The 57,671-nt window shown below is 50.5% G+C and carries 44 protein-coding genes, 1 tRNA gene and 1 pseudogene (2 of these 46 only partly in view); 24 read left to right on the top strand and 22 right to left on the bottom strand.

Features of this window, described 5'->3' with window-relative positions; all coding sequences use genetic code 11:
• From ACYVC2_RS13055 to ACYVC2_RS13040, 4 genes are all read left to right on the top strand, one after another.
• Nucleotides 1-1,387: the end of a tetratricopeptide repeat protein gene (locus ACYVC2_RS13055; protein WP_461102868.1), read on the top strand. 1,682 nt of this gene lie to the left of the window's left edge; 1,387 of the gene's 3,069 nt are visible here — the last part of the coding sequence; its start codon lies beyond the left edge, outside the window; it ends in the stop codon at nucleotides 1,385-1,387.
• An 84-nt stretch (nucleotides 1,388-1,471) separates the two neighbouring features.
• The gene (locus tag ACYVC2_RS13050) at nucleotides 1,472-3,151 is read left to right on the top strand and encodes a TonB-dependent receptor (protein ID WP_461102867.1); all 1,680 of its coding nucleotides are present in this window, start codon (nucleotides 1,472-1,474) and stop codon (nucleotides 3,149-3,151) included.
• A gap of 17 nt (nucleotides 3,152-3,168) precedes the next feature.
• Nucleotides 3,169-4,299, top strand: coding sequence for an HU domain-containing protein (locus ACYVC2_RS13045; RefSeq protein WP_461102866.1), 1,131 nt, complete (start codon nucleotides 3,169-3,171; stop codon nucleotides 4,297-4,299).
• A gap of 289 nt (nucleotides 4,300-4,588) precedes the next feature.
• Nucleotides 4,589-5,224, top strand: a complete 636-nt coding sequence (locus tag ACYVC2_RS13040) for a response regulator (protein ID WP_461102865.1) — start codon at nucleotides 4,589-4,591, stop codon at nucleotides 5,222-5,224.
• Between the two features lie 44 nt (nucleotides 5,225-5,268).
• Here the strand turns inward: ACYVC2_RS13040 and ACYVC2_RS13035 are convergent, their stop codons facing one another.
• The 6 genes from ACYVC2_RS13035 to ACYVC2_RS13010 form a co-directional block, all read right to left on the bottom strand.
• Entirely contained in the window at nucleotides 5,269-8,025 is a 2,757-nt protein-coding gene (locus ACYVC2_RS13035; RefSeq protein ID WP_461102864.1) for a sensor histidine kinase, read from the bottom strand.
• A gap of 735 nt (nucleotides 8,026-8,760) precedes the next feature.
• A complete protein-coding gene (locus ACYVC2_RS13030; RefSeq protein ID WP_009282104.1) occupies nucleotides 8,761-9,624 on the bottom strand; it encodes a sigma-70 family RNA polymerase sigma factor in 864 nt (287 codons plus the stop codon).
• A gap of 74 nt (nucleotides 9,625-9,698) precedes the next feature.
• Nucleotides 9,699-11,825 (bottom strand): polyribonucleotide nucleotidyltransferase, encoded by a 2,127-nt coding sequence (locus ACYVC2_RS13025; RefSeq protein ID WP_461102863.1) that lies wholly within the window; start codon nucleotides 11,823-11,825, stop codon nucleotides 9,699-9,701.
• Nucleotides 11,826-12,041: 216 nt separating this feature from the next.
• Entirely contained in the window at nucleotides 12,042-12,317 is a 276-nt protein-coding gene (gene rpsO, locus ACYVC2_RS13020; RefSeq protein WP_461102862.1) for a 30S ribosomal protein S15, read from the bottom strand.
• A 125-nt stretch (nucleotides 12,318-12,442) separates the two neighbouring features.
• The gene (locus ACYVC2_RS13015) at nucleotides 12,443-13,951 is read right to left on the bottom strand and encodes an LptF/LptG family permease (protein ID WP_461102861.1); all 1,509 of its coding nucleotides are present in this window, start codon (nucleotides 13,949-13,951) and stop codon (nucleotides 12,443-12,445) included.
• Nucleotides 13,952-14,049: 98 nt separating this feature from the next.
• Complete coding sequence (locus ACYVC2_RS13010) at nucleotides 14,050-14,442, bottom strand: START-like domain-containing protein (RefSeq protein ID WP_461102860.1); 393 nt, start codon at nucleotides 14,440-14,442, stop codon at nucleotides 14,050-14,052.
• Nucleotides 14,443-14,555: 113 nt separating this feature from the next.
• Between ACYVC2_RS13010 and ACYVC2_RS13005 the strand changes: the two genes are divergently transcribed.
• Nucleotides 14,556-14,629: transfer RNA gene (locus ACYVC2_RS13005), tRNA-Met, on the top strand.
• A 314-nt stretch (nucleotides 14,630-14,943) separates the two neighbouring features.
• Here ACYVC2_RS13005 and ACYVC2_RS13000 read toward each other — a convergent pair.
• A complete protein-coding gene (locus tag ACYVC2_RS13000) occupies nucleotides 14,944-15,186 on the bottom strand; it encodes a hypothetical protein (RefSeq protein WP_461102859.1) in 243 nt (80 codons plus the stop codon).
• A 385-nt stretch (nucleotides 15,187-15,571) separates the two neighbouring features.
• Between ACYVC2_RS13000 and ACYVC2_RS12995 the strand changes: the two genes are divergently transcribed.
• The 8 genes from ACYVC2_RS12995 to ACYVC2_RS12960 all read left to right on the top strand — a co-directional run bounded on the left by ACYVC2_RS12995 (nucleotide 15,572) and on the right by ACYVC2_RS12960 (nucleotide 23,302).
• Entirely contained in the window at nucleotides 15,572-15,736 is a 165-nt protein-coding gene (locus tag ACYVC2_RS12995; protein WP_461102858.1) for a hypothetical protein, read from the top strand.
• A 473-nt stretch (nucleotides 15,737-16,209) separates the two neighbouring features.
• Entirely contained in the window at nucleotides 16,210-17,775 is a 1,566-nt protein-coding gene (locus ACYVC2_RS12990; RefSeq protein ID WP_461102857.1) for a M28 family metallopeptidase, read from the top strand.
• Nucleotides 17,776-17,813: 38 nt separating this feature from the next.
• A complete protein-coding gene (locus ACYVC2_RS12985) occupies nucleotides 17,814-18,377 on the top strand; it encodes a pyridoxamine 5'-phosphate oxidase family protein (protein WP_461102856.1) in 564 nt (187 codons plus the stop codon).
• Between the two features lie 86 nt (nucleotides 18,378-18,463).
• On the top strand, nucleotides 18,464-19,219 hold the full coding sequence (locus tag ACYVC2_RS12980; RefSeq protein WP_461102855.1) for an oxygenase MpaB family protein: 756 nt from the start codon (nucleotides 18,464-18,466) through the stop codon (nucleotides 19,217-19,219).
• 423 nt (nucleotides 19,220-19,642) lie between these two features.
• On the top strand, nucleotides 19,643-20,152 hold the full coding sequence (locus tag ACYVC2_RS12975) for a WGxxGxxG family protein (protein ID WP_461102854.1): 510 nt from the start codon (nucleotides 19,643-19,645) through the stop codon (nucleotides 20,150-20,152).
• A gap of 42 nt (nucleotides 20,153-20,194) precedes the next feature.
• Complete coding sequence (locus ACYVC2_RS12970; RefSeq protein ID WP_461102853.1) at nucleotides 20,195-20,485, top strand: hypothetical protein; 291 nt, start codon at nucleotides 20,195-20,197, stop codon at nucleotides 20,483-20,485.
• A gap of 226 nt (nucleotides 20,486-20,711) precedes the next feature.
• Entirely contained in the window at nucleotides 20,712-22,091 is a 1,380-nt protein-coding gene (locus tag ACYVC2_RS12965; protein WP_461102852.1) for an L-serine ammonia-lyase, read from the top strand.
• A gap of 143 nt (nucleotides 22,092-22,234) precedes the next feature.
• A complete protein-coding gene (locus ACYVC2_RS12960) occupies nucleotides 22,235-23,302 on the top strand; it encodes an AI-2E family transporter (RefSeq protein WP_461102851.1) in 1,068 nt (355 codons plus the stop codon).
• An 86-nt stretch (nucleotides 23,303-23,388) separates the two neighbouring features.
• Here ACYVC2_RS12960 and ACYVC2_RS12955 read toward each other — a convergent pair whose 3' ends face one another.
• Nucleotides 23,389-25,896, bottom strand: a complete 2,508-nt coding sequence (locus ACYVC2_RS12955; RefSeq protein WP_461102850.1) for a PspC domain-containing protein — start codon at nucleotides 25,894-25,896, stop codon at nucleotides 23,389-23,391.
• A gap of 21 nt (nucleotides 25,897-25,917) precedes the next feature.
• Nucleotides 25,918-26,316: a PadR family transcriptional regulator gene (locus tag ACYVC2_RS12950; RefSeq protein ID WP_461102849.1), complete on the bottom strand. Its 399-nt coding sequence runs from the start codon at nucleotides 26,314-26,316 to the stop codon at nucleotides 25,918-25,920.
• Between the two features lie 1,024 nt (nucleotides 26,317-27,340).
• Between ACYVC2_RS12950 and ACYVC2_RS12945 the strand changes: the two genes are divergently transcribed.
• From ACYVC2_RS12945 to ACYVC2_RS12935, 3 genes and pseudogenes are all read left to right on the top strand, one after another.
• The gene (locus tag ACYVC2_RS12945; protein WP_461102848.1) at nucleotides 27,341-29,581 is read left to right on the top strand and encodes a CocE/NonD family hydrolase; all 2,241 of its coding nucleotides are present in this window, start codon (nucleotides 27,341-27,343) and stop codon (nucleotides 29,579-29,581) included.
• Nucleotides 29,582-30,910: 1,329 nt separating this feature from the next.
• Nucleotides 30,911-31,168: pseudogene (locus tag ACYVC2_RS12940) on the top strand (ABC transporter permease); the annotation flags it as partial.
• 73 nt (nucleotides 31,169-31,241) lie between these two features.
• Entirely contained in the window at nucleotides 31,242-31,487 is a 246-nt protein-coding gene (locus tag ACYVC2_RS12935) for a hypothetical protein (RefSeq protein WP_461102965.1), read from the top strand.
• A gap of 322 nt (nucleotides 31,488-31,809) precedes the next feature.
• On the opposite strand, the gene ACYVC2_RS12930 is transcribed toward ACYVC2_RS12935, so the two are convergent.
• The 6 genes from ACYVC2_RS12930 to ACYVC2_RS12905 all read right to left on the bottom strand — a co-directional run bounded on the left by ACYVC2_RS12930 (nucleotide 31,810) and on the right by ACYVC2_RS12905 (nucleotide 41,274).
• The gene (locus tag ACYVC2_RS12930) at nucleotides 31,810-32,709 is read right to left on the bottom strand and encodes a sugar phosphate isomerase/epimerase family protein (protein WP_461102847.1); all 900 of its coding nucleotides are present in this window, start codon (nucleotides 32,707-32,709) and stop codon (nucleotides 31,810-31,812) included.
• Between the two features lie 2 nt (nucleotides 32,710-32,711).
• Complete coding sequence (locus ACYVC2_RS12925; RefSeq protein ID WP_461102846.1) at nucleotides 32,712-34,424, bottom strand: GMC oxidoreductase; 1,713 nt, start codon at nucleotides 34,422-34,424, stop codon at nucleotides 32,712-32,714.
• Nucleotides 34,425-34,574: 150 nt separating this feature from the next.
• Nucleotides 34,575-36,086, bottom strand: a complete 1,512-nt coding sequence (locus tag ACYVC2_RS12920) for a RagB/SusD family nutrient uptake outer membrane protein (protein ID WP_461102845.1) — start codon at nucleotides 36,084-36,086, stop codon at nucleotides 34,575-34,577.
• A gap of 20 nt (nucleotides 36,087-36,106) precedes the next feature.
• Nucleotides 36,107-39,505 carry a SusC/RagA family TonB-linked outer membrane protein gene (locus ACYVC2_RS12915; protein ID WP_461102844.1) on the bottom strand — a complete coding sequence of 1,133 codons (3,399 nt, stop codon included), beginning with the start codon at nucleotides 39,503-39,505 and terminating at the stop codon, nucleotides 36,107-36,109.
• 24 nt (nucleotides 39,506-39,529) lie between these two features.
• Entirely contained in the window at nucleotides 39,530-40,528 is a 999-nt protein-coding gene (locus ACYVC2_RS12910) for a FecR family protein (protein WP_461102843.1), read from the bottom strand.
• A gap of 32 nt (nucleotides 40,529-40,560) precedes the next feature.
• Nucleotides 40,561-41,274, bottom strand: a complete 714-nt coding sequence (locus ACYVC2_RS12905; RefSeq protein WP_461102842.1) for an RNA polymerase sigma-70 factor — start codon at nucleotides 41,272-41,274, stop codon at nucleotides 40,561-40,563.
• Nucleotides 41,275-41,767: 493 nt separating this feature from the next.
• Here ACYVC2_RS12905 and ACYVC2_RS12900 point away from each other — a divergent pair, with 493 nt between their 5' ends.
• Together ACYVC2_RS12900 and ACYVC2_RS12895 are read left to right on the top strand one after the other, a co-directional pair.
• Nucleotides 41,768-42,106: a serine hydrolase gene (locus ACYVC2_RS12900; RefSeq protein ID WP_461102841.1), complete on the top strand. Its 339-nt coding sequence runs from the start codon at nucleotides 41,768-41,770 to the stop codon at nucleotides 42,104-42,106.
• Nucleotides 42,107-42,363: 257 nt separating this feature from the next.
• Nucleotides 42,364-43,353 (top strand): phosphotransferase enzyme family protein, encoded by a 990-nt coding sequence (locus ACYVC2_RS12895; RefSeq protein WP_461102840.1) that lies wholly within the window; start codon nucleotides 42,364-42,366, stop codon nucleotides 43,351-43,353.
• A 349-nt stretch (nucleotides 43,354-43,702) separates the two neighbouring features.
• Here the strand turns inward: ACYVC2_RS12895 and ACYVC2_RS12890 are convergent, their stop codons facing one another.
• From ACYVC2_RS12890 to ACYVC2_RS12875, 4 genes are all read right to left on the bottom strand, one after another.
• Nucleotides 43,703-43,957, bottom strand: coding sequence for an RES family NAD+ phosphorylase (locus tag ACYVC2_RS12890; RefSeq protein ID WP_461102839.1), 255 nt, complete (start codon nucleotides 43,955-43,957; stop codon nucleotides 43,703-43,705).
• A 29-nt stretch (nucleotides 43,958-43,986) separates the two neighbouring features.
• Nucleotides 43,987-44,427, bottom strand: coding sequence for an antitoxin Xre/MbcA/ParS toxin-binding domain-containing protein (locus ACYVC2_RS12885; RefSeq protein WP_461102838.1), 441 nt, complete (start codon nucleotides 44,425-44,427; stop codon nucleotides 43,987-43,989).
• Nucleotides 44,428-44,845: 418 nt separating this feature from the next.
• Nucleotides 44,846-45,967: a permease prefix domain 1-containing protein gene (locus ACYVC2_RS12880; RefSeq protein ID WP_461102837.1), complete on the bottom strand. Its 1,122-nt coding sequence runs from the start codon at nucleotides 45,965-45,967 to the stop codon at nucleotides 44,846-44,848.
• Nucleotides 45,940-46,284, bottom strand: coding sequence for a PadR family transcriptional regulator (locus ACYVC2_RS12875; RefSeq protein WP_461102836.1), 345 nt, complete (start codon nucleotides 46,282-46,284; stop codon nucleotides 45,940-45,942). Before ACYVC2_RS12875 ends, ACYVC2_RS12880 begins: the two co-directional genes overlap by 28 nt.
• A gap of 494 nt (nucleotides 46,285-46,778) precedes the next feature.
• Here ACYVC2_RS12875 and ACYVC2_RS12870 point away from each other — a divergent pair, with 494 nt between their 5' ends.
• On the top strand, nucleotides 46,779-47,819 hold the full coding sequence (locus ACYVC2_RS12870; protein WP_461102835.1) for a serine hydrolase domain-containing protein: 1,041 nt from the start codon (nucleotides 46,779-46,781) through the stop codon (nucleotides 47,817-47,819).
• A gap of 191 nt (nucleotides 47,820-48,010) precedes the next feature.
• Here the strand turns inward: ACYVC2_RS12870 and ACYVC2_RS12865 are convergent, their stop codons facing one another.
• Both ACYVC2_RS12865 and ACYVC2_RS12860 read right to left on the bottom strand, forming a co-directional pair.
• Nucleotides 48,011-48,928, bottom strand: a complete 918-nt coding sequence (locus tag ACYVC2_RS12865; RefSeq protein ID WP_461102834.1) for an oxidoreductase — start codon at nucleotides 48,926-48,928, stop codon at nucleotides 48,011-48,013.
• Between the two features lie 81 nt (nucleotides 48,929-49,009).
• The gene (locus ACYVC2_RS12860) at nucleotides 49,010-49,915 is read right to left on the bottom strand and encodes a helix-turn-helix domain-containing protein (RefSeq protein ID WP_461102833.1); all 906 of its coding nucleotides are present in this window, start codon (nucleotides 49,913-49,915) and stop codon (nucleotides 49,010-49,012) included.
• 475 nt (nucleotides 49,916-50,390) lie between these two features.
• Between ACYVC2_RS12860 and ACYVC2_RS12855 the strand changes: the two genes are divergently transcribed.
• Nucleotides 50,391-51,767: an OmpA family protein gene (locus ACYVC2_RS12855; RefSeq protein WP_461102832.1), complete on the top strand. Its 1,377-nt coding sequence runs from the start codon at nucleotides 50,391-50,393 to the stop codon at nucleotides 51,765-51,767.
• A gap of 751 nt (nucleotides 51,768-52,518) precedes the next feature.
• On the opposite strand, the gene ACYVC2_RS12850 is transcribed toward ACYVC2_RS12855, so the two are convergent.
• Nucleotides 52,519-54,987, bottom strand: coding sequence for a PAS domain-containing sensor histidine kinase (locus ACYVC2_RS12850; protein ID WP_461102831.1), 2,469 nt, complete (start codon nucleotides 54,985-54,987; stop codon nucleotides 52,519-52,521).
• Nucleotides 54,988-55,489: 502 nt separating this feature from the next.
• Between ACYVC2_RS12850 and ACYVC2_RS12845 the strand changes: the two genes are divergently transcribed.
• From ACYVC2_RS12845 to ACYVC2_RS12830, 4 genes are all read left to right on the top strand, one after another.
• The gene (locus tag ACYVC2_RS12845) at nucleotides 55,490-55,693 is read left to right on the top strand and encodes a hypothetical protein (RefSeq protein ID WP_461102830.1); all 204 of its coding nucleotides are present in this window, start codon (nucleotides 55,490-55,492) and stop codon (nucleotides 55,691-55,693) included.
• A gap of 245 nt (nucleotides 55,694-55,938) precedes the next feature.
• Nucleotides 55,939-56,454 (top strand): S41 family peptidase, encoded by a 516-nt coding sequence (locus tag ACYVC2_RS12840; protein ID WP_461102829.1) that lies wholly within the window; start codon nucleotides 55,939-55,941, stop codon nucleotides 56,452-56,454.
• Nucleotides 56,455-56,924: 470 nt separating this feature from the next.
• Complete coding sequence (locus ACYVC2_RS12835; RefSeq protein ID WP_461102828.1) at nucleotides 56,925-57,116, top strand: hypothetical protein; 192 nt, start codon at nucleotides 56,925-56,927, stop codon at nucleotides 57,114-57,116.
• Nucleotides 57,117-57,275: 159 nt separating this feature from the next.
• A protein-coding gene (locus ACYVC2_RS12830) for an RNA polymerase sigma factor (RefSeq protein ID WP_461102827.1) crosses the window boundary here: on the top strand, nucleotides 57,276-57,671 show its 5' portion. 216 nt of this gene lie beyond the right edge of the window; the window shows 396 of its 612 coding nt (coding positions 1-396); it begins with the start codon at nucleotides 57,276-57,278; the stop codon falls past the right edge of the window.

Here is a 57,671-nt window from a genome sequence, read left to right as displayed (position 1 = left end):
AACCGCTGCCCAGGTCCAGGATGCCACCATTCGGCTGGCCGACGCGTATTTCGCTACGAAGCAGTACGACAATGCATTGCGGTCGTACGATCAGGCCATCGCCCAGAATGCCGCTGATAAAGATTATGCATCCTATCAGAAGGCCGTGATTTTAAGCTACGTCGGACGGGATGCCGAAGCCAAAGCGCAGTTCGATCAGGTGCAGCGGCAATATCCCAACTCCCGGTTTGTGGATGAATCGCTGTTTCAGAAAGCCAATGTCGATTTCGAACGGGGTGCCTATCAGGTGGCGATCCAGGGCTTCACGAAGCTGATCCAGGACAAACCCAACAGTGCGCTGCTACCGGCAGCCCTGCTGAAGCGGGCTATTGCATATGGCAACCTTCAGCAGTATGACCCCGCCGTGGCCGATTACAAACGAATCCTGGACAATTACGGCGATTCGGAACAGGCCCAGAGCGCGCTGCTCGGTTTGCAGAACACGCTGAGCGACGCCGGCCGGCCGGAGGAATTTTCGCAGGTGCTGGGGCAGTATAAGAAAAGCAATCCGGGCAGCAGCGACATCGAACGGGTTCAGTTCGAGAACGCCAAAAATATCTACGCCAGCGAGAAATACGCGCAGGCTATCCAATCCCTACAGGCGTTTATGCAGGAGTACCCGGCCAGCCCGAACACCAACGAAGCCCGCTATTACGTAGCCGAATCGTACCGGCTCACCAACGACCCAGCCAACGCCCTGCGGTACTATACCATGATCATCGCCGATAACAAATCGGACTACCTGATCCGCTCGGCCATGCGGGCAGCCGACCTGGAAGCGAAACAGAAAAACTACCCCGCTGCTGTTCGTAATTACCGGGTGGCATTGGCCCGGGCCAACAGTAAACCCGAGCAGGTTTCGGCGCAACTGGGCCTGATGGACACGTATTTTGCCTACCCCAAAGCCGATTCGGCGGCCATCGTTGCCCGGGAGATTGTCGCCACGGGGAGCGTGGTACCAGGCGCGCCGAACCGGGCGCAGCTGATGCTGGGCAAAGTGGCGTTCGGCAAAGGCGATTACAAAACCGCGCAGACCGATTTCGAGAAAACCATTGCACTCGCCAGGGATGTCAACGGTGCCGAAGCCCAGTATTACCTCGGTGAGATTCTGTATAAGCAGAAAAAATACAAAGAGTCGATTGCGTTGCTGCTGAAGTTCAACGAACAGTTTAGCGAGTTCGAATACTGGAAAGGCAAAGCCTTTATGCTGGTTTCCGACAACAACGTAGCGCTGGACGAACCGGCGCAGGCGAAAGCCGTTCTGAATTCCATCATCGAAAACTCATCTGACCAAACCATCATTGCCGAAGCGAAACAAAAGCTGGCAACGCTGGAAGCAAAGAATTAATGCATAATGAATAATGGATAGTGAATAATGCATCACGTGCGCCATTCATTCTCCATTGTTCATTATTCATTTTCCATTATTCATATGCGATACTCCCTCACCCTCACCCTTCTTTCGCTGTCGGCAACGCTCTGGGCGCAGGAACAGCCGAAGCCCGCACGACCGGTCAAAGAAGGCGAAATCGACAACCAGGAAATTACCGTAGAAAAAAGCCGGAAAATCAGCCTGCCACCCGCCAACCGGTTGTTCAACAAAATCCCGTCGGTGAAACCGTCGGCCGAGCAACGGAAGCTGACCTACGAGTTCGACGATCGCAAACTGACCGTCGGCGATCCGCGCATCATGCCTGGGGTGTTACCCCCCGCTACGACCCAGACTGACGAAACCGGCGCTTATAACAACTACGTAAAACTGGGAGCCGGTAATTACAGCTCGTTTCTGGGCGAAGGGTTTGTGGGCCTGAATACCCTCTCGAACCTGGCCCTCGAAGGGTCGGTCCGGCATCTGTCGTCGGCCATTGGCCCGGTGGATGGTAAAAATTCGGGCCAGAGCGACACGCGGATTCGGGTAACGGGGAAATACCTGACGGATGCGTTCAAGCTGCAGGCCGACCTGGGATTCGACCGTAACGCGTATAACTTCTACGGCTACAGCCGTGAATACGCTGCCCAGTCCTCCTTCAATCCGGACCTAATCAAGCAACGGCTAAACACGATCAATTTCCGGGTAGGCATCGAAAATGCGAAGACCGAAAATACAATCGATTACTCGCTGCGGACGGGCATCACGTCGCTGCACGACCTGTTTAATGCGTCGGAAACCGACTGGGGTACTAATTTCAATGCCTCGCTGGGCATTACCGATAATTTCTTTGCGCTCGTAGCCGCCGACGCTTACGTGACCCAGCGGACCGACGGGTCTATTGTCGACAACCGGAACCTGTTCCGGGTGAAGCCTACCTTTAAGTACACCTCTTCTTTATTTACCGTTACGGCCGGTATCAATGCCGTGAACCAGACCGATCAGCGGCAGGGCATCAATGACACGCGGGCGTTTCCGGTGATCGACATCGACGCCGTGCCGATTGGGAATGTACACGTGTTTGCCGGTGTAGACGGCGACATCAACCGAAACACGCTCCGCACGTTACTGACAGAAAATAAATGGCTGGGGCCGCAGGTTGTCCTAGCGAACACGATTAAGTCGCTGGATGTATATGCCGGTTCCAAGGGAGCGATCGGCGGTGGGTTTTCGTACGAAGGGAAAGTGTCGTACGCCCGTTACCGCAACTTTTACACCTTCAACAACAGCATCCCGGATACCACGAAGTTCGCCGTGCTATACGATGGCGGCAAAGCGAACGTACTGACGGTGTCGGGGCAGTTGTCGTACGCTCAGAAAGAAAAGTTCCGGTCGACCCTGAAAGCCGACTTTTTCAACTACGATCTCGAGCGACTCGATCAGGCCTGGGGGCGGCCGCAGGTGACCACCACCTGGACCAACTCGTACATCCTGAATAAAAAATTATTCATTACGGCCGATTTGTACTTTTATCAGGGCATCTTAAACAAGAACTTTACGACGAACGTCGTCTACACCCTGAAACCCATCACCGACGCCAACGTCAAAATTGACTATTTCCTAGGCAAACAGGTATCTGCGTTCGTGTCGTTAAATAATATCTTTAGCCAGAATTACCAGCGGTATTTGTATTATCAGTCGCAAGGCCTTAACTTTCTCGGAGGAATCAGTTATTCGTTCTAATCTCCACCGATAACCGTATGGCTTCTGTAAACGAGTATCTCAAAAAGCTGCTGTATCAGTACGATTGTGTCGTCGTTCCCGAATTCGGGGCTTTTCTGACCCACTACCAACCGGCAGCTTTTACGGAAACCAGTGGTTTATACCTGCCCCCCCGTAAGCGGGTAGCGTTCAACGAAGCCCTTCGTTTCGACGACGGTATCCTGGCGAACTACATTATGCTGCACGAGCCGGTTACCCGCGAGGGCGCTCAGCGGCACATCAGCCAGTTTGTAGATGTACTTCGGGAGCAGGTAGATGATTGCGGCCGCTTCGAAATCGATGGATTGGGGACGTTTAGCCGGAATGATGAAGGAAAACTTCAATTTGACCCCAGCCTCCGGCATAACTTCTTCGGCGAGGCTTACGGCATGATTGCGTTGTCGGTGCAGCCAGTCAATCGGCCTGCGCTTATTGAACCCGTACTCGAAGCCGTACCGGTCACGGCCCTGGGTCCCGTCCGGACGGAAGAGGCTGTTCTGACGCCCCTGCGTCCGGCCCGGCCCTACTGGCAGATTGCTGCCGCCGTACTCTTGATCGGTTCGCTGGGCGTGGTCAGTTACTTTTCGGTCCTGAAGCCTAATCAGCCCTTACAAAGCAGTTTAGACCCTGCCAACCTGTTGCGGGTCCCGGCCGCTTTCGCCAGTCATTCGGCACCCGCCAGCAAAACAGCGGAAAAGGGAACTGTTTACAAAACGGAGCCCGTAGCAACCCCAGCTCCCAAACCCGCCGTAAGGCCATTGCCCGAAGCGTCTGTAGCGGCCACCGGTACACCCGCCCCCGTTTCAGCCGAACCAAAAGCAAGGCCGGTAGCGGTACCTGTCGCTAAGCCGGAGCCCATAGAAGCGGTAGCCGAACCGACTGCTACTGTGCGAACAGGGCCTTTGTATACGGTCATCGCCGGTGTTTTCTCGACTAAAAAGGCGGCTCTCCCGCTCGTTCGGCATCTGCACAAGGCCGGTTACCCAGATGCCTATGTCATGATTCAGGGAAAAAAAACCCTGCGGTATAAGGTAGCTGCCATCGGTTCATACGACCGCTCAGAACTTCAGGCGCACCTACCCGAGATAAGCCGGATGATCGGCTCTAACGCCTGGGTATATACGCACTAAGTGATATAAACTTAAAAAAAGCAGCCTCAACGGGCTGCTTTTTTTTTGAGGGATCTTTCCGGTTCCTACGAAATGATTCTACAAGCCAAGTAGAAACATTTCTACAGGTTTATGACAACAACTTCCCAATTTTTCCTCCAATATTGCTTTTTTGATAATAGCCCGGCACGGAGGCTGTTTTGGCCAACCTGCCGTTGGTTTCAAGCGATCTGTCACACCTTTTGACCAATGAACGACTATATCATATTAGTGAAGAAACCCTTGCAAAGCTGACCCGTATCCGTTTGTCATGACCATCTTACTTGCCGATGACCATCCTATGATTCGCATGAGTCTCCGGTATCACCTGATCGAATTACTGCCCGAAGCCATCGTCATCACCTGCGAATCCTTCACCAGCGCCCTCGCTATTTTAGACCAGCAGGCTGTTGACCTGGCCGTGCTCGATATCGATATGCCCGGTTCTGAATATTCGCAGATGATTCACCTGGTCCGGGAAAAACAACCCCATATCCTGATTCTGATTTATTCAGGACTGGATGAGAAGGTGTATGCGCTACCTTATCTGCAGGCCGGAGCCAACGGGTTTCTCTCCAAAAACGCGCCGGAATCTGAATTTGCCGTCGCCATCACGACGCTCCTGAATCAGGATAAATACGTCAGTCGGGAGGTGCACCAGTTGCTGATCAATAAAGTAGGTGAGAAACGTCATAGAACAGCCGCCAATCCTTTTCATAAACTATCCCAGAGCGAGCAAACCGTGCTGCAATTACTGACGCAGGGGAAATGGACAAAAGATATTGCTGTAGCGATGAACCTGAAAGAAAACACCGTGAGTACGTATAAAAAACGGATTTTCGAAAAGCTGGAGGTCAACAGCCTCGTCGAATTGATGGAGGTCGTCAATATGTTCAAACACATGTAACGGGTGCAACGTGCATCGCTTCGTGTATCGGCAAAGCGGTCAGTTTACTCGCCAAACACCAGATGAACCGCCGTATGGTCGGTTTGCTCGACGTACAGCCAGATATGCATCAGAGCGGCCAGTTCCTTAACCAACAGCAACCCCACACCATGTCTCACCCTTACCTGCGTGGGTAATGCGTCTTCAATTTCGGCTTCATTTAACCAGGCGATGGTTTGGCTGGACATGCCCATGCCTGGATTAGCGACGATCAGGTGGAGCTGTCCTTCGATTTGTTCCACAAAAATCCGGATCTGCCCTCCCTCTGTATATTTCACGGCATTGTCGATCAGATTGTGCAGAATAATACCCAGCAAATGTTTGTCCGAACGAACCATCACGCCCGGCGGTATCTCCGTTATCAACTGGTTGTGTTGCTGCGTAAGCAGCCCCTCAAAGAGCGTTATTTTATTGGCTACCAGCGTCTGTAAATCAATACGTTCCAGATCGTGCTGGCGATCATACACTTTGGCACGCGTGTAAGTCAGCAACTCATCCAGCAGGTTGGTCGTGTGCTGGCTGGTACCGGCGATCGTTTCCATAGTTTCCTCCAGAAACTTGTACATTTCAGGCAGGTTATCGTATTTCTGGGTCTGTACCCAACGCCATATCCGACGGGAGGTATTGGACACAAACCGAAGGGGTGACTGAATATCGTGCGATATAGACGCCATTAGCTGCGATTGAAGGTGCAACTGCCGACTCAATTCCTGCTCGGAACTCTGCAGTTGACTCATGGCCGTTTGCAGACTGGCCGTTCGGTCGGCCACCAGTCGCTCCAGCTTAAGGTTTTCGTTCAGGATGGCCTGGAACCGAAGCCGGGTGAAGACGTAGATGAGCCCAATAGCCAGCAGTATGAATACGAATCGCATCCAGGCCGTTTCGTACCAATGCGGAGGAACAATCAGAAATACCTGTTTATACTGGTAATTATTCCGCCCGAAACCGTTTTCTTTTCGAATGTGCAAGGTATAGGTACCTACCCCTAAGCTGGAGATCAGCACCGTAGGATCCTGACTGCTTAGCCCAATCCAGTCCGCAGGCTGGCTATTGTTCTGATTTTCAACGACCTGATATGCCCAATGCAAATTTTTGGGATTACCGAAGTACGGCGTGGTCAGCCGCAGTTTGATTTGTTTAGCATCTAAAGGCAGCCGTACGGTATCAGACAGTACATTTATCGATTCCTTATTGGCCTCGATTCGATCGAGAATAATTAGTTTGTCGGGTGATTGCGGACTGAGTTGTTCGGGAGTGAACCAGACCAATCCCAGTAGCGAGGGCATCGAGACATACCCGTTGGCCAGCCGAACAATGCCGGGTTGCCCTCCCCCGTTGAATTCATTGGTCAGAAATCCCTGGTCTTTGGCATAGTAGAGATAAAAAGGTTTTTCTCCCCATGGTGCCCTGGCATACTCGAGCAGGTCCTGACGAGCCATCTGAAATAAGCCTTTGTTGGTCGGCACCCAGACGTACCCCTTTTTGTCTTCGAAGATGTAATGACTACTCGCTAAATATCCGTTCTCATCAAGCGGGAAACGGGTCAGCCTGTGATTCTGTAGCAGAAACAATCCATTGTTATAGGTAGTAAACCAAATCTCATCCGATCGCGGTGCATAAATACTTCGAATGAAGAGCTTTTCTGTCCCTTTACTCAATTCGAGCTTATGAGTCCGTATGTGGAATTGATACAGTCCTTGTTCGGTACCAATCAACAGCAGTTCAGGTGTCGCGTACTGAAAATAAGAGACGTGGGCAGGCACCAAGCCGGTAACGGATGTAGGTACTGACTGAGGGTCGGTGGGATCGATCTGATAGACGCCTTTTTGTATCGTGCCAATCCAGATCGGTCCGCCCTGTACCCCCTGATAGATCGATTTGATACCATCGCCCAGATTCCAGCTACTCAACTGCCGTTTCCCCTCAGGATCAAATTTCAGCAGTAAATTTTCCTTTTTTATCCAGATATACCTGTTTTTATCGATTAATAAACTGTAATTATCCCCATACCGGCGCATTTCGTTAGCCTTTGCCAGCGCTGGCAGATGGAAACTAATTGGCTGGTGATCCGAAGCATTTTTTCCCAATACTAATCCAGTAGGCATTACCACCTGACCGTTATCAAATGGGGTTTGTCCATAAAAAACGTTTTCCATCTCATTTCCTTTTGTGGTCAGGGTTTCAAAAGGTTTTGGCGAGAAAACGAATAAGCCTTCTGTCATACTTCCCAGAAAAATTCGCCCGCTCGCCTGATCATGATAGATGGTCCGGATATTGTGCTGCTTCATATCGAAGCCATCAAGCAGGAGCCGGGTGGTTAGTTTATCCGGCGCCACCCGCTCAACACCGTACAATTTTTGATTGAGGTACAGGAAGGTCTGGTTCGATGCGTGATTCCAGAAAAGCTCGGGCTGTTTTCCGGCCAATACGCCCTGATCAGCCACATCGCCGGTCAAGTGCACTAATCGGTTGCCCGATTGGGAGATGTGCGTCAATGTGCCATTGGGATGAAAATAGTAAAGTGAATGACCAATGGTAAAAAAACTCCAGTAAGTCTCTCTATTGAAAGCAGTCTGGTAGTTCTTTTTCGAGGCTTTAAAGTACTCGACAGAACGCGCATGGCATACGTAAAACTCGTCATTCACTCCCGTTACCGGAACGATACAGTTCTGTTGAGGGCCCTCTTTGCCCAGCGGAGTTGGCAGGGTTGCGGAGTAATACGTCCGCCGGTATCCCTCACTGATGTAAGGCAACCCTGCCATTTTTTTCGTAAATAGCGAGTCAACCGTTGCTTTACCGTGTCGAATCCGAACAAAATTAAAATGGTGAATAATCGCATAAAGCGATCTCTGTGCCAGACTCGGTCTGGGATAACTGGCCTGTAATGTGTAAGCCCAGTCATTAGGTGCCGAGTTGTCAATTCTAAAGCTTTTAAATCGTTGGCCGTCGAATCGTACTAACCCTGCTTCCGTTATCAACCACAGAAAGCCCTCTTCATCCGTAGCTATATTATTGATGCTGTTCTGGGGCAAGCCGCTATCATCGGTATAATGAGTGAGGCTAAATCGATCAACAGAGCTCTTCTGCGCTATGCAATAGTTACTCACTTGCGCGGCAAGTATTAACAGTCCAAAACAGATGTTTTTAGGATTGTTCACTACTGTTAACATACTTATTTTAAGTTGATTCAGCGACGCAACGAGAGCAATTTAGTACATATGTACAATTCTACACCTTTTGTAGAAATTATTCGCTAGAATTCCTCAAAAAATTCTACAAATCCTGTCCATAAACCTCGATTCGTCTAAATTAAAAGCATACACAACAAGTCTATCGATCTCTATGCTTATATAACATAATTTTAATCGGCCGGTCAGTAAAGCCTCCGTGTGATACTGTACGATCTTGAGCTTATCCTGGTGCCTTTGGCGGGGTGTATAAACGACAAAACGGCTCCCACTTTCGCAGGAGCCGTTTTACATTAGCAAACAGGACGATTAACCCAGATACGTCTTCAACGCTTTGGACCGCGAAGTATGACGTAGCCGGCGAATGGCTTTTTCTTTAATCTGCCGAACTCGTTCGCGGGTCAGGTTGAATTTCTCGCCAATCTCTTCGAGGGTCATAGCATGTTCGCCGTTCAAACCGAAATAGAGGGTAATCACGTCGGCTTCCCGCTGCGTGAGCGTCGAAAGTGCCCGCTGTACTTCTTTTCGAAGCGAATCGTTGATAAGGCCCGAATCCGGTTTATCTTCCCCATCGTTTTCGAGTACATCGAGCAGGCTATTTTCTTCTCCCTGCACAAACGGCGCATCCATCGATACGTGACGGCCGGAAATTTTCAGTGTATCGACCACTTCAGCAGCCGAAATTTCCAGCACCGCGGCCAGTTCTTCGGGAGAAGGCTCCCGTTCGAATTTCTGCTCCAGGTCCGAGAAAGTCTTGGAGATTTTATTGAGCGAACCAACCCGGTTGAGCGGCAGCCGCACAATCCGCGACTGTTCGGCTAGTGCCTGCAGAATCGACTGGCGAATCCACCAGACGGCATACGATATAAACTTAAACCCGCGCGTTTCGTCGAAACGCTGAGCCGCTTTGATTAATCCTAAATTCCCCTCATTGATCAGGTCGCCCAGCGAAAGCCCCTGGTTTTGGTATTGCTTGGCCACCGACACCACAAAGCGTAGGTTTGCTTTGGTCAAGCGCTCAAGCGACAGTTGGTCACCTTCCCGAATCTTCTGGGCCAGCGTTACTTCCTCATCGGGCGTAAGCAGGTCTACTTTACCAATTTCCTGCAAGTACTTGTCTAACGACTGGCTCTCGCGGTTGGTAATCTGTTTTGAAATCTTTAGCTGTCTCATGATACGTTTTCCCCGGTGGACTGACTATATAACGCGAAGTATGAACGATGCATTACACAAAAAGTAACAATGACTTATGCATTTTTGTTCTCTGGTCTGGGCAGCAATACTTTGCGGGATAACCGGTATTTTCCGGTCTTTTTATCCACGTCGATCAGTTTCACTGTCACTTCATCGCCAATCTGCAAAACGCCGTCCATTGTCTCCAGCCGTTCCCACTTGATCTCGGAAATGTGCAAAAGTCCATCCTTACCCGGCATGAACTCGACGAAAGCACCGAAGGGTTGGATGGTTTTGACTTTACCTACGTAGGTTTCGCCTACTTCCGGTACGGCCACAATTCCTTTCACCCGCGATACGGCTTTGTCCATGCTTTCTTTGTTGGTCGCGAAGATGCTGACCCAACCTGCATTGTCGTGTTCGTCGATGTTTACGACAGCGCCCGAATCTTTCTGGATATCCTGAACGACTTTGCCACCGGGTCCAATAACAGCGCCGATCTGGTTGGTATCGATCTTGATGACCACAGCGCGGGGCGCGTGTGGTTTTAAGTCCGAAGCCACGCTGGCAATGCCTTTGGCCATTTCGCTCAGAATATGCAGCCGGCCAATCCGAGCCTGCTCGAGTGCCTGCGCCAGAACTTCGTACGACAGTCCGTCGACTTTCAGATCCATCTGACAGGCCACGATGCCCTTAGCGGTACCGGTTACTTTGAAGTCCATATCACCCAGGTGATCTTCATCGCCCAGAATATCGGACAGGACCGCGTATTTGTCCCCATCCGAGATGAGGCCCATGGCAATTCCTGCCACGGGCGCTTTGATTTTGATACCGGCATCCATCAGTGCCATGGTACCTGCGCAGACGGTCGCCATCGACGAAGAGCCGTTCGACTCCAGGATATCCGACACGATCCGAATGGTATACGGGTTCTCGTCTTCGGGGGGTAATACCTTCTTCAGCGAACGGTGCGCCAGGTTGCCATGACCGATTTCCCGTCGACCTGCCCCGCGGTTTGGTTTAACCTCACCCGTCGAGAAGCCGGGGAAATTATAGTGGAGCAGAAACTTCGAATAGCCCTGGTACATCGGCTGATCGACAATCTGTTCGTCTGTTTTCGTACCGAGGGTTACGGTAGTCAGCGACTGGGTTTCGCCCCGGGTAAACAGTGCCGAGCCGTGTGGCCCCGGCAGCAGGCCTACTTCGGCCGAAATAGGTCGAATCTGATCCAGTTTACGCCCGTCCAGGCGCGTCCGCTCGTCGAGCACCAGCCGACGCGACGCTTCCCATTCCAGATCGTGGAGGTAGGTTTTCACCAGACTGACATTTACTTCCGATCCTTCGGGGAACGAGGCTATATATTCATCCCGTACGGCCTTGAAGCTAGCCGAACGCCCTTTTTTGCTGGGATTCTGCTGCTGGGCAACCGCGTAAATTTTATCGTAGGTAGCCGCCCGAACAGCCGCCCGCAACTCTTCGTCGTGCGTTTCGTGGTTGTATTCGCGCTTCTCGGTTTTACCGACTTTGGCTTCCAGTTCCTTCTGCGCCTGGCACTGCGTTTTGATCGCGTCGTGGGCCGCTTTGAGCGCTTCCACCACTTCGGCTTCCGAGCATTCGCTCATTTCGCCTTCGACCATACAAATGTCTTTCTCGGTAGCCGCCACAATCAGGTCGATGGTAGCCCGTTCGAGTTCCGACGTTTTTGGGTTGATTTTATACTGGCCGTCGATCTTGGCCACGCGCACTTCGGAGATCGGACCATTGAAGGGAATATCCGATACCGCCAGGGCCGAGGAAGCCGCCAGCGCAGCCAGTGCGTCGGGCTGCACTTCAGGATCGGCCGAGATCAGCGTAATCATTACCTGCGTATCGGCATGGTAATTATCGGGGAAGATCGGCCGCAACGCCCGGTCGACCAACCGGCTGATCAGGATTTCGTAATCGCTCAACCGGCCTTCACGCCGTTGGAAGCTACCCGGAATCCGGCCAGCTGAAGCAAATTTTTCTTGATAATCGACGGATAGGGGAAGAAAGTCGACGCCTTCTTTCGCTTCTTTACTAGACACTACGGTGGCTAACAGCATCGTGTCGCCCAACCGTACAACTACCGCTCCGTCGGCCTGCCGAGCCATTTTTCCCGTTTCGATGGTAATTTCCCGACCGTCAGGAAGCACAACGGATTGCGTGGTGATTTGAAACATACAACAGATTTTGAATACGACCTCTTACAGCTTTTTTTGATTGCCCTGCAGCCAGGCTTTCGAAACCTCTCCGCCGTCGGCAATCATACCTCAATTTACGTAACTCATTTTTTGGTCAATCAGTTGCCGGTAAGCACCGATCGGTTTATACTGAAACAACAAAAATGAGGGAATCTACTGATGAAGCAGATTCCCTTTTTTGTGTCGAACAACGGCTTATTTCCGTAGTCCCAGCGCGGCCAGGATAGCCCGATACCGGCTGATCTCTTTCTTCTGCAGGTAGTTCAGCAGACGCCGGCGCTTACCGACTAATTTTAAAAGACCCAGTTGGGTGCCGTAATCGTGCTTGTGGACTTTCAGGTGCTCAGTTAAATGACTGATCCGATAGGTAAACAGCGCGATCTGGGATTCGGCCGACCCGGTGTCGGTTGCACTTTTGGCATGACCCGAGGTGGAGAAAATCTCCTGCTTTTTTTCGGTCGTTAGATACATCTTCAGACAGCTAAATTGATTAAAAATGAATTTGGGTGCAAAGATAAGAAAAGAATCGATAGTCGTCGGTAGCTCGTCAATAGTTTCTTTAACAGAAGACTTTCTTGCCCTATTCTTATCCCTGGTTACTGACTTATGGCCACCGTCGGACGATCTCGCCATTCGGTCCACCGGCGTTTCAGGCGCTCCCAGGCAATGACATACACATCCTTGTCGAACAAACGGGAATCATGACGGGCGCGCTGCATTAGCACCAGGCCAACGGGAAACAGCACCAGATTGGCCAGCCAGGCTCCGATCGGTACCCAGACCAGCCCGTCCTTGGCGTACTTGTCGCCCTGCAGGGTCAGCACATACAGGAAGATAAAAAATACGATGGATACCAGCACGGGCAGGCCAAAGCCCCCTTTTTTAATGATAGCTCCCATCGACGCCCCGATCAGGAACATGACAAACACCGACACCGACTGGGTAAATTTGTGATGGGTTTCCAGCTGGTATTTCCAGACGTTCTTTTCTTTTTCGTTCAGGTACGTTACGTTCGATGTAGAGTACGAGAGGACATTCTGAGCCTGGCTCAGGGCCATCTGCATCAGGTCCTGCCTGGGAATCGCTTGTTTTTTCAGCCGCTGATCTACCCAAGGTCCGTCTTTTACAGCCTGTTGCCGCAAGACCGCATCGGCTTTGAACTGGTAATTATAATATTGCCGTGAGGTACTGGCCACGCCGATACTCGTGCTTTTATAATCTTTGCGCAGGGAGTCGGTCAGGGTGGTCAGCTCCTTGAGGTTTTTCATGTACTCGTGATACTCGAACTGATTCTCGTCGGTTCGTTTGATACCGAACGATTCCAGGCTGATCACCAGCCGATAATCTTTGAAGCCGTTGCGCATAAACTGCGCCACCTTCGAACCCGGGTTGCCGCTGGTGTAGTTAAACGAGTTATTATCCGAATATTCCTGATAATCATTGCCGTTGAAGAGCTGAAACGTCAGATACGTCCGATCTTTATCCATGTACATTCGCCCCGAATCGGCCAGGATGATCTCCCGATTCCCGGTTTCCAGCCCGTTGGTTGCATGTTTATATATCACCAGCCCTTTCAGCAGGTCGCCATTTTTACTGTCTTTAGCAGCTTTTATCTTGTGATCGACTTTGATACTGTAGCCTGGCAGGTCATTATAAAAAATGCCTTCTTTCAGGTTCAGGGTTGCTTTGGCGGTCTTGATATCATAGAGCAGGCTATATCCTTTTAAATTAGCCCAGGGCGACACCGAGTTATTAAACCAGAACGAAAAGGCACTGATACCAAGGGCCACGATCAGCAGCGGGCGCATGGCGCGGGTCAGGGAGATCCCCGCACTTTTCATGGCCGTCAGTTCGAAGAATTCGCCGAGGTTGCCAAACGTCATCAGCGACGAGAGCAGAATGGCCAGCGGCAGGGCCGTCGGAATGGTCAGCAGCGCAAAATAAAAAAGCAGACGGGCAAAGGTAGCCAGGTCGAGGTCTTTCGTGACGAAATCATCGATGTAAAACATCAGTAGCCGCATCAGGAAAATAAAGATGACGACACCGAGGGTCAAAAAAAACGGCCCCCAAAATGAGCCGAGCACTAATTTGTCAATTTTCTTCATTGCAATGTGTCATGCAGAACGAAAAATGCAGAATGATATATTCGCAGAACAGTAACCGCATTATTCATTGTTCATTATCCATCATACATTAACTATTTTTAACTTCCGACAATCTCTTTCAGCTTATCCATCAGGCCATCCCAGAGATCCCGGAGCTCATCTTCGTCGGTCGTGGGAGAATAATCGATAATGCGCAGGAACGTCGATTGCGTCAACTCGCTCTGATCGACCCGAAAATCAACATAATTATTATCGACCCCATTTTCAGCCGTATCCAGAAACTCAAACCGCACCCCCTTATTCTGGCGCATGGACACTTGCCGGGCGATGTGACTTTCGTTATCCCACTGGAAATCGAACCGCTGTTCGGGCATGGTGTTTACCTTGCTGGCAAACCACTGCGATAGACCCGACGCTGTACTAATATAAGGAAACAGCATTTTGGGGGATGCCCGGAGTTCGTATTCCGTAATAAATTTAAATTTTTCCATACCTTATAGTCTCTAGAAAAGGGCCCTTGGCAAAGGTAAACGATTTTTTTTTCGAAAGTCAACGCTGTTTTTTGCCCTTAGCCAATTTTTCCTTACTTTTGTGGCATCGATCCGGCGGGGTAGCTCAGATGGTTAGAGCGTAGGATTCATAACCCTAAGGTCGGCAGTTCGATCCTGCTCCCCGCTACTCTGATTATCAATAAGTTAGCCTTCAATAGTATTCTATCGAAGGCTTTTTTTATGCGTCAGCTTTTTGGGAAGAGCAACTTAATGGCGGGTTTGCCACCCTATCCGTGCCGCAAAACGACCTGCTTTCGGACGGTTTTCTCAAAACCGCAGGCCTGGTCTGCAACCTTTCTCTGGTATCTGGCTGGAAAACCGGGTGCCGTTAAGGAGCACAGCTTCGCTCCGGGAGCAGGGCACTCCTGAAATTGGATTTGCCAGACGACGAAGTACAAAACCGGCCTCAGCAGTGGCCGATCAGTCCGGCCTCTCATTCGCTTATTTACGTTCGGCCAGCAGGGCGATAGAAACCGCAACGAACTGCATAACCACGCCCCCACCCAGCCACCACGCCCCCCGGGAAATGTGCTGAAGGAGCCCTATAATCCCTAACGCGACACTACTCATGGAAAGAAAAAAGAAGCAGGCCGCTAGCAGAGTCAAAACAACCTGCACTGGTTTTCGGGCGAGGTTATTGGCTCGATACGTGCGAATTCTGAACGGCCATAGGCTGGAATTCATAGGAAATGAGGCAAGTTGACACGAACATCCCCGTCAAGCCCATCAAACCCAAATCAAGTAAGCGGAAGCCCCTTTTTTCTAAGTCGAATGACTTTATTATCCTGCTGAATCCGTTCGGCTATTCTGGCTTCGACTTTTCTCCATTAGGTCGGCTGCGTAAACTTTTATAAAACCAATTGTTTTTTCGACTGATCAGGCCGTATAAAATTTTTGTAGTAACCAAAAACAATTTAATTCGTAATTAAGCCAGCCTGTTTCTTTTATTTACTATTTACGCACCGCAAGTCGGTTTACAGAGACGAGGATACCTATGAATATAAATTAATTATTGATTATTCATAAATTACCTTTATTTTGTGATCATTCACCCGCTTCCGCTAGTTTAATGATAAACCGTTCATCCAAACAGGACCTTTCGCATCCTCAGGACGATTCGTTCGATCAGTTGATCATTAAGTACATTCGTCAGGTTGGTAACTGCTACGAATCCGATAAAGCCATTCAGCAGGCAGTCAAAAATCTCGAAAAAACGATTAAAAAGACCCGCTGAAGAGTTTTTCACCAGTACCATATCTACCAGTTGCAGCCAGAGGTGCGCCTGGCTGGTGAACTGGTTCGGGACCAGCATGAACCTCTCCAATGCATTGGCAGTCACTGCATTCTTCTTCTGATCAGCAGACTCTTATCCGATCGCTGCCATGCCCGTTCGAACCGATGCGTCGTAGTTGCTTTTACGGATAGTTCAACGCAAAAAATATACGTCTCCACAACAAATGCTTGGTTTTCCGAAGCCGTCAGCGCCGGCGGTTCGAAGGCTTTCGGTCAAGCAGAAAGCAGGCTGAAGAATACCTCCCTTACGCTCGAAACAGCGGGCAGTGAGCGACCGTTTTTTGCCCGAAAGAGTTAAACGACGGCGCCCATACTGAGCGTCCCGGATCTGCATTGGCACAAAATATACCGAGTCCTTTCCGTAGGTTTCCGTAAATCATTACATTCGGGCTCACTCATCAATAAAACACAAGTATGCGTAAACCCTTGCTCTTTGTCGGTCTGTTGCTGAGCAGCTCACAACTCATCGTTGCTCAGGATGAGAAACTGGACCTAACCACCATTCAGAAAATTCGGGAAGAAGGTCTTCAGCACTCGCAGGTCATGGAAACAGCGTTCTACCTGACCGACGTCAATGGTCCCCGGCTTCAGGGACCTGGCTTTATGAAAGCGGCCAACTGGGCAAAAGGTAAACTAGCGGGCTGGGGTCTGCAAAATGCCCGCCTGGAAGCATGGGGCGAATGGGGCAAAGGCTGGGGGGTTGAACACTGCTATCTGGCCATGACGGCCCCTTATTACAAATCGATTATTGCCGTACCGCGAGCCTGGAGTGGAAGTACCAACCAACTTCAGGCGGCCGATATTCTTTACATCAGCTTCACCGACACGACAGCCCTGGAAAGCTACCGCAGCAAGCTCAAAAACAAAGTCATTCTGCTCGATCAGTCGTATACACTCAGCCCGACCTATAAAGCCGACGCTACCCGCTATACCGACGAAGCCCTTCAGAAAATGGCTGGCGAAGCGCCCCCCAGCCAGCAGCCAACGACCGATACGTCGTTCCGGGGCCGGATCATGGCTATGCGGACCCAGAACGCATTCAACCAGAAAATGCGAAAACTCGCCAAACAGGAAGGAGCATTGGGTATGCTAAACACGACCGTGAACAGCGTAGACGGTACCTTGTTCGTGAGCGGTGATTACGCCAATGCGGCCATCGGAGCGACACCCGACGATCTGGCCGACCTGTCGATTGCCGTGGAGGATTACCTGACGCTTTGTCGGCTCATGAAAGCAGGGATTCCGGTAAAGCTGGACATCCACGTAAAAACGAAGTTTTACACAGACGACACCAAAGGCTATAACGTGCTGGCGGAAATTCCGGGTACGGACCCCAAACTAAAAGACGAGGTCGTAATGCTGGGCGCCCATTTCGACTCCTGGCATGCCGCCACGGGGGCTACCGATAACGCAGCGGGTAGTTCGGTGATGATGGAGGCTGTCCGTATTCTCAAAACCATCGGTGCAAAACCCCGGCGGACGATCCGGATTGCGCTCTGGAGCGGTGAAGAACAGGGATTACACGGCTCAAAAAATTACGTAACCAACCATCTTGTCGACAAAGCGACCGGGAAACTGACGAAGGAAGGCGACAACATAGCGGCTTATTTTAACGTCGATAACGGGACCGGAAAAATTCGGGGAGTTTATTTACAGGGAAACCAGGAAGTAGGGCCCATTTTCAGCCAGTGGCTCAAGCCCTTCAACGACCTGGGTGCCACGACCGTAACTCCGCGCAATACGGGCGGCACTGATCACCTTTCGTTCGACCGGGTCGGTCTGGCAGGCTTTCAGTTTATCCAGGACCCCATCGAGTATGGCACTCGTACGCACCATACGAACATGGATACCTACGACCATCTGCAACCCGATGACCTGAAACAGGCCGCTACCGTCGTGGCCAGCTTCGTGTATCAGGCTGCCATGCGTGATCAGAAACTCCCCCGTAAAACGGCTCCCGCGACGCAGGCAGCCCGCTAACCACTGAAACCACCCGTTGCCGTTGCTGATTATTTATCATGGGAAAATTTCACGATTCCATCAAGCCTGCCCATCAGGCGTTTATCCGGAAACAACACATCTTTTTTGTTGGCACAGCGCCATTAAGCACTGATGGCCACGTCAATGTTTCGCCTAAAGGACTCGATTGCTTTCGGGTGCTAAGCGACAATCAGGTTGCCTACATGGACCTCATCAGCAGCGGAAACGAAACCTCGGCCCATACGCTGGAAAACGGTCGAATCACCTTTATGTTCTGCTCGTTCGACGGGGCACCCAACATCCTTCGGCTCTACGGAAAAGGGTTTACCGTATTACCCGATACCGCCGAGTGGGCAACCTATTCCCCTCATTTCAACATTTATCCAAGCACCCGCCAGCTGATCGTGGCGGATATCGAGCTGGTGCAGACCTCCTGCGGATTTGGGGTGCCGTTGTTTGACTACGCAGGCGAGCGGGATATTCATTTTGGCTGGGCAGAGAAACAAGGTAAAGAGGGTTTACAGGATTACGTTCAGGAAAAGAATTTGATCAGCCTGGATGGCCTTCCGACCAACTTAGGCCTGCAGATGGAAAAGAACTGACTGCCCGAATTCGTTATAAGGAGACGATAACCGGTTGTCGGGCCATTCGAATGGCCCAACAACCGTTGACTGACCACTGTTGACGGATGACTTATTTTGTAAAACGCGGGTCCATTGTTCGCCAGATTTGGGGCGATGCCGATGTCATTTTGTTAGTATTTGCCGGATCTGCTGCCGAATTTGCCCTGAACCGGGCGGTCGACTGGCTGTTTTTTACGGGCAAGCTGCCCGCCGATCCGATCGCCCGCCTGTTTTCGACGGTACGCTACGCGCAGGAGATCGTTTTTTTGCCCGACGACAAAGCGCGAAAAACCATTGCCCGCATGAGCTCTATCCACGAAGGTGTTGAACAGAAACGCGGGTATGCGATTCCGGACTGGGCGTACCGCGATGTGCTGTACATGCTGATCGACTATTCGGAACGGGCGTTCGAAACGATGCACCGGCCCCTCACCAACGCCGAGCGCGAGGAGTTGTTCCAGACATTCCGGGAAGTGGGTGTGGGCATGCACGTTCCTGATCTGCCCACCAGTTATGTAGCCTGGAAAACCGACCGCCAGGCCCACCTCAACCGCGACCTGGTCCACAGCGAATTTACCGATAAGCTCTTCCAGCGCTACCGTGAGCAACTGGGCAACTGGCGGTACGATCTGCTGCGGCAGGTACAGAGTATGCTCGTTCCCGAACAGGTAAGCCAGTTGCTGGACTTACCCAGAAAGCCTTTGCTGGCGTACACCCTCGGCCTGTACGGCATGCTCAACGCCCTGGGGCTGCGGTCCGTGGTGCAGCGGGTACTGCTCCCCACCGAATACCTGGATCAGATTCGGGCACTCGACCGGTAGCGTTCGATTTATTTAACGCCAAAAACCCCTTCTCCGACAAACAGCGATCTGTCGGAGAAGGGTTTTTGGCTTAGACCGTATGCCCCAGGGACGAGAGCCTCTTTCCAGGTCTGGTATTGAGCGTCCGGATAAAAATCAGCCTGGTCCGTTACCTAATTCTCATCAGCTTCATCAGCGGTCAGTTGACGAATCCAGTTAGGAGTGTACTGAACGACCGGTGATTATGACCAGCCAGAATCTACCGATAAAGGCCATACCGAGTACAGGACAGGTTGAGCCACCAGTCCACGGATCGGCTCTGAGGTCTCATACAGGGGCCTGGGGTAGTTTAAATACGCCTAGCCTATGCGCTGACCCATTAGTAAATTCTGACAACAACGCACTAACATAACTGTAACGAACATCTCTTTAAACTCAACACATATGAAAAAGTCGCTTGCTCTTTTCTGGGCGCTGATGCTGAGCCTGTTTCTGGCCGCCCTGACGCCCGCGTGGGCACAAAATCAACCAACGGAGCATGGTCACGATGAGGACCAGTCGGTCGTAACCGACCAGAACGATAACGAAGACCACGAAACAAGCCTGGGCTGGGTGGGTCTGTTAGGCCTGCTGGGAGCCGTGGGTGTGCTGGGTCCGGATCGGCGGCTAAGCCGACGTGGGGGAACGCCAGCCGGTGCCGCCCATATACTGATGATGGGCAGCCTGACGCTGGCGCTTAGTGTAACCCTGTGGACGGTCACCCCCGCGCTGGCGCAGACCGCCCCCGAAGAAACCGGCCAGCACGGAGCCGATGTCAGCCAGTCGGACAGCGACCCGGCAAACTATCCGAATCTTGGCTGGGTGGGCCTGCTGGGTCTGGTTGGCCTGCTCGGTCTGCGCCGGGGGCGTCGTACCACCGACGAAAGAACCCATCCCGGGAGTGCAACCCGGTAAGTGACGCTTGTAGAATAAGTATCAATCCTTGACCGCAATACCATGATGAATCTCATTCGATACTATGCGCCCGAGCGCGAATCAATCGGCGGGCCTAACCAACCACCCGGCCACAGCCACGCCGACAACTACGACCCCGACACCAACCCGGACCGCAACGTAGCCGAGGATGGCCCGAGCGGAGAAAACACCAAAAATAACGGAGAACACGGCGGAGGCTTATGGACCAGTGGCGGTGAGGTCATTACCGGCAACGCCAACAACGATGGGGAGTTTGGAAAGCCACAGCCCGATCGGCAAGCGACACCTTACCCGGGAACCGAGTCCAATTAACGAACCGGCATGACCGTCGACTAAATTTGTCAGTCCATGCGTGAATCGTTGCTGGCCGGGAATAGCTAGTTAGTAAAACTTGTTACCCCCAACCAGTTCGCCTGTTTTGGCGAACTGGTTGGGGTCTTTTTTAGGTTAACCCTGTAAGATATGGTTCGTCGTTCGTAGCTTGGGATTCGTTGCGCAGGCCTTTCCGGCGAACCACTACGTTTCTACTTCATCAACAATGGCAACCCCAATTACCACTTCCATATTCGACCTGTTTAAAGTCGGACCGGGACCATCGAGCTCGCACACGATCGGGCCGATGAAAGCCGCTTTCGACTTTCGCCAGCGGCTGGCAAATCTGCCACCGGCGATTCAGCAACGGGCCGACGCCATCCATATTCACCTGTACGGCTCCCTGAGCGCTACAGGCAAGGGGCACGGCACCGACCGGGCCATCGTAGCGGGGCTAATGGGCTGGCAACCCGAAACCACCGACCCCGATGCGCTCCTGAAACTCCTCAAAGACCCGAGCGTTACCTATCCCGTTCCGGTTGGCGAAACCACTATCCTGATTGGACCGGAACAGCTTTTTTTCGAGCGAAAGCGCTACGATTCACCCTACGCCAATACCCTGGTGCTGGTGCTCATGTCGGGGCAGGAACGGCTATACGAAGAAGAATATTATTCCATCGGGGGTGGGTTCATCATCCGGAAGGGCGAACCCGAAACGACCACCGATCCGCAGGCGGTGCCGTATCCCTACAGCTCTATGAATGAGCTGAAAGCGCAGCTGACCACTCATCAGATTTCGCTCGATGAACTGCTGATGGCGAATGAAATGGCCCTGACCGGCCGCAGCCGCGCGGATGTCAATCAACGCATCGACCAGCTTCTGGATTTCATGCACAAAGCCGTTCGGCGCGGTCTGCGGCACAAAGGTACGCTGCCCGGTTCCATTAAGCTCAGCCGGAAGGCGCCGATTCTGTTTCAGCAGGCCAAGGGTCTGAGCCAGTCGTCGGATAGTTTTCTGATTTTTCTGAATGCTTACTGCCTGGCCGCTTCCGAGGAAAACGCAGCAGGCGGCATCGTGGTTACCGCCCCCACGTCGGGCGCTTCGGGAGTTATTCCGGGGCTCACCTACCTGGCAAAGCACCATTTTCACTACAGCCCATCTACGCTGCGGACGGGTATGCTGGCAGCAGCCGCTATTGGGTTTCTGGTCAAGCATAACGCCAGCATCTCCGGGGCCGAAATGGGCTGCATGGGCGAAATCGGTACGGCTTCTGCCATGGGGGCGGCCTTTCTGACCCGCTGCGCCCAGTCGGTCAGCGACATTGGCCCGATCGAAGCGGCCGCCGAAATCGGAATCGAACATCACCTGGGCATGACATGTGACCCCATTGGCGGCTACGTGCAGATTCCATGCATCGAACGAAACGCAATGGGGGCGGTTAAAGCCTATAATGCCTTCTTACTGGCTACGTCCGGAGCGGCTTCTTTCCAGAAAATTTCGCTCGATTCCGTGATAAAAGTGATGAAAGCCACTGGCCGGGATATGTCGACGAAATACAAAGAAACCTCCGAAGCTGGTCTGGCCCTAAGTGCTACCGAATGTTAGAACCCGACGCTAGGATTCGAGATCGACGGTCGCGCTCGGTTTCCACTGCGGCTGTCCTTCATTTCCTTGCTGCCAAAACAATTCAGGGGCTTTAACGCGTTTTTAATTGAACGCCACGCTTTATTGTGGCTTACCCCTGCATTATGACAAATATTTACACGCCCCAGCAACAGCGCGTTCTGCTCATCACGAGTCTGATCATCATTGCGGGCTTCATTCTTTTTGGTTTGAGCGGTTATATATCGGCGTTTCTGGGCGCTGGTATTCTCTACGTAGTTTTTCGGCCCTGGTTTACAGCACTGGCCATCAAGCGCCACTGGAACCGCTCGCTGGTCACCTCCTTGCTGATCGTTTTCGCGCTGGTGGTGATCATCATGCCATTCCTGACCCTAAGTCTGCTGCTTATCGACCGGATTCAGTACTACAGCCAGCACACGGAAGACATTCTGAACCTCGTCCGGAAAGCCGAAGACCTGACGGGTTATAAGATTACCAGCCAGCAAAATATTCAAACCATTCTGCGGCAGGGTGGCACCTACGCCAGTCGGCTCCTACCCTCGCTGGCGGGCGGAGCGCTGGATTTCATCGTCATTATCGGGCTGATGTTTTTCACGCTGTACTTCATGTTTGTGCAGCAGGAGTCGTTTCAGAAAGGCCTGCAGAAATACCTGCCTTTTAAGAAAGACACGCAGCGCGAACTGGGGGAGTCGCTTAAGAACAACGTGAATGCCAACGTGCTCGGGCAAGCCCTGGTGAGCTTCGTACAAGGCGTACTAACCGGTCTTACCCTCTGGATTTTCGGCGTACCCGATGCGCCCTTCTGGGGAGTAGTTGCGTTTTTTCTGGCCTTTATTCCGGTATTGGGAACGCCCCTCGTCTGGGGCCCGGCAGGTTTAATTCAACTCTCGCAGGGCAATACAGGCCAGGGTGTGGGAATTCTGCTGGTCGGAGTGATCGTAATTATCAACATCGATAACCTGTTGCGGATCATGCTGGCCAAACGCATGGGCGACATCCACCCGCTGGTCACTCTGGCGGGCATTGTGCTGGGTGTTCCTATTTTCGGGATTCTGGGGCTGGTCGTCGGCCCTTTGCTCCTCTCCTACTTCATCGTATTGATCGACGTGTTCGAACGCGAAAACAAGCAGCAGGAAAAAGAAGTAGCCAAAGCCGAAGAACGCGTCGAGCAGGAAGCGGAAAAAACTAAATGAATAATGCACAATGTATAATGAATAATGGCAAGTCGGCGAACCGTTCATCATTCATTATACATTGTGCATTATTTAATTACCCGAAGTTACTGCCTCGTCACCTTACTGGCACCTGAGGTTTCGGAGTCGATCGTACCGACGTGGCCAAAATCGGCGTGGCTGGCACCACCAGCATCGACATTAGCGCGGTCGATGTTCATACCTGTAGCCTCTAGTTTACAGGCTCCGCTCAGATCAGCTTCGAGTTGTTCGGCGTGTCCGCGCAACACAACGTTCGAGGCACCCGACAGGTCGAGGTCCAGGTTGCGCACCTCACCGTCGAACACGGTCCGGCAAGCACCGCTCATCCCGATTTTCAGGTCGTTGTATTTCTCGAACCCGGTCAGGCTGGCCTTGGAAGCTCCTGATAATTCGAGTTCTTCGATGGCTTTCGGCACCGTAATGGTCAGGCCAATGCGTTTGTGGTTACCCCAGTTGAACAACCCTTTCCCATCAATGGATACTTTAAGCGTGCTGCCATCAACTTTGACGTTGATATCGTCCAGGTCCTTCTCCCGGCCATCGGCAACCACTTTATAGGATTCGCCTTTCCGGAAGCGGACTACAAATGCACCGCTTACGTCTACTTTCGAAAAGGTATTCACGTTGAACTGACGGGTATGATCACCGATCCGATCGAAGTCATCGCCCAGCTCATTCGTCACCGCGTTCTGCACATCGTCAGTCAGGTCTGTCACTTCGTTATCCTCATCGTTATCATCACGATCTTTTTCGCGTGGGTAGGTCAGGCAAACCAATCCTTCGGCTTTGGTGAATTTCCAGAGACTGGAATCCATCCGGTCCAGTTCGCGTTCGCCGAACTCATTGCGGATGTAGCGGGCAAACGAGCGGGTCATACGGAAGGGCTTCTCGTAGGGAATCATCAGGTCCATATCCAGATCCTGCGCCCGGAAATGCGCCTGGGGAGCCAGTTCCAGCCCGTTATCGAAGCGAACGGTCGAGTCTTTGATCGTGTACACATACCGGATCTGGCGTGCATTCGCCTGGGCATCGGAGCGGCTGCGACCCTGCGCCCGGAAATACTGTACCAGACTCAGCGACGTGCCTTCGTAGCCTTTCAGTTCGATTGACGGCTGCCAGTGGTCGTTGTCGACCTCGTTGATCGCGAATGTGGGCACAGCAGCCGGTACGTTCAGGGTTTTAGTTTCTTCGACCGTACCCCGGCGCTGAAAGCTGTTGATCAGCGGAGTGGCCGTTCCGGCCAGCACGACCATGCTGCCAAGCCATAAGCCCGCCAGTGTCAGCGCGGTCCGGCTGCTCAGTACGCTCCGCATGGTAATCAGCATCACGCCCAGAATCGCCAGTCCAAAGGCGGGAATCAGACCCACCAGAAATCCGGACAGTACCATTGGCAACGAAATGTCGGCCCTGAACAGTTCGAAGGGAAAATCGCTGTTCAGGAATGTTCCTCCCGACCCGATCCCAATGGCGGCCCCCAGAAAGGCCAGACAGACAATCATAAAGGCAAAACCCAGGATTAGTAGCATAACGCCGGCAAACACCCGGATGACCGCTACCACACCGTTCAGCAAAGGGCCTAACGCACTGCCCAGGCCGCCGATGATGGTGGCGATGGCCCGAAACGGAAACAACAGAATCCGGGTCAGGGTACTTTCGTTCGTCGGCGACTCGTTGATATTCAGGTTTTGTTTAATGCTGTTTTCAATGTTCGAGAGCGTGATGGGCTGCCCTTGCATTTCCATTTTTTCGGTCAGCGTATTCGCCTGCGGAGCAATCATCCAGAGCACCAGGTAAAGCAGAAAACCTACTCCGAAAAACACGATACCCAGCACGAATAGTAACCGGATCACTCCCGTATCGACACCGAAGTAGGCGGCAATACCCGAAGCTACGCCCCCGAGTACTTTATTTTCGGGATTCCGGAAAAACTTTTTAACGGTTTTATCATCTTCGATCCCCGTCGTTCCGGGCAGCGCAATCCACATGGCGATATACACGATGAAGGTGAAGCCCGATACACCCGCGCCGAACTCATGACCCAGCGGAGGCATGGCCAGGAACAGCGCCAGAAAGATCAGACGAACCCATACCACGTCGACATTGAAATAATAAGCTAGTCCGGCACATACGCCCCCGAGGGTTTTCCGACGTGTATCCCGCACGAGTCGGCGCGGGGCGAACGCCGTATTTGGAGCCTGCGGCATGGGGTTGCCCGTCGGATCCCGAAACTCTTTCCCCTTTGCCCCTGCTCCCACGCCCGACGCCGAATTGCGCCCACCGCTGGTCACGAGCACTTCTTCTTCCTCGACCGCTTCAAAATCGGCCACCGTACCCATGGCTGCGATGAGCTCGTTTACGTCTTCCAACGAAACCGCCTGTTTGTCAGCCGCTTTCAGGGTAACCAACAGTTTTTCGGCAATCCGATTTTCAATGTCCGTAACGATCTCCTGGCTGTCTTCGTAAGTAGAGAAATACTGCTGAACGCTGGTCAGGTAATTTTTAAGTTTATCGTAGCCGTCCTCTTCGATATGAAAGATGACGCCACTGATATTAATGCTTATGGTCTTTTTCATGGCTTTTGAGTCGGGACTAGGTTAAGCGTTGGCTGGAGGGGTTGGTGGAGCGATGACGGAGGTAGCGCCGTTGGCCGGTTTTTTATGCTGTTCGACCCGCCCGACCACCGCGTTGACCGATTCGGAGAGCTCCTGCCAGGTTTCGGTGAGGGCTTCCAGGGAGTTCCGGCCCAGTTCGGTGAGGATATAGTATTTTCGCGGAGGTCCGGAGGTCGACTCCACCCATTTATAATCGAGCAGACCGGCGTTTTTCAATCGGGTTAACAGAGGGTATAGGGTACCCTCCACAACCATGATGCGGGCGGAGGTCAGCTCATCCAGCATATCGGAGGCATAGATTTCGCCCCGCGATATGATGTGCAGGATGCAAAATTCGAGAATCCCCTTCCGCATTTGCACCTGAGCATTTTCAATATTCATTCGCGTATGATGGTTTCGTGATTTTCATGGATCAAAGGTACAATAAGGTACTATGCGATGCAAGGTACCTTTTATTTTTTATTTCATATTCGGTATCAGTGGTAAAAAAATGAGGATGAGCGGTGCTATTGTCCGTTTCCAAAGTAAATGCGACTTTGCCACACTAAATGTGACACTGCTAAAGTTAATGCGAAGCTTTAGGCCAATTACTTTTTTCGGCCTCCGTTAATTAAAATATTCAAGGGACCAAACCGCTCAACTTAGTTCGTCAGACTACAGGGGGAGTGTTGGTAAATGGTAGCAACACCGCAACCAGCGCTGCAGGAACTACGGCCAGCGTTACGGTCCAATATAATCCGTTAGCTACCGTATCCGTACGCGGTGTTATTGGCGATTGTAGTCTATCGGGAGATGCCGTTACATACTACGTTGGACCACCTGGAAGTAGCAATATAACCTTCACCGCTACCGGCGGTGGGGATAATGGATCGTCCTACTGTATTGGGAACACGCGGAACTATCAGGCGAATCCCACATTACCCCTTTCTCAATATAGCTATAACTGGAGTATTCCAACAGGAAGTAGCAACGTCAGTTATTTTTCTTCTTAAGGGCCCAATGCAACCGTTTCAGCCGATTCATTGGGAGGGTTTGTGGTGCAGATGGACGTATCCCAAATCGGCTTTAGCGCCATAGGGGCAGTTCCCGGACGTTTTTTGTGGGTAACTGTAGTAGCTATCGTGTGGCCGTCAGTAGGTTCTCGCTTAATTAAGCGACTTGTGGCTATGCCGCCTATTGTGCAGGGCGCGGCTAGTGCAATGGTGGTGCTGCCCATTTAATCCTCCTAAACCTTAGGGAAATTTAGTTATCAGTTTAGGCTGTAACCTTTCGTCAAAGTGGGAGTTTCCACTCGAAATCTCTATACCCTTTAGGCCAGTAACTGACTGCTAGTAGTTAGCGAGCGTAAGCAGATTTATCGACGCGCAAACTAGTTGCTAATCAGGAACAGCCAAATCCATTACCTATGAGTCAATTTTTTGTCAAGCTCCTTGTCATCAGCCTCCTCTTGGGACCAAATCATCTAAACGCGCAAATGGCGTATAAAGTCCAGGATCACTATAGTAAAACCGAGACCTACATTACCATGCGCGATGGTGTCAAACTGTTTACGGCTATCTATACCCCTAAACTAGCCACAGCGACCCGCCCCTATCCAATCCTGTTGCAACGAACCTGCTATGGCATTGACCCGTACGGTAATAATAGTTATCCCAACAGCTTAGGCCCATCGATGACGATGATGCAGGAGGGCTATATCATGGTTTATCAGGACGTGCGGGGCCGCTACAAAAGTGAAGGGAAGTTTACCAACATGACACCCGTAACGGTTCACAAAAGTAAGACAGGCGTGGACGAAAGCTCCGATACCTTTGACACCATTGACTGGTTGGTCAAGCACGTACCGAACAATAATGGCAATGTGGGGATGTGGGGGATATCTTACCCGGGTTTTTACGCAGCAGCCGGTCTGCTGAGTAACCATCCCGCCCTGAAAGCATCCAGCCCGCAGGCACCCGTTTCAGACTTCTTTTTTGATGACTTTCATCATAATGGAGCCTTTTTGCAGAGTTATTTTTTATTATTTCCCTGGTTTGGCGTTCCAAAGAAAGACACGACCACCTTTGCCTGGTACGATAGCCCGCCAGTTAATACGGCTAAAGTTGTCCGGGATGGCTACCAAATTTACCTGGATCAAGGCCCCCTGACGTTTGCTGACACCTACTATAAAGATAACGTCTTTTGGCAGGAAACGGTGAATCATCCCAATTATGACGACTACTGGCGAAAAAGAGCTGTACTTCAGCACTATCAGCCCAATCTAAAAACGGCTGTTATGACCGTTGGGGGCTGGTTTGACGCCGAAGATCTGTCGGGGCCACTGAATCTTTACAAGACCATTGAGAAGAAAAGCCCCGGCACCTACAACACGATTGTCATGGGGCCGTTTGGTCATGGTGGATGGGCCTATGAGACAGGCCATACCCTGCACAGTAACCTCTATTTCGGCGATAGCCTGGCGAGCTTCTATATGAATGAGATTGAAGCCAAATTCTTCCGTCATTTTTTGAAGGGCATAGGCGACAGCACGGGGTTACCGGAAGCGTATATGTTTGATACGGGCCTGAAAAAATGGAATCAGTTTGATCAATGGCCCGCTGCTCGTATTCGTAAGCAAAAGCTTTACCTAAATGCAGCGGGTACATTAGATCGGCAACCCCCTAAAAAGGTTGAGTCCGTATCGTACCTCAGTGATCCCCTGAAGCCAGTTCCCCACACCGAGGATTTGACATCGACGATGAACTTTACGCCTTACAATTACATGAGCGAAGACCAACGCTTTGCAGGCCGTCGGCCCGACGTACTGATGTTTCAAACAGGTGCTTTGTCTCAAGATGTGACCCTAGGAGGGGAAATTAAAGCGTATCTTAACGTAGCGAGTACCGGTACAGATGCTGATTTCTTTGTCAAACTGATTGATGTCTATCCCCTGGACGAACCCAATCATGCCTACATGCCCACTAAAAACGTCACTTTGGGCAATTACTGGCAGATGGTTCGTTCGGAAATGATGCCTGCCCGGTTTCGTAACAGCTTTGAAAAGCCTCAGCCCCTGCGCGCTGGTCAGAAAACGGCCGTCCATTTTCCGTTGCAGGATGTGCTCCATACCTTTAAAAAAGGGCATCGGATCATGATCCAGGTCCAAAGTACAGCCTTCCCCTTATTCGCGCGTAACCCCCAGACATTCGTTCGCAACCCGTATAAAGCCAAGTCCTCCGATTATGCGAAGGCCACCCAAACTGTTTTCAACGACAGTTTTATTGAGGTGGATTTGCTAGCAGGGGCTATTACTGAAAATGCCCAGCCATCCGTCTGGAATTTTGAGGACTACCGACCCAGCGTGATTGGCATGGCTCCATTCGAAAACGGGGCTCAATCTGTTAGCACCAGCACATCGGTGGTTACCCTTCGCTTTTCCCAAAAGATGGATACGCGATATTATAGTTTTGGCAAAGGCTCTTTGGGCATAGAAAGCATGGCGAGGGTGAAACGGTTAATAGGTTTTTCGGAGGATGCTAAATCGTTCTCCTTTGAACTTGACGTGAAACCGAATCAGCGTTACCAGTTAGTGATCGGTTCAAGTTTTCGCAATGAGAATGGCGATCGACTCAAACCTTACCTGATTGATTTTAAGACCAAAGACTAGAGGTTATTAGGCAGTACAGCCGTTTTGAACAGCCCTGTTGTGACTTATACGTTCTGGGTAGTGTATATTTCTAAAATGGCTCAAAAAATTTAGGGCGTACAGGCGAAAGAAAAGTTAAAATCTCTGTTGAGTACTACCTCACAAAACCCTCCCATATGAGAATCAGGAGTGTTCACAAAAGTGCATCTTAGTCGGGTTGTTGCATTAACCGGATTACCCACCAGTAACTAGCATAAAACTCGCTTCGTTGCCTAATAGAATGGTAGTGGCTTAGCGTTGGAATGCTTCAGTTACTAAATAGCCTATATATATGGGATAGTGACCTGGTACGCGGTATTCTAATTTTAGGCCAGTATCTTCCCTTATTCAATCCGAACAAAGCTGGCGCCACAGCCTTCGTAGCAGGGAGGTATGATGTTCATAGTATCTCCTCTTATAATCAACCCCACTAGATAGCCTGTAGTATCCTTTTCACTCGCTAGAAACCAAAGTTGGCGGAAGGCGCTAGCGGAATCGACTCGGTAGAAAGGCCGATCAAAATAATCACCTAACTGATTGCCTTCTTTACTCACCCGTCCTTGAGCAGTAAAGGTCAACGCTTGCAGGGGACTGGCGGGTATGGGTGTTATAAAATTACTAGCGCCAGTAGACCCATTGAGCCTAAATAACCGCCACCTGCCTACGATGCCCGATCCGGCTTTGTTTTTAGGCGTAGCAGCATCTGGGGAGCACCCTAACAAAATTAGCACTAATAACCAAACATAGAGTTTGCCCTGCTTCATGATAAGCTGTCATTTCTGGTAATGATTCCCCAACCGCTCGTATGGTTGCAAATCGCAGTTTAGGGACTTGACTATCTTCTATTTTATGGTCCCCTGTCCGGGTTTGGTTCTTAGAATAGTTGATTGATACAAGATTCTTTCTGTGGCTTGACTGGAAAAATTCAACTATTACTTATTCTAAAGTAAGGCTCCAACAGGAAATAAAACGGATCCAATAGTCGGGCGTTTTTTGTGGCATTGAGTTATAAAATAGATTATGTATGATTTCGGTCAAAATCATGATGGTAGTCAACGAAGCTTGAATGGCAGGTACCAAAATAGTTCGGCATCCGCTGTAACCATCCTGGCAAGCTGAAGTTTTCACCAAAATTCGAAAGGAATTCTAAACCCTATGGTGCAAGTCACGGCCGGACTTCCAAATGTGGCTTTTGACTACTTCCAACCCTTTACTTTATCACCATGCTTCGTAATTATCTGACAATCGCTTTCGCACCTGGCTAAAAACTGAGTATATTCTTTTATTAACATTGGTGGATTAGCGGTTGGTATGGCCGTCGCCATGCTGATTGGCCTCTGGATTTGGGATGAGCTTTCTTACGATAAATCATTCGCTAATTACGACCGGATTGCTCGCGTCTCGCTCCACCAGACCGATAATGGTAGTATATCAACCAGCGACTGGGCGCCGTTGCCATTAGGAACTACGCTCAAACGTGACTATAGCAGCGACTATAGCCACGTTGTTTTGGCGCATCAAACAGGCGAACTAATTCTGGCACATGGTACGAATCAGTTTGCCCGAAGCGGAGATTATGTAGAACCGGAATTCTTCCAGATGTTGCCGCTAAAGCTGGTTGAGGGTACTCGTTCAGGGCTGGATGACCCGGCGTCGATACTCGGGTGCCAATGGGGTGTCGAACACGATTCTGATGGCTGGAGGTTACGAATCCCGCTATTCAGGTTTTGCGGTCTACTATCCCGACGGCACGCCGAATCAACGCCTGGGGGTGAAGATTGACGTTTCTGTTTCACTGACAATTCAAGGCGTTCTAAGTGGTCAGGACGAAGTCTTACAGCGGGCCTTGCTCTTCATTGAACAACAGGGGCGGCTAGAGGTTGCTTAATCAACGTCCTGGTAACTTTTCTCTTTGCTATGGTCAACTTTCTGTTTACCTGACACGTTTACTTAGCAAGTCCCATACTCATTTGCTTCATCTCACGAAACGCTCTAATTAGAGATAAAGTAGCGTTCCTGTATCTGCTTCTTAAACTGGGCGTTTAAGTGGCCACTTTTTAATACCTGTCAAATACGATCCGTAGCCTGTGATACATCTAAACCTTATTTTGCTTTCTATTTGTGGGTCTAATTTTATTGACGCCTTCAATCGTTAAGCGGAATTGGAAATAGGCTCCTTACCCCCAACTCAGTTGTAGGCGGAAATTCGTCTAAAAATACGTCTGAATTGCTTTGGCGTAATCAGCGAAGGCAAGCTCCGGCTCGGGAAGGTCAGGATGCCACAATTTTTCCCATTCAAAACTGTAATAGCCAGCATACTGGTTAGCTTTCAGCATATCGATTGCTTCCCGGAGGGGAGTTTCGCCTTTACCCAAAAACGTGAGTTGCGGCTTTCCATCGACCATTTTGCCGTCTTTGATATGGGTATGACGAATATATTTTTTCAGCGCCTGATACACCTCTTTGGGCGGCTCCTTGGTTACTGACCACATATTGAAGATGTCCCAGATCATGCCTACGTTCGGATGCTCGGCCTGTTTCAGAATTCGCAGCAGCACATCTTTTCCGACCACTTCGCCGTGCGATTCGAGCAGCACCGTTACGTTCGCCTTTTTGGCGTAATTCCCCAGTTCGAGCAAGCCTTCACCGATTAGGTTTAGCGTCTGCTCACGGTCCTGATCCTTGGGAAGATCGTTCGGGAACACCCGGACATACGGGCACGACAACTCCTGGGCCAGATCAATAAACCGCCGGGCTTCGGCCAGATTTTTCTCCCGCTTCACCGGATCGAGGTAATGCAGGGCTGTCGAGGCTCCCAGGTTACAGATTTTTACGTTGTGGGCAGCAAACTGCTTTTTGGTCGCTGCCAGCCGGGCCGGGGTACTGAATTCCGGGCAATTAGGTAAGAAAAGTTCCCCCTGTAATCCCCGGATTTCGATGGCCTCGTACCCGTCGGATGCGGCTGTCGTCAGGATTTGTGCCAGCGGCCATTTAGGGCATCCCAGGGTGGAGAATGACAGACGAGGTTTTGCCCCTTTCACTGAAAAGCCCATGGCCGACGTTCCGGCCAGGGCAAGCGTTGTTTTAAGGAAGGTTCGACGGGGTATCATGGCTATATAGTATGCGTTTTCAGTTGTTTTACGGCGTAGTCAGCCGCCCGGGCCGTTAGGGCCATGTACGTTAGGGAAGGGTTTTGCGTTGAGGTCGAGGTCATGCAGGCGCCATCGGTAACGAACACATTCGGGCAGCTATGCAGCTGGTTCCAGCGGTTGAGCATTGACGTTTTAGGGTCTTTCCCCATCCGTACCCCACCCATCTCGTGATTTTCGTTGCCGGGAGTACGTTGGGTGTCTAGTTTACGGATGTTCGTAAAACCCGCTGCGGTATACATTTCGGATAACTGATCGAAGAAGTCGTTCAACATCTTTTTATCGTTGTCGTCGTAGGCTACCGAAATACGCAGTTGCGGAATTCCATACGGATCCGTTAGCGTAGGGTCAAGTCGAACCCGGCTCGCTTCTTTGGGAATAGTTTCTCCCATCATGCTGGCTCCCACGTTCCAGTTTCCGTAGGTCGTTTGCAGCAGTTGTTCTTTCAGGCTGACGCCTAACTCCTCGGTGGGCGGCACCGTACCGCGCCCCGCCGAGAAGGCTACGGCATAGCCCCGTAGAAAATCGGTTTCCTGCTTGTGCAGGTTTCTGAACCGGGGCAGGTAGCACGCATTAGGCCGGACTCCATCGGTCTTAAATTCCTGAAAACCATCGTACTCCGCACTAATCCGTCCTCGGTAGCTATGAAACGCTACGTATTTGCCCAGCACGTTGTAGTCGTTGCCCAGCCCGTCCGGGAAGCGGTTTGACCTTGAATTGAGCAGGATCAAATTCGTGTTCATCGTCGACGCGTTCAGGAAAATAATCCGGGCATAATACTCCGTCATTTGGTGCGTCTGCGTGTCAACTACCCGGACGCCGATTGCCCGTTTTCGCGATTCATTGTAGATCACTGAATGGACTACCGAGTGGGGCCGTAACGTCATGCGCCCGGTGCGGTCCGCCCAGGGGATGGTCGATGCGTTGCTGCTGAAATAGCCACCGTAGGGGCACCCCCGATCGCACAGATTCCGATGCTGACACTTCGCTCTACCCTGCTGAAAATGAATGGGCTCCGGTTGCGTCAGGTGGGCAACACGTCCGATAATGATCGGACGGTCAGCGTATTTGCTGCGCATCTTGTTCTGAAAATAGGACTCTACGCAACTCATCTCGTGGGGCGGTAGAAACTCCCCGTCGGGCAATTGGGGCAGGCCATCCCGATTCCCCGATACGCCGATAAAGCGTTCGACGTAACTGTACCAGGGCGCAATGTCTTTATAGCGAATGGGCCAGTCGACGGCGTAGTCATCGCGGGCTGGACCGCTGAAATCAAAGTCGCTCCATCGCTGTGTCATACGCCCCCACAGTAACGAACGGCCACCTACCTGATACGCTTTGATCCAGTCGTAAGGTTGTTCCTGTACATACGGCTGTTCCGCATCTTTAGTAAAAAAGTGAGCCGTATCTTCCCGAAATGCGTAATTCTTGCTGGCAATCGAATACTCCTTACGAACCGCCAGGGGCACCTGTCCGCGGTGTTCGAGTTCCCAGGGCTGTGCCATCGTGGTTGGGTAATCGACAATGTGCTTGACGTCCCGTCCCCGCTCCAGCACAAGCGTCCGTAACCCCCGGCCGGTCAGTTCCTTGGCTGCCCACCCTCCACTAATACCCGTACCGACCACGATGGCGTCGAAGGTTCGCTCTTTTATCGTATCAATTGCCAGATAAGTCATCTTCGTTGCCAGCCGGGTTATCGTTTGCAGCCGCAAGGGTTGCCCGGTGAATATATTCAGAAAAAACACTTCTTAAGTAATCCTACTGTCCGGTCAACTGCATCATCCATCGCCACGTTGCCTTAACTGACAAAAGATAGCGGTTTTTGACTAATAACCCGGGTTCTGAGTAATACTCGGGTTGATGGCCATTTCGGTACTAAGGAAAGGGAACAGGTAATCCCGACTGGCGTCAAAATTGAGGTGTGGTTCCAGGGAGTTAGCCCCTTTGAAGACAGCATCTCCCAGTTTACGCCGTTTGATGTCGTACCACCGCTTGAACTCGAAGGCCAGTTCGAGCCGCCGTTCTTCCAGGACGAGATTGATGAAAGCCTCTTTGCTCATACCCAGTGTCACATCGGCCGGAAAGCTTGTCTGGCGGCCAGCCCAGTTGCGCGCCCGGCTTCGAATCTGATTGATATAACCAATAGCTTCGGCGTTTGGTCCATTGTTTACTTCGGCTAACGCTTCGGCCGCCGTTAGAAGTACCTCGGCGTAGCGAAAACAAACGTAATTATGATCGGAATAACGGCCTTCGGAGTTGGCATTACCCGGATAACGGGCAAACTTGGCAATGTGCGGACGAGCGGCCGTTGGAAATGCGGTATAGGGCTTTACTACACCACCGATGCGCATGGAGTCTTCAAAACTTACTTTTTTACGATAATCGCGGGCGTCCCAGCTCTGGTATACCTTCAGGGTCGGTACCGCCACACTCCAACCGTTTTGATCGGTACCCCGAATTCCCGTCATAGCGCCCATCAGATCATCGTTTGTACTTTCGGGTCCTACTTTCTGACCTACGAAATCTACCGCAAAAATGGTTTCTTTGAGCTGATCGGCTTTGGTCGCAATAAATAAATCCTGAAAGTCAGCTTCCAGCCGATACCCAAATTTATCTTTATTATCAATCACCCATTTCGCTTCGGCATACGCTTTCTGATAATCACCCCGCATGAGATACACCGTCGCCAGACACGTCGCTGCCGACCCTTTGGTGGGGCGGGTGCGCACATCGGCCGGTTGCTGATCGGGTAGCCACTGTTTGGCAAATTCCAGATCGGTAATGATGCGGGCGTAGACATCGTTCTCCGCCATTTTGTTAATACCCTTCACCGATTCCGGATCGGTCACGAATGTGTCGATGTACGGAATGGCACCAAACGTTTGGACCAGATGAACGTACGAAAAGGCCCGCACAAACCGCGCTTCGCCAATGGTTGGGTTGATCTGTTCAGGCGCCAGCTTTAGTCCCTCGGCCCCGTTGATGGCCGCGTTGGTCGTACTGATTACTTTGTACCAGCGGGGCCAGAAGGAAGCGACCAGTCCGTTGCTGGCATCCATGTTAAAATCGTTGGTTTGCTGACGAGCGGCCGCCGTTGTCCGGTCGCCGATGTCCGCCATATCGTCGCGGAGCATCAGTGCCGTTACGAAGTTGCGCCCGTACAGGGGTTCGGAAGCAATAAGCCCGTACGCTCCGTTGATGGCCGTTTGTACGTCTTTCGTGGTCTTGAACAAACCTTCGGGTGCCAGTACACCCAGGGGCTTTTCTTCCAGATCTGTGCAGGAAACCAGCGCACCCATCAGCACTGCCAGCAAGTATTTATTAGTTGACGTTTTCATAATCAAAGCGTTGTGACTGATTAAAAGCCAATGTTTAATCCTACCGTGTATGATTTAGCGTTTGGGTAGCTACCGTAATCAAGTCCCAGATTTTGGTTACCGTTCGCCGAGCCAGACGAATTGTAGTTAACTTCCGGGTCGTAACCCGGATAGTCGGTTATTGTCAGGATGTTCTGCGCACTCGCGTAGATGCGTAAGCGACTGATTTTAGCCCGGCTGGTGAACGACTTGGGGAAGGTGTAGCCCACGGCCAGGTTTTTTAGCCGTGCATAACTTGCGTTGTAAATCCAGCGGGTCGATACCCGACGGGTACGCGCCCCTGACGCTTTCGGCACGTTGGTATTGGTGTTCTGGGGTGTCCAGCGATTCAGGGCGTTGGTGGTCGCGTTATTGATTCCCGACAATAGGTCCAGTTCCATGAGCGTGTAGCTCAGCATATCGTTTCCCTGCGATCCCTGAAAGAACAGGTTTAGGTCCAGGTTCCGCCATTTGAACTCGTTGGTCCAGCCCCAGATAAACTTCGGATTGGGATTGCCAATAATGGTCCGGTCGTTGCTATTGATAGCTCCGTTGCCATCAAGGTCCCGAAACTTTTCTCCACCAGCCGTCTGTTCAAAGCCGGAGCCGGTCAGAAATGCGTCGCCAGTCTGGTAAACGCCATCGTATATCCAGCCATACATGCTACCCACCGGTGCACCTTCGCGCAGAATCTGCGTTTGATCCAGGCCAATCAGATGCCCCGGTGCCGACGAATAGAAAATGTCTTTCCCGCCGGGTAAACTCAGCACCTTGTTGCGGTTCAGGGAAAGATTAACGTCCATATTCCAGCGGAGCGGGCCTGTCAGGTTCCGGGTTCCCAGCGTAACTTCGAATCCCTGATTCTGTAGCTTACCGATGTTTTTCAACTGGCTCGTGTAGCCCGAATACTGCGGCAGGGGAACGCTGAAGAGTAAATTTGATGTAGTGGTCCGGTAGTAATCGAGTGTCAGGTTCAGCCGGTTGTTAAACAAACTAATGTCGGTGCCCAGATCGAATTGAGCCGCAGTTTCCCAGGTCAGGTCGTTGTTGGCAATGGACGATGGGGTGATGGCGTTGACGCCAACCCCGTTGATAGCTGCATATACCGTCGAAAAACGAGCGAGCGTCTGGTAGGGTGCAATGGCCTGATTACCTGTGATGCCGTAACTGGCCCGCCACTTCCACTGACTTATCCAAGGCAGACCCGCCATGAACGATTCGTTGCCCATGTTCCAGGCGAAGGCCCCTGATGGAAAAAAGGCCCACTTGTGGTTGCGGCTAAAGGTTGATGAACCATCGTAACGCGCGTTGATCGTAACCAGATACCGATCGTTCAGGGCGTAATTGATCCGGCCGTACCAGGACGCCAGTTTCCAGTCGGTCAGCCCCGAGGAGGGAGCTTGCCAGACCGACGAACTCCCCAGGTTCCAGTACGAGAGAGCATCGCTGATAAATGACTGCCCGCTACCGCCCCAGCTTTCATTGCGGGAAGTCTGGTAGGAAAACCCACCCACCACGCCCACGCGGTGGGCCTCACCAAACGATTTGTCGTAGGACAAATAGTTCTCACTCTGAAACAACGTATTACGAAAACCAGTCATGGAGGCTTCGCCCCCAACGGACGCTCCGGCATTCAGCGTAGTAGGCGTGTACATCCCTGTCCGACCGGTGTTGGTTGTCGTGCCCAACGTAGCTCTGAATTTCAGGTCGCTGCGAAGTTGGTATTCCGCAAACAAATTTCCCTGTGTCTGATCCGTAACATTATTGTTCTGGCGCTGGGTAGCGATAGCGTAGGGGTTGTCGATCGGGTCGGAAATGGCGGCAATGGTAAACCGACCGTTGGCATCGTAAATTCCTAAGTCGGGACCAAATTTATAAGCTGATGCGATTACGCCGGTACCAGCTGGTCCGCCCGATAGCTCCTGACTGACTACGCCAGCTTTGTTGCTGCGTTGTCCGAACACATTCAGACCCACCCGCAGCTTATCGGAGACTTTGATATCGATATTACTGGTGATCGAAAACCGGTTGAAATCAGAATTAATAACGATTCCTTTCTGATCGAAATACGCCCCAGAAATGTAGTATTTCACGTTGTCGTTACCCCCGGATAGGGAAAGCTGGTAATTCTGAATACCCCCTGGCCTGAGAATCTGGTCCTGCCAGTCGGTATTCTGCCCCCGTGATACGTAGTTCGGATTAATTTCTTTGAGGTAGCTCACAAACTGGTCGGCATTGAGTAAGCTGAGCCGTTTGATTTCCTTCTGAAAGGAATGTGAGACGTTAAAATCAATACGCGCCTTACCGCTTTTACCCCGTTTGGTGGTGACCATCACAACCCCGTTGGCACCCCGCGACCCATAGATGGCGGTGGCTGAAGCATCTTTCAACACTTCGATCGATTCAATGTCTTCCGGTGGCGGCAATGTTCCACCAACGAAGCCATCGACCACAAAAATCGGATCGCTACTAGCGTTGATCGAATTGCCCCCCCGGATACGTACCTTGAAACTGGTGCCCGGTTCCCCATTGTTTGCCTGAATCTGAACCCCTGCCGCCCGGCCCTGCAACGCCTGCACGGCTCCTGTGGCAGGATAAGCGGTGAGTTGTTCGCTTTTCACCGAGGCCACCGATCCTGTCAGATCGCTTTTCCTGACCGTGCCGTAGCCCACCACCACCACTTCGTTCAGCGCCTTATTATCGGGTACTAGCTGTACATCAACCGTTGTCCGGTTTCCGATGGCGACTTCCTGGCTCTGATAGCCTACAAAGGAGAAGACTAATGAAGTGGGGCCATCTGGTACGTTAATTCGATACCGACCATTGGCATCCGTTGTAGCTCCCCGAGTTGTATTTTTGACTACGACGCTTACACCTGGCAACCCCTCACTGGTTTCACCCGTTACAACCCCATTGATAGTCCGTTCAACCACCTGGATTGGGCTACTGACATGCGCAGTCACTGGCTGAGCCATACCCACCATTGGGAAAATGGGCGTAGTTGAAGGGGGTGCGTTGAGCGGTTCCTGATAACTCGTTTTAGCATCCGTGCGGGTTGTCAATATGACGTAGGTCAGTTTACCTACTTTTTTAAACCGTAGACCAGCAGGTTGTAGCAAACCTGTCAGGCTTTTCTCGATCGATTGACCCAATTGAAGCGGACTTGTCCCTACTTTAATGCCTTCCAGCAGTTTCTCTTCGAAGAGGATATCAACGTTGTACTGTTTTTTTACCTGCATAATCGCTTCACGTAAGGTAAGCGTATGAGGCTGCGAAGGAGGAAAGCTGGTCGTGTTTTCGTGAAGGTTTTGAGCCAGTAATTGAGCCTGTATGGGAGGAGAATCACATAGATATCCCATCATTCCCGTTAGGCATACGAGAAGTTTTAAAGATCGAGTCATGGACGAAAAGGTGTTATAGATTAACTAATGGATTGGCGTAAGTATGAATGTTTCCACCGATTGATCGGATGGGGTGGTTCGGCTGACTCGAACATTGAGTATTTCGGCAATTACCTGCAAAACATTGTCGGCTGATTTGGCCTGAAACGTTCCACCCAGCGTTCGTCGGGCCAGGACTGAGTCTGCCACTACTACATTGACTCCGAACTGTTCGCTGATCTGGTAGGCAATTACGGATACGGGGGTGTTCTCGAACATGAAACGCCCGTGTTTCCAGGCCTGAAACGCTGATAATGGCTGCTTATGCCGTAGTGTGAGCTGACCCCTGGTTGAAAACGTAGCGACATCGCCGGGCATCATCACGACTGGTTGTGCCTTTAAATTGGTTAGCGAACGTAGCTGTACTTTTCCCTGACTTAAGACAACTTTAGACCCCCGCTCCCGGCTATACACGATGAATTCGGTTCCCAATACCTGTACTTCAAGCTGATCAGGCGTTAGGACAATGAATCGTTGATGATCAGGTAAATGCTGAATGGCAAACTCGGCTTCTCCCGATAGCTTCACCTCCCGACTGCCACTGCCGAAACCAAACCGTGGAACCGTCAGTGAGGAATGCGCGTTCAGGCTGACCCGGCTGTTATCAGGTAATCGAATTGTCCGCACTTCGCCGTACCCGGTTTCATAGTGTTTGTAAAACCACACATCACGTAGCAGAAACAATCCCAGCAATAACAACACACAAGCGGCAGCCCAGCGATAAAACTTCATGCGAATAATCAGCGGCCGAATAGGCTCTGCTGCAGGTGTTTCTCCCAGGCCATTTCGCTGATTCAGTTGCAGTGAGCGTGCGTACGCCTGATCAACATTCGCCGTGAATTGAGGATTTTCCCGCTCCCACTCTTCCAGCCACTGGAAATAGAGCTCCTGGCTGTCTGGTTCCTGTAACCACTCCTGGATCAGCCTATTCTGCAATGGCGTAGTTTTTCCTTCGAATAGGTTCCAGATCGTTTGTTTTGACATAAGTGGTTTCATACGGGAGCAGGCTGGTTACCCTATACGAGTGAAAAAAGTCTGTTTACCCCTTGCTCCACCATCCAGAAACTTAGCAGGATTAACTCCGTTACAAGGCCATAGTGTCGAAGTGCCTGCCGTAGAATGGACAATACTTTAGTGATGTGTCCTTCTACAGTTTTCACGGAAATCTGTAACTCCTCGGCAATTGTTACGTTCTTCTTGCCTTCAAATCGGCTCATGATAAATACTTTTTGGCTCTGGGGTGGCAGCGACCGAACGACCTGTTCAATTTTGAGGTATAGTTCATTAAATTGCATTTCCTGCTGTGGAGTATTGGCTGTCATATTCGCCATCATTTCAGAAAAATCTTCTGTTGGAGTTTCCCGGCTGAACTCTTTGCGAAGATAACCGTACGCGGCATGGCGCACGGTCGTAAACAGATAAGCTCTGTATGATACCGTGATCGTGTGTTGAAGTTGTTTTTGCCAGAATTGGCCGAACACATCGATGACCAGGTCTTCAGCTACGTCTTTTGCGTAAACAAACCTTACTGCATGGTTGCAAAGTGGCTGGTAATACCGCTTAAAGAGCAATTCATACCCTTTACGGGAATCTATTTCAAACGTTTGCCGAATAAACAGCTCCGAGTCAATGAATGCGGGCATACCTCCAGCTGAATCCTCCAGCTCAAGCCGTGGCCCTTGTTGTCGATCAGAATGAGAAGGTTTTTCTGGTTGAGTATGACGGTCCATGCAACAAGCAGTCAGAGGAGTTTACTCATAAGAGTGTTTTAAAGCCCCTATACCCTTGCTCTAATGACGGCATATTTTAAAAAAAATCTACGAATTATGATAAATGGCTATCTCGTCATAAGGCAGTTAATTGCCTTTTTTCAATTTAAATGAGTATGCGTTCTCCCAGCTCTTATCGAATAAGTGCGATAAAGTACTGTGTTTATACCTTATCAACGAGTTTATAAATTTAGCTTTGGCAGTAATGGGCTAGATGGATTTACGTATGATTCGGCATGGCGACTCGACAGTTCATAGGTGAAAGCCGCGCTTGAACCCCCCTTTTCACGTATAAGGCTTGTAAGCTGCGCGTTTGTAGAGGCAAATATTTATCTAATTTATAGCATGCGCCCTGTTAACACCCCTGAAACCGTATGCGACAGATGGTGTTGAACAGAAAGAAAAAATAACTGTCTCTTATGAGCCAGGACCAACTGGGCCTAGAAAACTCTATGTGGTCAATGATCTCTTGAAATCAACGGGTCTGGTTACTACGACCGGCGATCTGGCTCGTTGGGGAGCCCATTTGCTCAATCCCGGCTCTGATGCTGACATCGTCCAGAAAATGAGTACTTCTGGAAAACTAACGGATGGAAAATCGACCGACAACGGCTTGGGACTTGCCCTTGCTACCCATAAAGGGCATAAAGAGATCGGACATTCAGGAGCAGAAGGCGGCTTTAAGGCGCACATGAGTGTTTTCCCGGATGATGATCTGGTGGTGGTGCTGGCCAACGCAGCCGATATTTATTCCCGGCCCGTTGCCAGACAGATTGCGGATTTTCACTTATAACCTATACAGAAAAGTATTGTCCCGGCACCATCCGTACAGGTGGCTGAGGCATCAAAATCGGCACAAACCATACCTTTTGATCGAGACCAGGTTGACCATAGCCAGTTTACCGGAACCATTCCTAGCAGGGCCAAAATCGTAAGCTTCAAAGACCACTAGCTTAAGAAACGCTCCTTTGCCAGAGCAACAAGTGACCGCTGGATGACTGCCAGGTATAATTCTGGTAAGCCCATCTTCTTAAGGCGTATCTTGTGGCCATGAAACCGATTTTCCCCGCCACCTATTCGACGCTTTCCCCGCATGCCCTGGCGGACTTCCTCACTGAACGCTATCCACTGGACTCTGTTCGCTGTACCTTTCTGGTTCGTGGGGTTGGAGACACCTATTTAGTCGACTCCGACCAGGGGCGCTTTATTCTTCGCATCTACCGCGCTACTCACCGAAGCTTCTCTCACGTCCAAGCGGAAGTGGCTATGCTCAAGGCACTACAGCACGCAGGCGTAGCGGTGGCTTATCCCATTGCGGATCGGCTGGAAGAGTGTATTCATCCATTGAATGCCGTAGAAGGGTCGCGCTATGCTGTGCTCTTTAGCTATGCCCCCGGCCAGCCAACGAGAACGCTAAACAACAGCCAGCTACGTGCCCTTGGCCATGAAACGGCACGCTTTCACCAAATCTCATCCACCATTGCCTTGCCGGGAGAACGCTGGATTTTTGATCTAGATACTACCCTATTCCAGCCCCTGGAACGGTTAAAGTCCGCCTTTCTGGCCGATCAGGAAAGTTACCTCTGGTTGCAGCAAGCTGCCCGACAAATCGAGACGAAGATAGCGCTGGTTAACACTACGGGATTCTTGAGCGGCTATTGCCATTTTGACCTACTGCCTAAAAACATGCATTTTGAGGGGGATTCAGTTACCCTTTTTGACTTTGATTTTATGGGGTACGGCTGGCTGGTGTATGACTTGGTTTCTTTTTGGCAACACCTGGCCCTTGAGGTCTATGCCGGGCGGATAACCCAGTCGGCATTTGAGGAGGCCTACGGTATTTTTCTGGAGAGCTATCAAAGCTGTCACCCAATCAGCGATCAGGAGTTAGCCTTGGTTCCTTACCTGAGTCTGGGCTTCTGGCTTTTTTATATGGGCTTTCACACCACTCATGACCAGTTCACCACTTATCTCCAGCCGTCTCATTTGAAGGTTTATACCGGCTTCTTAAGGCATTTGGCGACATTCTATTGGGAATAGTCATCTGAAGTAGGCAGGAAGTAACAAGAGAGACTTGCTGATCCATATTGCCAAATTCTCATATTACCCTCCTGCTTGAAACAAATAAACTTTCATAATAATACGTAGTTAATTGGCTGCCAATAATTAACTACTAACCGCGTCGTGAAGGATTATATAGCCCCGCGTCAATCTCGAATACTTCCGACTTGATGACTTGACAACGAGGAAACAGCTCATGGCGGGGTTGATCAAGTAGTTAGCCATGATGGGTACCACCGAACTGGGCACCTGGACGAGTAAGCGGTCTGGCCTTTGCAGCCAATCCACTAGGAAGGGTTTGAGAGGACAGGGGGCCACTACCCGTGGCTCACCAATCAGGGGGCAGGTCCTGCTCTTGAAAAGAACGTTTTGAATCCGGAACCTCAATGGTGACTAAGTAGTACTGAGGTATATATATAGGATTAAGATGCACCAGCACTTCCAGCAAGCTTAAAGCTGGAGATTCAGTGGTATACAGCAGCGATAGCCCTTTAGGGTTCCAACGACCGCCATACAAGGCAGCTCCTTGTCCAGATAGTGGCTCATGACGAAAAGCGGCCTGTAATAAACGATAAACCAGCACGTAATCAGGTGGAAAATCCGAGGGGAGTGTTAGTAGAAGATGCCGTGCTCAATGCGGCCTAACACATCGTTGACCTGGGCGAAACCGGCAATGGTCGTTAGCGTTTGCAGCGGTGTACGGCCATCCAACTCGCCAAGCGGATAGCGCAGCCAGTCGCGCAAGGCCTGCTCATCGCCAGCGTGCACCCGCAAGCCATGCTGGATAGCTTGCTGCAATAACTCTACTCGTTCGGACGTGGGCCCGCTCAAAGCAGTTTGGCGCCTTAATCGATGCAGGGTACTTCCCGAGAGCGGCAATAGAGGAGCTAATTCTTTCAGGGTAACGCCAAGTTGTTGGGCTAACTGGTTAAGCCTTGCATCGAGTCCGTTGGGTTTAATTTGAACAGGTCGTTTGGCTCGCAGACCCGTTAGCTGGGGGGCTGATTGCTGATTAGTTTTCCTAACTACAATTATCAGTTGACAATTATACAACAATCATCTGACAATTGTAAGTTCTCCTTTGATAGCGTAAGGCTATTGACTAAGTGATTCAGGAATAGTCAAACCATATACTACTAACTGAACCGCGGTAGCAGGTCACTTGACAATTAATAAACAATAAGCGTCTCCTTAAACGCTTCTAGGTGAAACGAAGAAACATTCATAAGTATACCCCTGCATGAGAAAATTGAACGTATCTGTCCCTTAAAATGGGCATTTACTGGTTCGGAAAACATCTACTGTCTCGGTTGGACGACAGCTTAAGTAAATACAGAACGGCTCAGAAACTGACCTGATAGCCGTTCTGTATTTGATTAGTTTAAACGTGGCCCAAACTAGTATTAGGGAAAAACTCTCCTGATGGCGATGTCAAGAAACGGGAATCCATACTTGACTTTTGCAGATAAATTCAGATTGAAACCTGACGCCGATTCGGAAGACCACCTAAAAACAACCCTAGTAATCCGCCCACTAAACCGGAAAGAATAAACTTTATCGCGAACAAGTCTACCAGCAGACGAGAAGGCTTCTCATCAAAGGGCACGGTAGTGCCCAAGGCAAGCACATACCAGATTAGTAGAGGTGTAACACTGACTAACAACCGAGTCAAAAACGAATAGTGTAAGGACCGGCTAAGCACTAGGGCACCGAGCAGGCCACTCATGCCTGCGCTTACATAGAAATGGGGAGTACCATCAACCGGGGCCAGGATTCGCATCCCCATGATACTAATGCCTAGACAGCAACTAAACAGACAAAATCCAGCTACGATAAGCCAACCCACAGGGGCTTGCCTGAACCAGGTGAGTAACGTTTGACTACCAGCTGATAGGTATCTGATCGCCACTTGCAAAAGCAGTAGTAACCAGGCTACGTAGAAGCCGAGTCCAAACAGCCAATGAACATGTCGAAATTCGTTATGCGTCCACTGGTCTAGGCTCGTTTTGGTGACTAAGGCTTCGAATTGATGGTGGCCGATAGAAGCTCCTAAAGCGGAGCCGCCCAGCAAGACCAGCGTTACTAGTATTAATCGGACGGGACGTTGATCGAGCTGATTAAATAACCAGGATCGTAGCCACCCATCCTGGTTGAACCACTGAGGTAAGCCCACCAACAGGCCACTAAACAGCAGTAACGATAGGCTCATATCCAGCAGTGAGGTCAGCAGTGAATCGCCTAAGTAGTGAGCGAACCCTACGCCCCCCAAATCACTCACCGCTTCAAGCGTGTTTTTGACCAGGACGAAACTCACTATACCGACCAGCAGTAGTACCGATTCCCGTTGAGGCTGGGAGGGTCGATCTAATTTATCAAATTCCTCGGCCAAAACGTCGACCGTTCCCACTCGGTGGGTCGCCACTAGAAAAGCCTCTTGCTGACTGAGGCCTGTGGCTTGCAAAGCGTCCATTCCATCCAATAAATGGCTTTGCAGTTCCTGGAGGTCGTCTTTTGTAAACGTTCCGCGTTGCTCGAGTTGGCTAAGCCAGGTTTGCATAGCCTTCGTTAGGTCAAAGTGGGATTTGCTGTCCATAGTGATTGAAGGAGTTGATTAATTGTATTCCAGTTTGTGCGTTCGGCTTCAAGCGTCACTCGCCCCTGCTTTTTTAAGACGTAATATTTGCGTTGGCGCTCATTATCAGCGGTACGCCATTGGGTCTCGACTAATCCTCGCTCTTCAAGTTTTCGTAACACAGGGTACAGAGTACCCTCGGCTACGTCAAGTTGTCCGGCTGAGCGCTCGCGTATTTTGCGGATGATTTGGTAGCCATAACTTTCACCATCGGCCAGAATGGTGAGCACCAGCGGTACTAGCGTGGCCGCAATAAGCTCTTTATTGAATTCGGGCATGTTTTTATACCTAGAATGACAAGGTATTACAAATATACATAGATGTTCTATGCTTGCAAGCTTTTCTTACTAAATTTGACTAGCTCTAAGCGATCAGTCGTTCCGCTCTTAAGTTGTTGTTCCTACTTCATATCGTATAGTATGATGAAACCTTGGGAGCTCGCTTCAATGAGCCAGCCTCGTTGATGGGCGCTGCTCAGGTGATTTCAGCCAATGGGGTGCTAGTGAGTAACCTGCCCGGCGGTAGCTCAGTCGTACAGGTACGGGTCTACAGTGAGAGTAGGTGTTACAAGGACGTGACGGTGCGGCCGCTGCCGACGGTATGTGGCTTGAGACGAATATGCCTTCAGGAGGCTGAGTCTGAGGCAGAGGTGCATTTAGTGAGGTAATTGAACACAATTATTTAGCGTATATTACTGCCCCATAAGCATCTACGATAAATCACTGTACCCAGTTTATAGTGAACCGCATCAATCGACCAGATGGCCCAATTTATGAAAACCATACTGCTGGCTATAGGGGTGTTAGGGTTGGCAAATTGCCAAGCCCAGTCAGTCGATCAATCTCTTCGTAAACGATTAAACCAAAAAGTCGCGGATAAACTGTATCCTAAAATTGATGCTATTCTCGTTGAGCAGGACGATAAGATGATCATCGAGGAGTATTTTAATCAATTCAAAAAAGATACGCCACATGACACGCGCTCCTCGTTCAAATCCATAACCAGTCTGTTGGCAGGTATCGCCATCGACAAAAAACTCCTGGCACTCGATGATCGTTTGGGGCGTTTTTTTCCCGAACTTAAAGACGAGGGCAAGCGTAATATCCGCCTTCAGCATTTATTGGAAATGCGGTCAGGATTAAACTGCGAAGAGTTTTATGAAATTGGCCCCGAATGCGAAGACCAAATGGTTCAAACTCAGGATTGGATTGCCTATTGTTTGGGCGTTAACTTAGTAAGCCAACCGGGCCTAAACTGGTCGTATAATTCCAATGACCCCATGCTGGTGGGCGAACTCATAGCCCGCGCCAGTGGCATGAGCGTGATGGAGTTTGCTAAAAAATATTTGTTTCAGCCGATGGGGATCACCGATTATAAATGGACCGTTTCCCCTAAAGGTCAGGGTATGACCGCTGGGTCTTTTTACATGAAACCTGGGGATATGCTCAAAATAATTAATTTAGTTAAGAATAAAGGCAATTGGAACGGCCACCAAATCGTCAGTGCGAATTGGATAGCAACCTCCACCAATTGCCGAATCCCCATTGATTTTTCGTTTACCCGCTATTCCCGACTCGCAAATGCACACTATGAAAGTGCCCGTTATGGCTTTTTTTGGTACAAGGAGCATTTGCAATACAAAGACATCGACACCGACGTCTTATTTGCGTCTGGCAATGGCGGTCAATACATGATGCTGCTTCCTGCCTATAACCTAACAGCCGTGTTTACGGGCAGCAATTACGGCAACTGGCGGGCTAAGCTTCCCTTCGAAGTACTTCTGAAATATATCCTCCCTGCCCTAAAAAAGTAAATAAAAGTAAGCACGTATGGCCCAAAACCGGACTGAAGCAAAGTGGGCGGTACGCCCGGCCCTAATTGTGCTTCTCTTGAGCGGCAAAGTTGCACAACTCTTCTGCTTAAGACGACGAGGCATATGGAAGAATGGGGCTTTTAAAGCGACATTATAACAGCATGTATCGTTCGGGAAAAGTTGATCGTACATTAGACCGGGAAATGGATAGCTGTGGCTGCTTCGGCTAGATCCCAAAGGCGAGCGGCTGTTCCCTCATCCAGGGCATTTTCGGTATAAGAGAACTTGACAGGATAACCTCGGTAGCCGCCATCTTCGTGGGGACTATAAAAATCACCCCCTACTACATCGGGCATAGTCGCGGCATATAGGCTGGGTAAAGCACCCTGCCAGGGAGCCATCAACGCGCCAATGCGTTGTACGGCAGAATCGAATGCGTCCTGACTCATATACCTCGATAGTTCAGTGGAGTTGGCCCCTGGTTGCACGGCAATGGATTTGACCGAATCACCCACTTGCTTAACCCGTCGGTCCAGTTCTAGTGACAAGAGGATATCAGCCAGTTTACTTTGACTGTATTCGCGGTAGGCATCATAAGACTGCTCGGCATGTAAATTGTCAAAATTAATCTGCCCGTGTAGGTACGCCATGCTGCTCACCGTAACAACACGAGAGCCTGGGGTTGTCTTTAATAAGGGATATAACGAACCCGTCAGCGCAAAATGGCCCATGAAGTTTATGCCAAATTGCAACTCAAAGCCTTCTTCTGTTTTTAGTTTAGGGCAATACATTACCCCCGCATTATTAATCAGCACATCCAGGGTAGCGTGCCGTTGTTGAAACAGTTCGGTAAAGTGTTTCACCGATTTCAGACTAGCCAAATCTAATTGAGCTGTTTCCACGTTAGCCATCTGTACACCACCTGTTTCCAGCTCCTGCCGGATGGCTTGGGCGGCCTGGTCGGCTTTCTGTTGATCACGGCAGGCCAGGGTTACATTGGCTCCGGCTTTGGCTAGAGCCAGGGCTGTTTCATACCCAATACCCGTATTGCCACCGGTTACGATCATGGTTTTCCCCTGCTGATCAGGCATATCATTTGTTGTCCACATAACTGATTATTTTTACAAGGACAAAATTCCGGGAAAAGCGAAAAAAGAGGCCTACAAAATCGAAAGTAAAAAGGACAAAAATCAATCTTCTCTAAACGATTTTGGGGTATTGCCCACCCGTTTTTTGAAAAATGAAGAGAAGTGATTCGGCTCGTCAAAGCCCAGACTCCAGGCGACTTGGTTGATGGTCCAGTCAGTCGTTTTCAGGAGAATTTTGGCTTCCTCCACCATTCGATTGTTGATCAGCTGGATCGTTGTTTGACCTGTTTGCTGTTTGAGGGCTTTATTGAGGTGATTGATATGAATATTGAGTTGCTGGGCAAACTCTGATGGTGTTCTAAATTGTATCACCTGATTCGACAAATCGATGGGGAATTGACGTTCCAGCAGTTGGTGAAAAATTGCTGCAATTCGCTCCGATGCCTTGGAGGGAGGAGCGGCTGAAGCTTCAACGGGGTGTCGCTTCTGAGCGCCATGGATAACTTCCATTAATAGATTACGAATCAGATCGTATTTAAAAATATAGTTACCAATGAGTTCTTCCTCCATACGGCCGAATAGATTTCGGAAAAACGGGACATCGGTGTTTGACAGCATCTGAACACCTAAGCTGGAATGTTGAAACACCGGAAATGTTCTTACCTCGCCCATTCGACTCAAAAACGCTTCGGTAAAAATGCAGATGTATCCGGTTTGTTTTTCTGTGATCCGCTCCCAGAGATAGGGACTCATTGGATTCGTGAATACCAGGCTCGTGCCTTCAATAGCAAAAGTCTTGTCGGCATAAAGAATACGATTTTCTCCCTCAATCAGGCTAATTTTAAAGAAATTGCGTCGACTATAATTCGCCTGTTTATGATGGGGGGATAGCACCTTTTCAATGCGGAACAAGTTAAAGTGGCCAGCCTCACCCGTGAGGGGCTGAAGGGGCTGAAGGGGCTGCTGAATGCGTTCATAGAACGCATCAATGGTCGTATAATCGATCATAACCAAATCTACAAAAAACAAATTAACCTCAATACCTTCTCAATCGCTAAGTGAGTAATGAGAATCAAAATGAATAGTTGCTAGCCCTAGTTAAGTAGTCCCATAAAATGCTCTTCAACGTGACATACTCGTAGGCAAAAATCAAATGTTCTGAAGGCCAGATACTAGCGAATACGGTCTGCTTACCGATACAATGGCTTGTCATACATTCAGTAGTGCTTAACATAGAAATCGTTGTTAGCTTATGCTAGGTTACCATCCACCGAACACCTCGCTGGTTAACCTCGTGCCGGCTCGCCACTTCTACCTGCAATTGCTAAGGGAAGTTGACTTTAATTTTATCAGACCACTTCAGTAAACCATCTGCCTTTATATCCGTCTTATGGTTAACTCCAATTAGTAGGCGTTGAAAATTTTAAGAGAAATGATTCTTAACACGGTTCGCTCACGTATATATGGATTGGTTTTGGCACCTATGAAGCACCATTATTTTATTCTTCTTATGTTAGCCGGGCTAAATTCGGCCTGCATGTTCGGCTCCTACCCGACGGGTTACCCATCAGGTGGTGGGCAACAATATCCATCAAGCGGTCAGCCATCACCCGATGATACATATCCGAATCGGTATCCAACTACAAACCCACCTTCAGGGAGTCAGCCGGGCAAGGGCCGTACGGCTGATCCTGGCGTAACGGTAAACAGTATTCGCCTGACTCGTGATTACACGATTTTAGACTTGACCTACACAGACCAGAACAAGCCGAGCTACGACCGAAACGGGCGTCAGGTACCAACCGGCACGATTGGTTTCGATCCTACCGGCTATCTGGTAGCGGCCAATGGAGCCCGAACGTTTGCCTTCGTGAAGGTCGAAGGGATTCCCGTAAAAAAAGAGCAGATTAATCCGTCTACGGGAAAAAAGGTTCTTGTCGGCAGAAATACGTTTCCTGGAGACCAGATTGCCTTTACCCTGTATTTCGAGCGCCTGGACAAAGGGTTGGAAAATTTTGATTTGTTCGAATGTGTTAGTGACCAATACATTTGTTGGAATATCTATAATCTGCTTGTCGATAATCCAGCCGATCAGGTCGTATATACGCCCCCAACCACGCCGACGCCCAATCCACCCCGATCGTCACCTGCCCCAAAAAACCAAAAATTGCCGCAAGTTTCGGGCGAATCAGGGGGCGAAATGGAAACGCCAAAAGCTAAACCCGCACCTGTACCTACATTCGTGACGGTATCAGGTATAGTAAGCGATGCGAAAAATAAACGACCGGTAACGGCTACGATAGATTACCAGCTTTCAGCCAGCAAGCAGGTACTTGATTCGGTGCAGAGTTTTGCTTCGACCGGACTCTATCGAATGAGCTTAGCGAAAGGGCAAGTGTATACCTACGTGGCCTCCGCGCGGGGGTATCAGTCAGCTAGTGGCGTGTTGGATTTAAGTACCGTAGCCGGGGGACAAAAACTCACGCGTGACATTGCGCTAACACCTTTAGCGGTGGGCGACAAAATCACATTGAAGAACATCTATTTCGAGATGTCGAAGTCAGATTTGCTATCGGCTTCGTTTGCCGAATTAGATAAATTAGGGGCTATGATGCAGGATAATCCTAATATGACGATCCGACTCGAAGGACACACGGACATTATCGGCGATCATGACAAAAACCTGCAACTCTCCCGCGACCGGGTAATCGCCTGTCAGCGTTACCTGGCTCAAAAAGGCATTGATTTAGCGCGTGTACAGGCTGTGGGCTACGGCGATACGCGCCCTATTCTAACCAAAGGTACCGACGAAGAACGCAAAGTGAACCGGCGGGTTGAGTTCGTCATTCTGACGATCTAATAGTAAGGTGTAAGCTATAAACGTCATAAAGTACGGATGCGTATGCAACAGCTGGCGTTGGACAGCTAGTATAAAATCACTGTTTCACAATTCGCTTCCATCTGAGATGATGGGGAATTTGAATAGCTGTAATTCGGATCTAGCTCAGCTAACGAGCTGGAAGTCGGAAGTCGAACGCAATCGGCTGGAAACCAAAAATCGAATCCTCTCCCTGAAAGCCATCGATGAGCCGACCCGCAATACCCACCTGAAACGGACCCGGCCAAGAAATACCGAAAGCTCATCGCTCATTTTCAGCAGCGGGTGCTCAGCCGAATCAGTCAGCTCAAACAAGAACAGAAATTCAGCTGCTTCAGCAGGAAGTTCGTCAAAGGTCGATGCCCGATGCCTAGTTCCGCCAGGTGGCCCGGGAAGTGCTCACCGGCCAGCAGTATACTACCCTGCGCCTACTGAAGTGACCCGGTTGATTTCCTGTAACTTGTCTTTAGATCGTAGTTCGCAGCTGGTCCTTGCTTCCGGCAAATTAGCTAAATCAAATAGGTTAAGGAGTGTTTATTGAGTTCCCGAACGCCCCGTTGCGAACTGGCAAGTCCTTCCTGGCTCGATAGTGAGCATTTTTACAAAATGAGGGCTGTCTCCCAGAGCTTCTCCTTACATCCAGTTCATTCCCTAAAAAGCCGCCCCTTCAACAAACTATTCGTCAACAATTTGCCAGACCGTTTCTTCCTGGGAAAGCTAGCCTGAAAATACGCTATTCAGGCAGGTATATCGTAAAGGTGGCGCCCTGATTAGGCTGGCTATACGCCATAATGGCGCCCCCATGGTTACTCACGACCCGCTCACAGATGGCCAGCCCAATGCCCGTACCCGCATACTCGCCCTTGCCATGCAACCGCTGGAACACCTCAAAGATACGCTCCACGTACTTAGCCTCGAAACCAATCCCATTGTCGATCACCTGGATCTGATGGTAGGTCGGCGCCATGCGAGCAGGCTTCACCAACGGGGGTAAAGAATCGGCCCCTAGCCGTTGGTAAGTGATTTGAATAGACGGAGCCACCTGAGGACGCCGAAACTTAAGGGCGTTGCTCAGCAGGTTCTGGAATAACTGCCCTAGCTGACCAGCATCCCCTACAATCATGGGCAGGGGAGCGACCTCAACCAGGGCTTCCGTCTCCTCCAGCAGCATCTCTAAGTCGGTTAACACCCCATTGACCACTCCCTCAAGCGCTACGGGTTGGCTCGTCTCGCGTGGGTTGGTAAGGCGGGCCAACTCCAGCAAGTCTTTGATGAGCACCGACATGCGACGAGCCGCCGATTGCATCCGCTCCAGGTAGCCCGGCGCATCCCCGCCAACCCCGCTGTAGTGACTACTCAAGAGATCGCCGAACTGCTGGATCTTGCGTAAGGGTTCCTGTAGATCATGGCTGGCCACATAGGCGAACTGCTGGAGGTTTTGGTTAGAGCGGTTCAATAGCAGGTTCGTTTCTTCCAGCTGATGATTAAGGGCCACATACTCCTGATTGGTGGCGGCCAGTTCCTCGTTGGTAGCCGCTAGTTCTTCGTTGGCCGCTGCCAGCTCCTGGGTGCGTTGGTGAACCTGCTCCTCCAAGGCCAGTTGTAAGGCCCGCTGGGCGGTGATATCGACCACCGATCCATTGATGCCCACGGGCTGACCCTGGGCATTATAAATCAGTTGACCGGTCGTACGCAGCACGCGCTTTTGACCCGTCTGGGCATTCACCACGCCATACTCCAGGTTATAGTAGCCATGGGAACTCGTCTCAATAGCCTCGCTAAACATTTGGTGAATCCGCTGCAGATCGTCGACCTCAATGACGCTCATGGAGGTGGCCACATCAGTACGTTCCGGAAGCCCATACCAGTCTGCCAACCGGGGCGACTTGGTGAGCTGAGAAGTGGTTAGATCGATGGTGTAGACGCCGATCTGGGCCAGGTCAAGGATGGATTGTAAGAAGGCTTCGCGCTCTTCCAGCTGGCGTCGCGCTTTCACTTGCTGAGTCACATCGGTGGCCACGACCAGTATGCTTTGGATCGTACCATCTACTTTTTTTTGAGGCTGGTAAGTCAGATCGACATAGATGGTCGTCAGCTTTCCCTCCCGCCGGATGCCTACCGGCCGCTCGGGCGCCATAAAGGGGGCACCCGTGGCAACGACGTTTCGCAGGATGGACTCGAAGCCCTGACCCTGTAGTTCGGGTAAGGCTTCCAGCAAGGGTTTACCCACAATGGCCTGGGGCGGACGAGCGACCAGTTCGCCGAAAAATGCATTGGCCCACTGAATGACAAAGGCTTCATCTGCGCTGTACGTAGCTAAGGCTACCGGCGACTGTTCAAATAAGTCCAGCAGCTGACGTTGACTTTCCTGAATGCGTTGCTGGGCCTGGCGGATGTCGGTAATGTCACGCGTGGTGCCGGCCACGGCCTCTACTTCTCCCTGCTCATTGAGTACCGGCGCCAGGACGTAGTCGTAGATGCGTTTGCCCAGCGTGGCATGCGGAAAGGACACCTCCCCCCGGATCCGCTGTTTTGTCGCTACTACCTGGTCGATTTCCAGCTCGTGCATCTGGGCGTGCCAGGGCTCATACCCATTTTCCAGCAAGCTTTTGCCGATTGATTCTTCCCAGCTTTTGCCCCACATCTCCAGCAGGGCCTGGTTGGCGTAAGTGAACCGATACGTCAGATCAAAGACATACATCAAATCGGGCGTGGTAGCCGTAATGGCTTCGTGAATTCGCTGCTGACGTTGGGCCTGCTGATGAGCGGCTGCTTGCCGTTGTTGAATCAGTACCTGCTGGGTAACCTCCTGGGCCACCCCCGCCAAACGATTCAGCTCACCGGTTTGGGAAAAAGAAGCGCTGCCGTAGAAACGCACCCACCGTAGCTGACCATCATCGGCCCCGATAGTCCGGTAGGTCTGATCGTAGTTTCCGTTTGCCTCACCCGCCAAAGCTCGCTGCAGGGCCTGATTGACCCGTTCTACATCCTCGGGATGGATGTACTGGATGGCCTGTTGATACGTGAGCAGGTTGTCCTTTGCCAGGCCAAACAACGCCCGGCACCGGTCGTCCCAGCTGACTTGTTGAGTGGCGGGGTTGCATTCCCAGACTCCAAGCCCAGTGGCCTGTAAAGCCAACTGAACATCGACTTGTCCGGTAATAGTCTGACTCGAATCAACGGATTTTTGATTACCATTCATCGAAGAAGGATACTAAGTCTAAAGCAAACAGCGCAAGGCTAACTAAAGCGTGGCCTGCGGATTTAGGCGTTTAAGCACTCTTTAATAACCTGCTGCCTTAGCTCCTTGTTCGACAACCCATCAACTAGACGCATCAAGACTACTTGTTGCTCTTATAGGGCAATTATGGCAACTGATCCATTCTTTTTTTAAGGACCGAAAACTTTTTCTTCGTCTCACCGTAGAGGGTTTATTGAGATTTTGCACGTCTCTATGCTGGAAGAAACATTGCCGCTCTGCCAGACCGCTGTAATAATAACCCTGACGAATCGTCTTTAGCAGACATTCGCTACCGTTTACTGAATTGAAAACCACCATCATCCCTGTCCGACACGCTCAATTACGGGTATATTGGCCAACTTCGCCGATTCTTGATCACCTATTTCCTGAGCGTAGTCAGCAACTTGTAGAAAGCATTTTCAGTACGGACGACCTTTACCAACTTACTGAAACCCCTGCTGCTGTGCTGCGTCTGCTAGGCTTGTTTAATGGGTGGAATACCATCAATTACTTTTTCCCCAACAAAGCCTTGCTTGCACTTTCCTGGGAGAAGGCGCTCCCCCACTTCATCCCTCAGTTTCTGACAGCCTCCACGGACTCGCTCTATTTCATGGCGTTGATGAACCTGACGGGATCACTTCGGGATGGACATAGCATCCTGATTTAGTAAACAAGGGGGACGATCCCGAAAGGAATATTCGACGGGAATCTGCCTATTGGTGTCAAAGTGTTTGGTCAGAAAGCGTATACCATTAACGTATTAGCCGACACCACCCAAGCGGACGCGCTGGCGCAAATCCAACCGGGTGACGAGTTGGTACGGATCGATCAATAAACACCGGCTCAATTAGCAGCTCAATGGCGGGACTACTTACCGGCTTCGAACCAGGCGGTTTTGACCAGGAATTTTATATGAGCTGGTTGACGGTGGGCCGCTCAGGCAGCCGAGCGCAGGTGACCATCAACCGGCTTTATTCCTGGCAACTGGATAGCATCGCTAATTATCTAACAGATTGCCCAGTCATTTTGCTGGATTGCCGAGGCTACCCCCGTGACAGCCAGTTCGGGAGTCATCTGGCCTCCTACATTGCCCATAAACCAGATACGGTGGCCCTGAATCGATTCCCTTTTCTATATAGTCCCAATCCCAGCCAGCAGTTAACCAGCACGGAGTACCAGATTATTCAGCCTTCGCGCAATGCATTGCTAAAACATAAACGGTATATCTTGCTGGTGGATGAGGGAGTGCAAAGCCAGGGAGAGGGTAACGTCATTAGCCTACAAGGTGTTAGCCAGTCGATTACCGTGGGTACACCAACGGCCGGCGCTAATGGAATGGCCATCACCCTGAAATTTCCGGGTCAATATTTTAGTTTCTTTTCCGGCTTTGGCGAGTATTACCCCGATAACACCCTAATCAAAAACTAGGCGTAAAGCTTGATCGGTTGGTTCCAGTAACGCTGGGGGGGGTATTTAGGCGCGCACGATGAAATCTATGAACAAGTACTACGCTTAGCGAAGCGGTTAGTCAACGCTCGGAATGATTGATTTTTAACTTCTAATCATTTGAAAAAGGCCCATCTCTTAAAGACAGTGAACCGGCTCAACCAACTGCCTTATCTTGCTTCAGGCAAGAATCTCAACCGCACCGGCAAATCGTGTATCTTTCAGCAGGCCCCCTGAGTTAGTGAGAAAGTTATTGGCTGTTGTGCTGGGATTACCAAGGCAACTTCTCGGGTTAGCTATTGGGCTTAAAAAAGTGCTAAATAAGGTTGTTCCTGTTTCAGACTCCACAATAAAATTCCTCATCTAACGTTTTTAGTTTGTTATGCTTCTTCAGCCCCACCGCTTAAACCGTTGGGGCTTTTTTCATAGGTCTACTGATTACCTTTGTCGATATGGAGAACATATCTGATCCACTTCCCAACCCACCTGATCCCATAGCGATCCAGAAACAGCGTGTGGAAAACGCCACTGATTTTCTGAGCATCTGTGATCGACTCTCTACGGGTTATGACAGCGGCTATTATTGGGAAGATGTTCAACGAGCCCTACGGATTGCAGCTGGTTTAGAAAGATGGCCCGACTAAGGAAATGCCAGTTCATGTAGTCAATAAGTAACCCATTTCCCAATAGCTATTTACCGAAAGCATACTCAAGGCTATATAAAACGCCCTTCGTTGAGTTTAATCGTCTTTCTAATCAAACAAGTAGAAGTATATTAGGGAAAAATCGCATTATTTTGTGACGTGAAAGCTATTGGGGCATCCGATCAGGAAGATCGAATCTATTGGAATCGTTTCAGGGGTGGCGAAGAAGTCGCTTTTTCCTGGCTCTATCAACGCTATGTCCGCGTGTTGTATAGCTATGGGATGAAACTTAACCGCGATTCAAATCTGGTTGAGGATGCCATTCAGGAAATGTTCACCGATCTGTGGCGTACTCGGTCTCAATTAGCGGAGGCTCAGTCTGTTCGGTTTTATTTATTTCGCTCATTACGCCGTAAACTTCATCGATCCCTTCGCCCCGAGGACGAGTTCACTCAACCATTTAGCGCCGATACGGAGCGCTGGCAGCCCCCCGTGGCATCGGTAGAGACCGACATTATTTCCGGTGAAGAAATTGCTTTTCAGACAGCTCAACTT

The sequence above is a fragment of the Spirosoma koreense genome, assembly GCF_054777875.1.
Note: the sequence above shows the minus strand (reverse complement) of the source record. Positions and strands in the feature narration are given on the sequence as shown.

Excerpts from the sequence above, each read along its gene's own strand:
- ACYVC2_RS12920 (WP_461102845.1), bottom strand. The coding sequence starts at position 36,086 with ATGAAAACGTCAACTAATAAATACTTGCTGGCAGTGCTGATGGGTGCG.
- ACYVC2_RS12860 (WP_461102833.1), bottom strand. The coding sequence starts at position 49,915 with ATGATCGATTATACGACCATTGATGCGTTCTATGAACGCATTCAGCAG.
- ACYVC2_RS13045 (WP_461102866.1), top strand. The coding sequence starts at position 3,169 with ATGGCTTCTGTAAACGAGTATCTCAAAAAGCTGCTGTATCAGTACGAT.
- ACYVC2_RS12975 (WP_461102854.1), top strand. The coding sequence starts at position 19,643 with ATGAAAAAGTCGCTTGCTCTTTTCTGGGCGCTGATGCTGAGCCTGTTT.
- ACYVC2_RS12855 (WP_461102832.1), top strand. The coding sequence starts at position 50,391 with ATGAAGCACCATTATTTTATTCTTCTTATGTTAGCCGGGCTAAATTCG.
- ACYVC2_RS13050 (WP_461102867.1), top strand. The coding sequence starts at position 1,472 with ATGCGATACTCCCTCACCCTCACCCTTCTTTCGCTGTCGGCAACGCTC.
- ACYVC2_RS13035 (WP_461102864.1), bottom strand. The coding sequence starts at position 8,025 with ATGGCAGGGTTGCCTTACATCAGTGAGGGATACCGGCGGACGTATTAC.
- ACYVC2_RS12970 (WP_461102853.1), top strand. The coding sequence starts at position 20,195 with ATGATGAATCTCATTCGATACTATGCGCCCGAGCGCGAATCAATCGGC.
- ACYVC2_RS12835 (WP_461102828.1), top strand. The coding sequence starts at position 56,925 with ATGGAGAACATATCTGATCCACTTCCCAACCCACCTGATCCCATAGCG.
- ACYVC2_RS12910 (WP_461102843.1), bottom strand. The coding sequence starts at position 40,528 with ATGTCAAAACAAACGATCTGGAACCTATTCGAAGGAAAAACTACGCCA.
- ACYVC2_RS12965 (WP_461102852.1), top strand. The coding sequence starts at position 20,712 with ATGGCAACCCCAATTACCACTTCCATATTCGACCTGTTTAAAGTCGGA.
- ACYVC2_RS12850 (WP_461102831.1), bottom strand. The coding sequence starts at position 54,987 with ATGAATGGTAATCAAAAATCCGTTGATTCGAGTCAGACTATTACCGGA.
- ACYVC2_RS13030 (WP_009282104.1), bottom strand. The coding sequence starts at position 9,624 with ATGAGACAGCTAAAGATTTCAAAACAGATTACCAACCGCGAGAGCCAG.
- ACYVC2_RS12915 (WP_461102844.1), bottom strand. The coding sequence starts at position 39,505 with ATGACTCGATCTTTAAAACTTCTCGTATGCCTAACGGGAATGATGGGA.
- ACYVC2_RS12880 (WP_461102837.1), bottom strand. The coding sequence starts at position 45,967 with ATGGACAGCAAATCCCACTTTGACCTAACGAAGGCTATGCAAACCTGG.
- ACYVC2_RS12955 (WP_461102850.1), bottom strand. The coding sequence starts at position 25,896 with ATGAAAAAGACCATAAGCATTAATATCAGTGGCGTCATCTTTCATATC.
- ACYVC2_RS13010 (WP_461102860.1), bottom strand. The coding sequence starts at position 14,442 with ATGGAAAAATTTAAATTTATTACGGAATACGAACTCCGGGCATCCCCC.
- ACYVC2_RS12935 (WP_461102965.1), top strand. The coding sequence starts at position 31,242 with ATGACCCGGCGTCGATACTCGGGTGCCAATGGGGTGTCGAACACGATT.
- ACYVC2_RS12930 (WP_461102847.1), bottom strand. The coding sequence starts at position 32,709 with ATGATACCCCGTCGAACCTTCCTTAAAACAACGCTTGCCCTGGCCGGA.
- ACYVC2_RS12865 (WP_461102834.1), bottom strand. The coding sequence starts at position 48,928 with ATGTGGACAACAAATGATATGCCTGATCAGCAGGGGAAAACCATGATC.
- ACYVC2_RS12995 (WP_461102858.1), top strand. The coding sequence starts at position 15,572 with ATGATAAACCGTTCATCCAAACAGGACCTTTCGCATCCTCAGGACGAT.
- ACYVC2_RS12960 (WP_461102851.1), top strand. The coding sequence starts at position 22,235 with ATGACAAATATTTACACGCCCCAGCAACAGCGCGTTCTGCTCATCACG.
- ACYVC2_RS12945 (WP_461102848.1), top strand. The coding sequence starts at position 27,341 with ATGAGTCAATTTTTTGTCAAGCTCCTTGTCATCAGCCTCCTCTTGGGA.
- ACYVC2_RS12895 (WP_461102840.1), top strand. The coding sequence starts at position 42,364 with ATGAAACCGATTTTCCCCGCCACCTATTCGACGCTTTCCCCGCATGCC.
- ACYVC2_RS13040 (WP_461102865.1), top strand. The coding sequence starts at position 4,589 with ATGACCATCTTACTTGCCGATGACCATCCTATGATTCGCATGAGTCTC.
- ACYVC2_RS13000 (WP_461102859.1), bottom strand. The coding sequence starts at position 15,186 with ATGAATTCCAGCCTATGGCCGTTCAGAATTCGCACGTATCGAGCCAAT.
- ACYVC2_RS12990 (WP_461102857.1), top strand. The coding sequence starts at position 16,210 with ATGCGTAAACCCTTGCTCTTTGTCGGTCTGTTGCTGAGCAGCTCACAA.
- ACYVC2_RS12950 (WP_461102849.1), bottom strand. The coding sequence starts at position 26,316 with ATGAATATTGAAAATGCTCAGGTGCAAATGCGGAAGGGGATTCTCGAA.
- ACYVC2_RS13015 (WP_461102861.1), bottom strand. The coding sequence starts at position 13,951 with ATGAAGAAAATTGACAAATTAGTGCTCGGCTCATTTTGGGGGCCGTTT.
- ACYVC2_RS12875 (WP_461102836.1), bottom strand. The coding sequence starts at position 46,284 with ATGCCCGAATTCAATAAAGAGCTTATTGCGGCCACGCTAGTACCGCTG.
- ACYVC2_RS12905 (WP_461102842.1), bottom strand. The coding sequence starts at position 41,274 with ATGGACCGTCATACTCAACCAGAAAAACCTTCTCATTCTGATCGACAA.
- ACYVC2_RS12925 (WP_461102846.1), bottom strand. The coding sequence starts at position 34,424 with ATGACTTATCTGGCAATTGATACGATAAAAGAGCGAACCTTCGACGCC.
- ACYVC2_RS12985 (WP_461102856.1), top strand. The coding sequence starts at position 17,814 with ATGGGAAAATTTCACGATTCCATCAAGCCTGCCCATCAGGCGTTTATC.
- ACYVC2_RS12840 (WP_461102829.1), top strand. The coding sequence starts at position 55,939 with ATGAGCTGGTTGACGGTGGGCCGCTCAGGCAGCCGAGCGCAGGTGACC.
- ACYVC2_RS13025 (WP_461102863.1), bottom strand. The coding sequence starts at position 11,825 with ATGTTTCAAATCACCACGCAATCCGTTGTGCTTCCTGACGGTCGGGAA.
- ACYVC2_RS12980 (WP_461102855.1), top strand. The coding sequence starts at position 18,464 with ATGACTTATTTTGTAAAACGCGGGTCCATTGTTCGCCAGATTTGGGGC.
- ACYVC2_RS12870 (WP_461102835.1), top strand. The coding sequence starts at position 46,779 with ATGAAAACCATACTGCTGGCTATAGGGGTGTTAGGGTTGGCAAATTGC.
- rpsO (WP_461102862.1), bottom strand. The coding sequence starts at position 12,317 with ATGTATCTAACGACCGAAAAAAAGCAGGAGATTTTCTCCACCTCGGGT.